The 57,671-nt window shown below is 57.1% G+C and carries 44 protein-coding genes (2 of these 44 only partly in view); 20 read left to right on the top strand and 24 right to left on the bottom strand.

The genetic code is table 11. From position 1 onward, the window contains the following. Positions 1-1,407, bottom strand: the 5' portion of a protein-coding gene (locus tag AAFM46_RS06505; protein WP_343320086.1) for a GNAT family N-acetyltransferase. Its footprint begins 1,269 nt before the window's first position; only the first 1,407 of its 2,676 coding nucleotides appear in the window; it begins with the start codon at positions 1,405-1,407; the stop codon falls past the left edge of the window. Positions 1,408-1,491: 84 nt separating this feature from the next. Between AAFM46_RS06505 and AAFM46_RS06500 the strand changes: the two genes are divergently transcribed. Beyond that, complete coding sequence (locus AAFM46_RS06500) at positions 1,492-4,149, top strand: DNA topoisomerase IV subunit A (protein WP_343320085.1); 2,658 nt, start codon at positions 1,492-1,494, stop codon at positions 4,147-4,149. Positions 4,150-4,219: 70 nt separating this feature from the next. After that, positions 4,220-4,738, top strand: coding sequence for a DinB family protein (locus AAFM46_RS06495; RefSeq protein WP_283531517.1), 519 nt, complete (start codon positions 4,220-4,222; stop codon positions 4,736-4,738). A gap of 20 nt (positions 4,739-4,758) precedes the next feature. Here AAFM46_RS06495 and AAFM46_RS06490 read toward each other — a convergent pair whose 3' ends face one another. The 4 genes from AAFM46_RS06490 to AAFM46_RS06475 form a co-directional block, all read right to left on the bottom strand. Beyond that, complete coding sequence (locus AAFM46_RS06490) at positions 4,759-5,814, bottom strand: GNAT family N-acetyltransferase (RefSeq protein WP_343320084.1); 1,056 nt, start codon at positions 5,812-5,814, stop codon at positions 4,759-4,761. A 9-nt stretch (positions 5,815-5,823) separates the two neighbouring features. Next, a complete protein-coding gene (gene cydC / locus AAFM46_RS06485; RefSeq protein ID WP_343320083.1) occupies positions 5,824-9,231 on the bottom strand; it encodes a thiol reductant ABC exporter subunit CydC in 3,408 nt (1,135 codons plus the stop codon). A 1-nt stretch (position 9,232) separates the two neighbouring features. Next, entirely contained in the window at positions 9,233-10,333 is a 1,101-nt protein-coding gene (cydB, locus tag AAFM46_RS06480) for a cytochrome d ubiquinol oxidase subunit II (RefSeq protein ID WP_343320082.1), read from the bottom strand. Between the two features lie 117 nt (positions 10,334-10,450). Further along, on the bottom strand, positions 10,451-12,043 hold the full coding sequence (locus AAFM46_RS06475) for a cytochrome ubiquinol oxidase subunit I (protein WP_283531522.1): 1,593 nt from the start codon (positions 12,041-12,043) through the stop codon (positions 10,451-10,453). Between the two features lie 172 nt (positions 12,044-12,215). On the opposite strand from AAFM46_RS06475, the gene AAFM46_RS06470 reads away from it, so the two are divergent. Beyond that, entirely contained in the window at positions 12,216-12,593 is a 378-nt protein-coding gene (locus tag AAFM46_RS06470) for a BlaI/MecI/CopY family transcriptional regulator (protein ID WP_283531523.1), read from the top strand. Between the two features lie 60 nt (positions 12,594-12,653). Then, entirely contained in the window at positions 12,654-13,604 is a 951-nt protein-coding gene (locus AAFM46_RS06465; RefSeq protein ID WP_283531524.1) for a M56 family metallopeptidase, read from the top strand. Between the two features lie 165 nt (positions 13,605-13,769). Here AAFM46_RS06465 and AAFM46_RS06460 read toward each other — a convergent pair whose 3' ends face one another. Continuing rightward, on the bottom strand, positions 13,770-15,890 hold the full coding sequence (locus AAFM46_RS06460; protein WP_343320081.1) for a DNA topoisomerase IV subunit B: 2,121 nt from the start codon (positions 15,888-15,890) through the stop codon (positions 13,770-13,772). Between the two features lie 200 nt (positions 15,891-16,090). Here AAFM46_RS06460 and AAFM46_RS06455 point away from each other — a divergent pair, with 200 nt between their 5' ends. Continuing rightward, positions 16,091-16,315: a hypothetical protein gene (locus tag AAFM46_RS06455; protein WP_283531528.1), complete on the top strand. Its 225-nt coding sequence runs from the start codon at positions 16,091-16,093 to the stop codon at positions 16,313-16,315. A 130-nt stretch (positions 16,316-16,445) separates the two neighbouring features. Here AAFM46_RS06455 and AAFM46_RS06450 read toward each other — a convergent pair whose 3' ends face one another. Both AAFM46_RS06450 and AAFM46_RS06445 read right to left on the bottom strand, forming a co-directional pair. Then, positions 16,446-17,642, bottom strand: coding sequence for an RNA polymerase sigma factor (locus AAFM46_RS06450; protein ID WP_343320391.1), 1,197 nt, complete (start codon positions 17,640-17,642; stop codon positions 16,446-16,448). A gap of 467 nt (positions 17,643-18,109) precedes the next feature. Continuing rightward, complete coding sequence (locus AAFM46_RS06445) at positions 18,110-19,384, bottom strand: DUF4192 domain-containing protein (RefSeq protein ID WP_343320080.1); 1,275 nt, start codon at positions 19,382-19,384, stop codon at positions 18,110-18,112. Positions 19,385-20,372: 988 nt separating this feature from the next. Between AAFM46_RS06445 and AAFM46_RS06440 the strand changes: the two genes are divergently transcribed. Beyond that, positions 20,373-20,933 carry a CPBP family intramembrane glutamic endopeptidase gene (locus AAFM46_RS06440; RefSeq protein ID WP_343320079.1) on the top strand — a complete coding sequence of 187 codons (561 nt, stop codon included), beginning with the start codon at positions 20,373-20,375 and terminating at the stop codon, positions 20,931-20,933. A 190-nt stretch (positions 20,934-21,123) separates the two neighbouring features. On the opposite strand, the gene AAFM46_RS06435 is transcribed toward AAFM46_RS06440, so the two are convergent. Both AAFM46_RS06435 and AAFM46_RS06430 read right to left on the bottom strand, forming a co-directional pair. Continuing rightward, a complete protein-coding gene (locus tag AAFM46_RS06435) occupies positions 21,124-22,482 on the bottom strand; it encodes an MFS transporter (protein WP_283531532.1) in 1,359 nt (452 codons plus the stop codon). Between the two features lie 4 nt (positions 22,483-22,486). Next, a complete protein-coding gene (locus AAFM46_RS06430) occupies positions 22,487-23,452 on the bottom strand; it encodes a PAC2 family protein (RefSeq protein ID WP_283531533.1) in 966 nt (321 codons plus the stop codon). A 309-nt stretch (positions 23,453-23,761) separates the two neighbouring features. On the opposite strand from AAFM46_RS06430, the gene AAFM46_RS06425 reads away from it, so the two are divergent. The 5 genes from AAFM46_RS06425 to AAFM46_RS06405 all read left to right on the top strand — a co-directional run bounded on the left by AAFM46_RS06425 (position 23,762) and on the right by AAFM46_RS06405 (position 29,966). Next, entirely contained in the window at positions 23,762-25,285 is a 1,524-nt protein-coding gene (locus tag AAFM46_RS06425; protein ID WP_283531534.1) for a leucyl aminopeptidase, read from the top strand. Between the two features lie 250 nt (positions 25,286-25,535). Further along, positions 25,536-26,918 carry a dihydrolipoyl dehydrogenase gene (gene lpdA / locus AAFM46_RS06420; protein WP_343320077.1) on the top strand — a complete coding sequence of 461 codons (1,383 nt, stop codon included), beginning with the start codon at positions 25,536-25,538 and terminating at the stop codon, positions 26,916-26,918. 140 nt (positions 26,919-27,058) lie between these two features. Further along, positions 27,059-28,822, top strand: a complete 1,764-nt coding sequence (sucB, locus tag AAFM46_RS06415) for a 2-oxoglutarate dehydrogenase, E2 component, dihydrolipoamide succinyltransferase (RefSeq protein ID WP_343320076.1) — start codon at positions 27,059-27,061, stop codon at positions 28,820-28,822. A gap of 174 nt (positions 28,823-28,996) precedes the next feature. Next, positions 28,997-29,347: a hypothetical protein gene (locus AAFM46_RS06410; RefSeq protein ID WP_343320075.1), complete on the top strand. Its 351-nt coding sequence runs from the start codon at positions 28,997-28,999 to the stop codon at positions 29,345-29,347. 190 nt (positions 29,348-29,537) lie between these two features. Then, complete coding sequence (locus AAFM46_RS06405) at positions 29,538-29,966, top strand: OsmC family peroxiredoxin (protein WP_283531538.1); 429 nt, start codon at positions 29,538-29,540, stop codon at positions 29,964-29,966. Between the two features lie 75 nt (positions 29,967-30,041). Here the strand turns inward: AAFM46_RS06405 and AAFM46_RS06400 are convergent, their stop codons facing one another. Continuing rightward, positions 30,042-31,820, bottom strand: coding sequence for a serine/threonine-protein kinase (locus AAFM46_RS06400; protein WP_343320074.1), 1,779 nt, complete (start codon positions 31,818-31,820; stop codon positions 30,042-30,044). 112 nt (positions 31,821-31,932) lie between these two features. Here AAFM46_RS06400 and lipB point away from each other — a divergent pair, with 112 nt between their 5' ends. The 4 genes from lipB (at position 31,933) to AAFM46_RS06380 (ending at position 35,210) form a co-directional block, all read left to right on the top strand. Continuing rightward, positions 31,933-32,649, top strand: a complete 717-nt coding sequence (gene lipB, locus AAFM46_RS06395; RefSeq protein ID WP_283531540.1) for a lipoyl(octanoyl) transferase LipB — start codon at positions 31,933-31,935, stop codon at positions 32,647-32,649. Beyond that, positions 32,646-33,662, top strand: a complete 1,017-nt coding sequence (gene lipA / locus AAFM46_RS06390; RefSeq protein WP_283530948.1) for a lipoyl synthase — start codon at positions 32,646-32,648, stop codon at positions 33,660-33,662. Before lipB ends, lipA begins: the two co-directional genes overlap by 4 nt. 85 nt (positions 33,663-33,747) lie before the next feature. Beyond that, on the top strand, positions 33,748-34,518 hold the full coding sequence (locus AAFM46_RS06385) for a DUF4191 domain-containing protein (protein WP_283531541.1): 771 nt from the start codon (positions 33,748-33,750) through the stop codon (positions 34,516-34,518). A gap of 314 nt (positions 34,519-34,832) precedes the next feature. Continuing rightward, the gene (locus tag AAFM46_RS06380; protein WP_343320073.1) at positions 34,833-35,210 is read left to right on the top strand and encodes a hypothetical protein; all 378 of its coding nucleotides are present in this window, start codon (positions 34,833-34,835) and stop codon (positions 35,208-35,210) included. 54 nt (positions 35,211-35,264) lie between these two features. Here the strand turns inward: AAFM46_RS06380 and AAFM46_RS06375 are convergent, their stop codons facing one another. Then, positions 35,265-35,702, bottom strand: coding sequence for an RDD family protein (locus AAFM46_RS06375; RefSeq protein ID WP_283531543.1), 438 nt, complete (start codon positions 35,700-35,702; stop codon positions 35,265-35,267). Between the two features lie 179 nt (positions 35,703-35,881). On the opposite strand from AAFM46_RS06375, the gene glnA reads away from it, so the two are divergent. Further along, complete coding sequence (glnA, locus tag AAFM46_RS06370) at positions 35,882-37,306, top strand: type I glutamate--ammonia ligase (protein ID WP_283531544.1); 1,425 nt, start codon at positions 35,882-35,884, stop codon at positions 37,304-37,306. 159 nt (positions 37,307-37,465) lie between these two features. On the opposite strand, the gene AAFM46_RS06365 is transcribed toward glnA, so the two are convergent. From AAFM46_RS06365 to AAFM46_RS06350, 4 genes are all read right to left on the bottom strand, one after another. Continuing rightward, a complete protein-coding gene (locus AAFM46_RS06365; RefSeq protein WP_283531545.1) occupies positions 37,466-37,651 on the bottom strand; it encodes a CsbD family protein in 186 nt (61 codons plus the stop codon). A 140-nt stretch (positions 37,652-37,791) separates the two neighbouring features. Beyond that, on the bottom strand, positions 37,792-38,703 hold the full coding sequence (locus AAFM46_RS06360; RefSeq protein ID WP_283531662.1) for a glutaminase: 912 nt from the start codon (positions 38,701-38,703) through the stop codon (positions 37,792-37,794). A gap of 101 nt (positions 38,704-38,804) precedes the next feature. After that, the gene (locus AAFM46_RS06355; RefSeq protein WP_283531546.1) at positions 38,805-39,545 is read right to left on the bottom strand and encodes an amino acid ABC transporter ATP-binding protein; all 741 of its coding nucleotides are present in this window, start codon (positions 39,543-39,545) and stop codon (positions 38,805-38,807) included. Further along, positions 39,542-40,990: an amino acid ABC transporter substrate-binding protein/permease gene (locus AAFM46_RS06350; RefSeq protein ID WP_343320072.1), complete on the bottom strand. Its 1,449-nt coding sequence runs from the start codon at positions 40,988-40,990 to the stop codon at positions 39,542-39,544. The genes AAFM46_RS06355 and AAFM46_RS06350 overlap by 4 nt, the downstream gene beginning before the upstream one ends. A 306-nt stretch (positions 40,991-41,296) precedes the next feature. On the opposite strand from AAFM46_RS06350, the gene AAFM46_RS06345 reads away from it, so the two are divergent. Further along, positions 41,297-42,805 (top strand): arylsulfatase, encoded by a 1,509-nt coding sequence (locus AAFM46_RS06345; protein ID WP_343320071.1) that lies wholly within the window; start codon positions 41,297-41,299, stop codon positions 42,803-42,805. A 33-nt stretch (positions 42,806-42,838) separates the two neighbouring features. Here the strand turns inward: AAFM46_RS06345 and AAFM46_RS06340 are convergent, their stop codons facing one another. Together AAFM46_RS06340 and AAFM46_RS06335 are read right to left on the bottom strand one after the other, a co-directional pair. Then, positions 42,839-45,943 carry a bifunctional [glutamine synthetase] adenylyltransferase/[glutamine synthetase]-adenylyl-L-tyrosine phosphorylase gene (locus AAFM46_RS06340; protein ID WP_283531549.1) on the bottom strand — a complete coding sequence of 1,035 codons (3,105 nt, stop codon included), beginning with the start codon at positions 45,941-45,943 and terminating at the stop codon, positions 42,839-42,841. Positions 45,944-45,951: 8 nt separating this feature from the next. Next, complete coding sequence (locus AAFM46_RS06335) at positions 45,952-47,298, bottom strand: glutamine synthetase family protein (protein ID WP_283531550.1); 1,347 nt, start codon at positions 47,296-47,298, stop codon at positions 45,952-45,954. A gap of 417 nt (positions 47,299-47,715) precedes the next feature. Here AAFM46_RS06335 and panB point away from each other — a divergent pair, with 417 nt between their 5' ends. Further along, a complete protein-coding gene (gene panB, locus AAFM46_RS06330) occupies positions 47,716-48,633 on the top strand; it encodes a 3-methyl-2-oxobutanoate hydroxymethyltransferase (protein ID WP_343320389.1) in 918 nt (305 codons plus the stop codon). Positions 48,634-48,686: 53 nt separating this feature from the next. Here panB and AAFM46_RS06325 read toward each other — a convergent pair whose 3' ends face one another. Next, positions 48,687-48,857, bottom strand: a complete 171-nt coding sequence (locus AAFM46_RS06325) for an SPOR domain-containing protein (protein WP_283531551.1) — start codon at positions 48,855-48,857, stop codon at positions 48,687-48,689. Between the two features lie 113 nt (positions 48,858-48,970). Here AAFM46_RS06325 and map point away from each other — a divergent pair, with 113 nt between their 5' ends. Together map and AAFM46_RS06315 are read left to right on the top strand one after the other, a co-directional pair. Next, entirely contained in the window at positions 48,971-49,849 is an 879-nt protein-coding gene (gene map, locus AAFM46_RS06320) for a type I methionyl aminopeptidase (protein WP_283531552.1), read from the top strand. A gap of 102 nt (positions 49,850-49,951) precedes the next feature. Next, positions 49,952-50,746 carry an ROK family protein gene (locus AAFM46_RS06315; protein WP_283531553.1) on the top strand — a complete coding sequence of 265 codons (795 nt, stop codon included), beginning with the start codon at positions 49,952-49,954 and terminating at the stop codon, positions 50,744-50,746. 74 nt (positions 50,747-50,820) lie between these two features. Here the strand turns inward: AAFM46_RS06315 and nrdR are convergent, their stop codons facing one another. The 5 genes from nrdR to AAFM46_RS06290 all read right to left on the bottom strand — a co-directional run. Next, a complete protein-coding gene (gene nrdR, locus AAFM46_RS06310; protein WP_283531554.1) occupies positions 50,821-51,333 on the bottom strand; it encodes a transcriptional regulator NrdR in 513 nt (170 codons plus the stop codon). Between the two features lie 135 nt (positions 51,334-51,468). Next, positions 51,469-52,842: a histidinol dehydrogenase gene (hisD, locus tag AAFM46_RS06305; RefSeq protein WP_283531664.1), complete on the bottom strand. Its 1,374-nt coding sequence runs from the start codon at positions 52,840-52,842 to the stop codon at positions 51,469-51,471. A gap of 63 nt (positions 52,843-52,905) precedes the next feature. Further along, the gene (locus tag AAFM46_RS06300) at positions 52,906-53,694 is read right to left on the bottom strand and encodes a hypothetical protein (protein ID WP_283531555.1); all 789 of its coding nucleotides are present in this window, start codon (positions 53,692-53,694) and stop codon (positions 52,906-52,908) included. A gap of 31 nt (positions 53,695-53,725) precedes the next feature. Then, positions 53,726-57,292, bottom strand: coding sequence for a DNA polymerase III subunit alpha (gene dnaE / locus AAFM46_RS06295; RefSeq protein ID WP_283531556.1), 3,567 nt, complete (start codon positions 57,290-57,292; stop codon positions 53,726-53,728). A 171-nt stretch (positions 57,293-57,463) separates the two neighbouring features. Then, on the bottom strand, positions 57,464-57,671 hold the end of the coding sequence (locus AAFM46_RS06290; protein WP_283531557.1) for an RluA family pseudouridine synthase. It continues 716 nt past the right edge of the window; the window shows 208 of its 924 coding nt (coding positions 717-924); the start codon falls outside the window, past its right edge — the gene reads right to left on this strand; its stop codon occupies positions 57,464-57,466.

Here is a 57,671-nt window from a genome sequence, read left to right as displayed (position 1 = left end):
GACTCCGGATTGGCGCAGCATCGCATCCAAGGCCCCCGGCGGGGCCGCAGTTGTGCGCACGGTATGCCCTGGCGGAAGCCGCAAGCCCATGGAATCTGACTTGGCCACAATCACAGGTTTGCTACGGGCAAGGCGGCGAGAAATACGGGAAAATTTACGCGGGTTTCCAATCGATTCCAAGTACAGGCCACAGGCAGTGGTGTTGGGGTCATCCTCCCAAAACTGCATCATGTCATTGCCTGAAACGTCTGCGCGGTTTCCGGCTGAGAGCACTGTTGACATGCCGATTTCGCGACGGCTCATGGCAGCGAAAAGGGAAACCCCCAAAGCTGCTGACTGGCTGAAAATACCCAACCCACCCTGTTTTGGCAACGCCGGGGCCATGGAGGCATTGAGTGAAACCTCCGGGTCGGTATTGGCCAATCCCAACGACGCCGGCCCCACCAACCGCATGCCATTGGCCCTGGCTTGACGGACTAAGGCGCGCTGCCGCACCAGGCCACGTTCGCCGTCGTCGGCAAATCCTGCTGTGGCAATGACCAGCCCCTTCACCCCAGCCTTCCCACACTGCTCCACCACTGCTGGCACGCGGTCGTACGGCACGGCAATGATGGCCAGATCAACCGGCGCCGGCACTTGGCCAATGCTGTCGTAGGGCATCATGCCTGAGACTTCCAGCGCCTCCCGGTTCACGGCATACACGGAGCCGGTGAACTTCCCTTCAATCACGTGTTCCAAGAGTTGCTGGCCAACGCTGCCCCACTCCCTGCTGGCACCAATCACGGCAATCGAGGCAGGGGCCACAAGTCCTGCAACGCTGCGGGCCTCAGCACGGTGCTCCCGAGATTCCATGACGGCCCTGGACTTCTCCGTGGGATCAATATCAAAGTGCAATGAGATGACACCATCATCGAAACGCCTATGGACCTCATAGCCCGCATCGGAAAATACTTGGATCATCTTCCGGTTCTCCGGCAGAACCTCTGCCGAGAACCTCCCAATACCGTTCTCTCTGGCCGCTACGGCGAGGTGTTCTAGGAGGATGGACCCCACACCACGGCCCTGGTGTGCATCGGATACATTGAAGGCCACCTCGGCCTCAGTGGGGTCATCCAGCCTGTCATAACGGCCAATCCCGATGATCTCCTCCCCGTGGGTTATGACAAACGCCACACGGTTACGGTAGTCAAGCTCGGTGAAACGACGCAGTTCCTTGGCCGTGAGCTTGGATTTATAAGTAAAGAAGCGTAAATAGATGGAATTTTGTGATTGGGCCATATGAAAAACTTGTACAGCCTCAGCATCTGCGGCGGTCATTGGGCGTAAATGCCCTGTCCCACCGTCACGGAGAACAACATCGGCTTCCCAATAGGCCGGATATTCGGGCGCGAGCTCTGGCTTCACCATAGAATCACTGTACCGACATGATGCGCCTTTTGGCGTGCATGCCAGCCCGCAACACCCCCTTGCAGAAAAGGAACCACAGCCACCATGGCCAAGCGCCAACCTCCCGCAGCCGATGACTTCACCGAAAACATCGTTGATATTGATGTTTCCAGCGAGATGGAAGGCTCATTCCTGGAATACGCCTATTCGGTGATTTATTCGCGTGCACTCCCTGATGCCAGGGACGGTCTCAAACCAGTGCAGCGGCGCATCCTGTACATGATGGCGGAGATGGGGCTGCGCCCGGAGCGCGGCCATGTCAAAAGCGCCCGCGTGGTGGGCGAGGTCATGGGCAAGCTGCACCCGCACGGCGATACGGCCATTTACGACACCATGGTGCGCATGGCCCAGGACTGGACGCTGCGCCTGCCTCTCATTGACGGGCACGGCAACTTTGGCTCGCTCGACGACGGACCCGCCGCCCCCCGTTATACCGAGGCCCGGCTGGCCGCCGCGGCGCTGGAGTTGACCAGCAGCTTGGATGAAAATGTTGTGGACTTTGTGCCCAACTATGACAACCAGATGATGCAGCCCTCTGTGTTGCCGGCCGCGTACCCGAACCTGCTGGTCAACGGGGCCAGCGGTATCGCCGTCGGTATGGCCACCAACATGGCCCCGCACAACCTGGGCGAAGTCATTGCCGCCGCCCAGCACCTGATTGCCAACCCGGACGCCACACTGGAGGACATCATGGCGTATGTGCCGGGCCCGGACCTGCCCTCCGGGGGGCGGATCGTGGGCCTGCAGGGCATTCGCGACGCCTATGCCGGCGGGCGCGGCTCCTTCAAGACGCGGGCCAAGATGGCTGTTGAACAGCTCTCCCCGCGCAAGGTGGGCCTGGTGGTAACCGAGCTGCCGTACCTGGTGGGGCCGGAGAAGGTGAAGGAGAAGCTCAAGGACGCCCGCAATGCCAACAAGGTGGTCGGTGTTGCCGACTTCATCGACCTCTCCGACCGCAAGCACGGTCTGCGCCTTGTCATTGAAATCAAGAACGGCTTCAACCCGGCCGCCGTCATGGAACAGCTCTACCGATACACACCGCTGGAGGAGTCGTTCGGCATCAACAACGTGTGCCTCGTGGACGGGCAGCCTCAAACGCTGGGTCTGCTGCCACTGCTGCAGGTCTTTGTGGACCACCGCATTGATGTGGTCCGGCGCCGCACCGCGTTCCGCCTGGGCAAGAAGCAGGATCGCCTGCACCTGGTTGAGGGCATGCTCATCGCCATCGTGGACATCGACGAGGTCATCCAGATCATCCGCACCTCGGATGAGGTGGCTGCCGCCCGGGAACGGCTCATGGCCATCTACGACCTCTCCGAGATCCAGACCAACTACATTCTTGACCTGCAGCTGCGCCGACTGACCCGTTTCTCCATGGTGGAGTTGGAAGCCGAACGCGATGAGCTGCGCCGCGCGATTGCAGCCTTGGAAGCTATTCTCGGCTCGCAGGAAATGCTCCACCAGCTCGTCTCCGACGAGATGGGCGAGGTGGCAGCCAAGTACGCCACCCCGCGCCGCACCGTCTTGTTGGAGTCCGAGGCCATGTCGCCATCGGTGGCGAAGGCCCTGGCGGGCGGTCCTGGCGGCAAGGCCGGCAAGCTTGTCCCGCTGGCCCTGGAAATCGCCGATGACCCCTGCTGGGTGCTGCTGAGCGCCACCGGTCAGATTGCCCGCACCACCAGCGCCGAGCCGCTCGTGGAATCCGGCAGCCGCAGCAAACATGACGTCTTCACGTCCGTCCTGAAAACCACTGCCCGGGCCGAGGTCGGTGCGCTGACCTCGCTGGGCCGGATGCTGCGCCTGCAAGTGGTGGACATGCCCGTCCTGCCGCCCACTGCTGCCCTGCCGAACCTGGCCGGTGGTGTGGGTGCCAAGGACTTCATTACGCTGACCAAGGGCGAAACTCTTGTTGGGTTTGTGCCGCTGAGCAGTGTGTTTGCTGTGGGAACAGCCGCCGGAGTAGTTAAGCGGGTTATCCCCGAGTACCCCTTGAACCGGGATGATTGGGAGTTTATCTCCCTTAAGCCCAAGGATTTTGTGGTGGGTGCGGGCGTTGCCACGGACGACGACGATCTTGTGTTCATCACCCAAGATGCCCAATTGCTTCGGTACAGTGCCGCTATGGTCCGTCCGCAAGGCCGCACGGCCGGCGGTATGGCAGGTATCAAACTGGGGGCAGGAGATGTGGTGCTCTCCTTTAGCGTTGTCTCCCCGGCCGACCCCGATGCTGTTGTCGTGACGGTTTCAGGCGGACAAGAAGCCCTGCCGGGAACGCCGTCGGGCTCTGCAAAGGTCACAGCACTTTCGCAATACCCGCACAAGGGTAGGGCCACCGGAGGGGTGCGGGCACACCGCTTCCTCAAGGGTGAAGATAAATTATTCGTGTCCTGGGCCGGTCATGGCCCGCCCAAGGCCTCAACTTCCTCCGGGGTGGCCCGGGCACTGCCAGTTGAGCATGGCAACCGTGATGGTTCAGGGGTGCCCCTCAGCGCCGCCATTGACCTTGTGGGTCCAAGTCTCTCCCGCGATGATTCCCGGGATGATTCCGGTGAGGGTGCGGATGCTCAGAGTCCATCATCTCCAATCTCGACCGAGGGGCAGAGGTTCGCGGCCGTAACTGCCAAAAAACCTGTGGCACCGGGCGCTGAGTCAACACCCATCCCGGACACCACACAAGAAGCATTTGAGCTGGAGCTGGAGTAGATATTCCCCGCCTTCTTCGACCCTGTCAACCGCTTGCCTGGTTGGAGCCGCACCGGCATAGACTAACCCCATGCCTATCACCGCCGATAACAAAGACTGGACCTGGGTTCTTGCGCAAACGTGCCCGGAGTGCGGTTTCAACGCAGCCAAGGCCACGCCCGGTTCGGCGGCCACCATGTTGCCAGCGGTACTGCCGCGATGGCAAAATGCTTTGCGGCGCCCTGATGTTGGCGAACGCCCAAACCCGGACACGTGGTCGGTGCTTGAATACGGTGCACATATTCGGGACGTCTTTGGTGTATTTGCGGCCCGTTTGGAGCTGATGCTCAGCCAGGACAACCCCACATTTGCTGACTGGGACCAGGATCAGGCTGCCCTGGAGGGTGGCTACTCACAGCTGGATCCTGCGGAAGTGGCCCAAGAATTGGTACAAAACGGTCTTGATGCGGCAGCCGCTTTCGGCGCTGTGAGTCTAGAGCAATGGGAGCGCCGAGGACTACGCAGCAACGGATCTTCCTTCACCGTGAAGACGCTCACGGGCTATTTCATGCATGATGTGGTCCATCACCTGCACGACGTTGACGCATAGCGCCGGTTGCTTCCGGGCCCTTAGAGCAATTTCTCCCAGGCCATGCTTTGGCGCTGCGGAGAGTAACCCATGTCTTTGTACAGCCGCGAGGCTCCAGTGGGATTTTCGGTGTCCACATCCAGGCTGGCGTGATCTAGTCCGGCTGCCGCAAAACGTGCCATGGCGTCGGAGAGCAGCGCCGGGGCGATGCCACGGCCCCGCCACCTGCGGGGCACACCCAGCAGTTCTGTGTAGCCTTCCCGGCGGCCGTTTTGGGCCTGCTTCCCAGGATCAACAGAGGCCAACTGATACCCAGCCACCGCTCCGTTCAAGCTATCGATTGCCACAGCCGATAACTCCGTTCGCAAATGTTCATGGCTCATGAAGATCTCCCACTGCTCCGGGCTGCGCGGCTCGGATCCCCAATGGTCAACGAAGGCGTCGTTGTGGGCAACTCTGACAGCCTCACTGAGCTGCGGTGTCAGCGGGACAATGGATATTCCCACAGGGGTCGGCACAGCAGGGAGTTGCTCCAGCGCACGTAACATTTCCGAGTAGTAGCGCACCACAGAGTACCCCGTCCCGGCCAAGAGGGCCTGCAGCGCCGGGTTGTCCTCTTCAACGTAGTTCCGCGCTTTAACAGGGAACTGACCGTCGGCTAGGAAACGTGCAGCCACAACGCTCTCTTGCCACGCCAAAACAGCCGTACCCACACCACGGCGTTGCCAGAGAGGATCAACTCCACCCAACACGTACGCTTTTTCACCGGCCCGGTTCTTCAGCACCCGCCCGAATGCGCGTAGTTCCCCGTGTCCATCGATACCTACTATGGAATTGTCCCGCACCGGGTTCACGGTGTCTGAAAAGCTTGCCAATAATACAGAATGCTGCGTATACGACGGTGCTTTTTCAAACGCCGCAATGCGTTTTATCAATTCCAGCCACGCGTCAACATCATCAACGCACAAGGGCCGGAACACCAACCCCTCAGCCGTGGGCAGTGAGTCGGCGATGGGCAAGGAGCCAGCGATGGCCAAGGAGCCAGCAGCTGCCGGAGCGTTAGGAGCTGGGGACTCTATAGTGTGCTTGTGAATCATCTCTCCACCCTAAAGCCCGGTGGCACCAGCTTCCACTTTTGTCTCCCCCAAGCGGAGGCAAGTATCCCCTGCTGCGGCAAGTTCGGCGTCGTGCGTGACAAGCACCACGGCTGCGTGCGCAAGTGCTCCCCGCAGATCGTGAATAAGCCCGGCTGCCTCATCGACGCCCAAGTGGGCGGTGGGCTCATCAAGAAGTACCACGTCGGCTCCGGCCACCAGCGTTCGAGCCACCGACATGCGGGTTCGCTGCCCGCCGGAGAGGTGGTGTCCGCCTGGCCCCACTCGCGTGTCCAGGCCCATAGGCAACTCGGCCAGCCACGGTCCAAGACCCACGGTTGTAAGCGCCAACTCCAACTCAGTTTCCGTGGGCGGGTTTTGTGCGGGTTGAGCGATGGCAAGGTTCGCGCGCACCGTGGAATTGAACAGGTAGGAGTCCTGCGGGCACCACGAGATCCGACTCAACGTTTGATCCGTTGGCGGCTGGCTATTTAGTAGGTAGGAGCCACGTTCCGGTGGCAAGAATCCCAGCAGCACTGCCAAAAGGGTTGACTTCCCAGCCCCTGAGGGGCCGCTGACGCTCCACCACTGTCCACGCCGCGTACCACCGCTGACGTTGCTGAAAACCGGCTCAGCCATGCCCGGATACCTGGCGGTGACGCTATCAAGTGCAATCACTTCAACTGCCTCTGTTGCAGCCTGATCCGATGTTGAAATTGGGCCCCGTGCGTGAAACACGGTGGTGGGTGCATCCAGCAGCGGCAGTGTCCGCTGCATCAGGGCTGTCAGCGCAGGCAGTGCCGAGACTGCCTCCACAAATTGCCCTAAGGGTTCAGACAGTGCCAGCATCAGCAACGCCGCAACAGCGGCGGCACGCGGGTCAACGCCGGCACCAATGGCTGTGTACGTGACAGAAATTGCTGCTAGCGCCGTCAAAACCGACACCGCGCCTTGGCCTAACCCGTCAGACCATGCCAACCGCCGCAGGGGCTTGGCTACTGTGGCATCCTGTGCGCTGAAACGGGCAGCCTGCAGGCTGCCCACACCGTTGGCACCGAGCTGATCTGCTGCCGCAAACAGTGTTGTTACCCGTCCCGCGAGCCAGGCGCGGTGCACAGCAGCTGCACCGGAGGCACGGCGTTGGGCGGTAAGGACCACCACCGGTAATACCACCAGCGCAAGCACACCCAAAACAATCACCGTTCCAGCAGCTTCGGGGACAAGGATCACAATAGTTGTCAGCACGGCAGCGTAGGAGAGTATCGCGGCGGGGATGGGCACCACAGCACGGGGCACAGCATCCCGTAATTCGTCCACATCAGCAACAAGTGTTCCAAGTGCTCCACCTGAACGTGTCAATTTTCCCCAGTGCAGGACGGAGGAACCTAAGGAGTCCCACAGTTTCAGGCGAAGTTGACTCGCCCACCGGAACACGGCGTCGTGGGTGAGAAGACGTTCGCAATAACGCAGCACCGAACGTGCGATCCCAAATGTACGCACCCCCACAATCAATGTCATGAGATACAGCATTGGTGGTTGATCGGCAGCCCAGACAATGAGCCAGCCGGAAATTCCGCTCAGCGCCGCAGCGCTGAGCGTGGCCAGTGCAGAAACAATAACACCGGCCGCAAATCGTGGTGAGAAGAGTGGCAATGCCTTCAGATGGCGCCAGGACAGCTTGGCCGCTGGACTGAGAACTGCTGCCGATTGCGCTCCTGCCGAAGCTGGCACCAACTCTGCCTCTGGCCCCGTTTCTTCCCCGCGTAACTCTGTGGCTGGCGGTACTGCTGAAGATGCCCTGGCACCGATCGTTTTGGCCAGCACGGGATCGTGGCTGGCTACAACGAGCGCCACAGTTCCGTGGAGACCGCTCAGCGCCTGGCGTACAGCATGTGCAGAGTCCGGATCAAGATGGGCGGTGGGTTCATCAAAGAGTGCCAGTTCCACTGAAGGATCTGTTGCTATGCGCCCCAAGGCACGGGCAACAGCGACTCGGCGCAGCTCCCCGGGGCTGCAATCAACCACGCTTCGGTGGGCCAAGTGTGCGGCATTGACCTGGGCCAATGCGCTCATGAGTACGGCCGTGTTCGTCTCAAGGCCCTGCGGACCGGCAGAGTACAGGGCCACTTCTGCAAGCACGCTCTCCTCGGTGAAGGCGGGGTGCTGGGAAACGTACACCAAAGCGTCGGGGGCGCAGTGCTGGAGATCTCCGGTAACTTTGGGAAACTTTGCGGCGTTGTCGCTTTCAGCCGCCAGCGGGAGCGTGCCGGCAATAGCCGCAAGAATAGTGGACTTTCCGCTGCCACTGGGTGTGTCGAGCACAAGGGCGGCACCGGCTTCGAGCCTGGCACTGAAACTCTTTACCGCGGGCACACTGCGTCCGGGATACGTGAGGCTCAGCCGGTCAGCGAGCAGGACAGGGGCAGTGGTTTCGGTTCCCCCGCTCTCATCGTGGGCGTGTGCCGAAGTTACGGCCTCCACGGGTGCGCTGGCAAGAATCTCATTGACTCGGGCCAATGCCTCCACACCGTCTTCACTGCCGTGGTGGGCAGCACCGACGTCGCGCAACGGTCTGAAACATTCGGGGGCAAGCATCAAAGCAAGCAGTCCAGCTTCCAAGGCTAAGTCACCGTAAACCAGCCGTACACCGATAAATACCGCCACCAGCGCTACGGAGATGGTACTAATCAGTTCCAGCGCCATCGAGGAAAGAAAAGCCGTCCGGAGGGTTGCCATAGTTGATTTACGGTATGCCTCACACACGTCAAAAAGGGCTTTGCGTTGGGCTTGTGCCCGCCGCAATCCCACAAGGACGGGCAAGCCGCGGGCGAGCTCCAAAAGATGGTTGGAGAGTTTATCCAGTCCGCGAGCAGCCAGCGCAACCCGCTCTTGGGTGTGAAAACCTATCAGGATCATAAATACGGGCACCAGCGGCACGGTCAAGACCACAATGAGGGCACTGACCCAGTCCGAGATGAGGATTTGCAGACCCACCATGACCGGGAGCACAGCGCATGTCACCAGCGCTGGCAGATACGTGCTGAAGTAGTTATCCAGACCATCCAACCCACGACTGGCCAACATCGACTCGGCCCCAACCGCGCCTCGGGTCCCGGAACTGTGTCCCAAGCGATGCGCAATGAGCCGCCCACGAAGTTCCTCCTTGGTACCTAGAGCGGCACGGCGAGCCATGATTGACTGCCCCCACACAGCAGCACCCATCAGAGAGGCACCAACAGTTCCTTGCACCAACAATTTCACCGCGTCCATCGCTGCCCCGCCAGCCCACTGCCCCAAAGCATGGGCCAGCGCACCCATCAGCAGGACCAAGGCAACAGCCTTAACGGCGGCAAGGCCGGCCAACCCGGCTAGGGCCACCTGAGTTGCTTTGCCTTTGGGCAGCGCCGGACGGACACTCACGCTAATCTCGCCCAGCCTTCGTAGCAGTTGCAACCGTCTTGTTGGCGTTGTCAACCACGTCAGTACCAGCGGCTGAACCCCCTATTGCGGGGGCAAAGTCGATTGGTGCAGGCAGGTGTGCCACACTGATGCGTTTGCGGAAGATCCAGTACGTCCAAGCCTGGTAAGCCAGCACCATCGGCAGCCCTACGGCGGCCACAATGGACATCAAAGACAATGTATAGCTGGAGGAGGACGCGTTCTCTACTGTTAGGTTCCAGGTCGGGTCCAGAGTAGATGGCAGGACCACAGGATATACAGCGCTGAAGATTGCAGCACTGCCTGCCAGCAGGAACACGCCCATGGCCAGGAAGCTGTATCCCTCGCGGCCCACACGGTTGGCCGCCCACGCGCCCACAGCGGCCACTACGGCTACCGCAATCAATGGCCAGCTAAACCACTTGCCGTTTTGCCAGGCCACCGCAATAACCCAGATAGCCAGTGGTGCCAGTCCCAGTGGTAGCCAGCGGCTCACAACCCTCCGGGCACGGTGACGAATCTCGCCATCTGTCTTGAGCGCGAGGAAGGCGGATGCATGGATCAAGGCAAAGCCAACCACCGCCATCCCACCCACAACCGCGTACCAGGTGAACCAGGCGAAGGGTCCGCCCACACGGTCGCCATTGGCGTTCAGCGGCAAGCCGGTGGTGGTCAACGCGAGCATGGCACCAATCCCGAAAGCAGCAACGAAGGAGCCCAGCGCAATAGCCGCGTCCCATGCGGCCCGCCAGGAATCGGAGTGAACTTTACCGCGATATTCAAACGCCACGGCGCGGAAGATCAGCCCAAGAAGCACAAACACCAGGGGGATGTACAGGGCTGAGAACAGTGAGGCGTACCAGAACGGGAACGCGGCAAAAGTGGCGCCCCCTGCCGTGATCAGCCACACTTCGTTGCCATCCCACACGGGCCCCACGGTGTTCAGCAGCAGGCGGCGTTCTTTCTCATCGCGTGCGAAGGTTTTCATGAGCATGCCAACGCCCAGGTCGAATCCTTCAAGGAAAAGGTAACCGATCCACAGAACAGCAATCAGTATGAACCATAAAGTAGGCAGAAAATCCATCATTGATCCTTTAGTTCCAAGAGCCCGTACTGGACGGGAGACAAGGGGTGGGTCTTGGCTGGCGAGTTTGCAGAAACAGCCGGATGACCAAACTGAATAAGGTGAACAGTCCTGTGACTAGTACGCGAACGCAAGGACATCTTCGCCAGCTTCTCCATCTGGGTCCGTACCGCCGTCGTGCCTATCACCGTGTTGGCTTTGGTCAAGTTCGGGCATGGCCGAGACCACTCCGCCCCGGATGTACTTGGTCAGGAGCGCAACTTCCACCACCAGCAGGACCGCATACACGCTCGTTAGGGCCGCAAGAGAGAAGACCATCTCCCCCGCAGATACGCCCGGAGACACCGCCGCGGCCGTAAACATAAAGACCTGATCCACTCCTGACATGGCCGGATTGGGCGCCACAACGAACGGTTGACGGCCCATCTCGGTGAAGATCCAGCCTGCTGCGTTGGCGCCAAAAGGAGCCAGAATTCCGATCAAGGCAAGGCGCATAAGCCCCTTGGACTGTGGCACTGTTCCCTTACGGGTGACAAGCAGTGCTATTCCGGCCGCCATCGCGGCAAGTCCGCCAAAGCCGATCATCATGCGGAAGCCCCAATAGGTGACGGGCATGATAGGGACGTAGTTGATTTCTTGGCCGGCACGGTCCCCGTACATGGGATCGTCCGGCAAATATTTACCGTACTTGGCCTGGTATTCAGGAACCAAGGTGTTCACGCCCTTGATTTCAGTGGTGAAGTCGTTGTGGGCCAGGAAGGACAGGAGTCCGGGAACTTCCATAACGGCCACCACATCGGAGCAATCCCGGCTACCCACATCACCAATGGAGAGAATGGAGAAGCCTGTTCCGTCATGGCAGGCAGCCTCTGCGGCGGCCATCTTCATGGGCTGCTGCTCAAACATCAATTTGCCCTGTAGATCTCCTGAAATGGCGGTTCCAGCAAAGGCAAGCATGGCAACAACGGCGCCGATGCGCAGGGATGTGATCCAGACAGCGTGATCTTTTCTATCACGGCCAGGGATGGTGAGAGATTCGCCAACCACCACTTGGCCTTTAGCATCCACTGTGTCGATGCCGTCTTTGCGGCGGCGCCACAGGTGGTACCAGGCGATTCCCAGGAGGAAACCGCCGGCAACTGCCAAGGCACCTGTGATGGTGTGGAAGAAAGCTACGAGGGCAGTGTTGTTGGTGAATACGGCCCAGGCGTCAACCATTTGGGGGCGTCCGTTGATCATTTCAACGCCAACAGGGTGCTGCATCCATGAGTTCGCTACCAAAATGAAATATGCCGAAACGATGGAACCAGCTACGGCAATCCACAAGCAGGTGAGGTGTATTTTGGCTGGCAGTTTTTTCCAGCCGAAAATCCACAGTCCCAGGAAAGTTGACTCAACAAAGAAGGCCAGCAGTGACTCCATGGCCAGTGGGGCACCAAAAACGTCGCCGACAAACCTGCTGTACTCGCTCCACGCCATGCCGAACTGGAACTCTTGGACAATTCCTGTGGCTACGCCCATGATGAAGTTGATCAGGAATAGTTTTCCCCAAAATTTGGTCATCCGAAGGTATGCTTCATTGCCGGTTTTGTGCCAGCGGGTCTGCAGGATCGCCACCAAAGTACCTAGCCCGATCGTCAGTGGCACCATCAAGAAGTGATAAACGGTCACTATTCCGAACTGCCACCTGGCTATGTCCAGAGCCTCCACGTGATTCCCTTCGTTAGCGAAAATATGCCAGCCTGGCCTTCGTTTCTACGTAACGTAGAAGTACCATTTCTACCCCGCGTAGAACATTACTGTCAAAACCTGTACATTTAGACATGTGCGCATCTTTCATGCGCGAAATTTCTGCCATTTGGCAGTAAAACTAAGGATCAACATGGCAACGCTTGGAGATCTCGAGAGAGCGGTCATGGACCTGCTCTGGGAACATCAGGAAGCCATCACGGCAAATGTATTGCGTGACCTGCTCTCCCAACGCCCCTCGGGCGAAGACGGTGCAACGGAGTCCCGCCCACTGGCCGTTACAACTGTTCTAACAGTGCTCTCACGACTGGAAAAAAAGGGACTCGTTGAGCGTGAGCGTTCTTCACGTCCGCACCGCTACCGTTCTGTGACCAGCAGGGAAGACCACACGGCAGAACTGATGCTGGAGGTTTTGGGTTCAGCCCCTGACCGCGAAGCAGTGCTGGCCAGGTTTATTGGAACTGTCAGTTCCGGCGAAGCAGAAACACTGCGCAAGCTGCTGGGACACTAGCAGCACCTACCACCGTCTTCTCCAAGCCAGCAAGTACCTTCACACGGTAAGTTGTAGTACATGTTTTGGACCTCATGGTTGCTCGCCGCCTTGGCCGTGGCTTTGGCGTGGCCTGTGCCCGTCATGCTTGCCGGTGCAGCATGGCCTGCGCGGGCACCTTTTGCTGCCATGATGTTGTGGCAGGCAATCGCGTTGGCCGGCGGTCTTTCCATGATTGGGGCAATGCTTTGCTATGGCCTTGTGCCCCTTGGCCCCGATCTGGCGAGCGGGCTTCACGGACTCACTGAAATTGTCATTGGCCAACAATCCCTGGACACTCTGGGTCTGCTCCACGCTTTTGCGCTGAGCGCCGCCGCGCTCCTCTCTGCACATCTTGTCTTTACGCTGTGGCTTTCCTATTTTCGCATCCAACGTCAGCGCCGTCGGCACAGGGACTTGCTGCATCTGCTCAGCTCGCCCTCGGAAGATCGTCCCCACACGCTTGTCATCAGCCATCAGGCCCCGGTCGCTTATTGCCTGCCAGGGGGATCACGGTCGGTCACTGTCCTTTCCGAAGGACTTTTGGAGTTGCTCTCACCGGAGGAACTCCATGCGGTCCTGCTGCATGAACAAACTCATCTGACCCAGCGCCATCACCTGCTCCTGTGGGCGTTTGCCGCGTGGCGTTCGGCCCTGCCCTGGTTGCCGACCTCAAAACTGGCTCAACAGGCCGTTTCATCGCTGATAGAGATTATGGCCGACGACGTTGCGCTGCGTTCGGTGAGCAAGTCCACCCTCGTCACAGCCATAGCCCTGGTTGCCAGCGGCTCGGCCCAGCTTCCTGCTGACACCCTCGTGGCCAGCGATACCCCACAAATAGACACTCCCGCAACAACTTCGGCGCGGCTTGGCAGGCTGCTGTCCCCGTCCCCGGCCCTGGCCCCAGGTCCCCAGGGACTTGTTATTGCCGGGGCCCTGCTTTTGTTGGCTATCCCCACGGCCCTGCTGCTAGTGCCAGGCCTCCTCGCCTAACCCCCAACGCTCGCTCACTTAACGTTGACCTTTGGCGAACGCTCGCTCACGCGTGGGCCAACCATCACAGCGTTTCAGACAATATATATCCACGACGCGCGGACCCCCCTTATAGGAAGGGTAGTTCCCGCGCGTCGCGCTGAAGTAAAAGCTAGGCCTGCCGCCTTAGGCGTCGATCCGACCATGATCGAGATACTCGCTTCCTGCCACGATGAACTCCTTACGCGGGGCAACATCTGAGCCCATCAATAGCTCAAAGGTATGCTCGGCGCGGTCAGCGTCTGCGCTCGTTACCCGGCGCAGCATTCTGTGCCGTGGATCCATAGTTGTCTCTGCCAGCTGATCCGCGTCCATTTCACCCAAACCCTTATAGCGTTGGATCGGCTCCTTGTAGCGCTTTCCAGTTTTAGCCAACTTGGCTAGGAGCGTATGTAGTTCGTTCTCCGAGTAGGTGTAAATCATCTCGTTGGCCTTGGACCCAGCATTAATTACTTCCACCCGATGCAGAGGAGGAACAGCGGCGTAAACATGTCCAGCATCGATCATTGGCCGCATATAGCGGAAGAAAAGAGTCAGTAGCAACGTCCGGATATGCGCGCCATCCACATCGGCGTCCGTCATCAAAATAACCTTGCCATACCGTGCAGAGTCAATGTCAAAGCTACGGCCGGACCCTGCCCCCACCACTTGAATCAGAGCTGCACATTCGGCGTTGGCCAACATATCCCCCACCGATGCTTTTTGGACGTTGAGTATTTTTCCGCGAATGGGCAGCAGTGCCTGGAAGTCAGAGGACCGGGCCAGTTTCGCTGTGCCCAACGCGCTGTCACCTTCAACGATGAACAACTCACTTCTGGCTACATCGTTGCTGCGACAATCCGCCAACTTGGTGGGCAGCGAGGACGTTTCTAGGGCATTCTTACGACGCTGTGTCTCCTTGTGTACACGTGCTGAGATGCGTGATTTCATTTCGGAGACAACTTTTTCTAGAAGCGTTGCCGCCTGAATCTTCTCCCCCCGAGCACTAGATTCAAGCTTTGCTTTTAGCTCTTTCTCAACAACCTTCGCCACTATGTTCTTGACAGCTGGGGTGCCTAGAATCTCCTTGGTTTGACCCTCAAACTGCGGCTCTGCCAGGCGGACGGTCAGGACGGCTGTGAGACCGGCCATGACATCGTCCTTCTCAATTTTATCGTTGCCTGCTTTGAGTTTGCGTGCGTTGGCTTCAATAACTTTCCGAAAAATCTTCAGGAGGGCAAGTTCGAATCCTTCTTGGTGGCGGCCTCCCTTGGGAGTAGCGATGATGTTCACAAAGCTGCGCATGGTGGTGTCGTAACCGACACCCCACCGAAGCGCAATGTCCACCTCACAATCCCTCTCAACAGCCGTACTCTCAAGATGCCCTTCAGCATTGAGAACAGGAACCGTTTCCGTGAACGTGCCATGACCCTGCAGGCGCCAAACGTCAGTGATCGGTCCGCCAACGGACAAAAAATCTACAAACTCCGCGAGACCACCATCGTGGTGGAAGACTTCCTCGTGGGTTGCAAATTCGCCGGGGGTCCCAGGCACGCGCCTTTCGTCAACAACCCTGATTTTCAGTCCCGGGACGAGGAACGAGGTTTGTCGGGCTCTCGCTACGAGTTCCTCGTAGGCGAACTTGGCGTCTGCCGTGAAAATTTGTTTGTCAGCCCAATACCGGATGCGGGTACCTGTCACACCGCGTTTGGTGGTGCCCACTATGTCCAAGTTGGACTTTTCGGTGAAGGGCTCAAACGGTACGTCAGGGCTTAGCGACTTGCCCACGTCTTTAAAGTGCCCCGGCTCCCCGCGACGAAAACTCATTTGGTAGGTTTTGCCACCACGGTCCACCTGGGCGTCCATGCGCGAGGATAGAGCATTGACAACACTGGCCCCCACGCCGTGGAGGCCGCCGGAGGCAGCATAGGAACTACCACCGAACTTGCCACCAGCATGCAGCTTAGTCAGGACCACTTCGACGCCACTGAGTCCTGTTTTTGGTTCTACATCTACGGGTATGCCGCGGCCGTCGTCGTGAACCTCAACGGAATTATCTTTGTGTAAGATAACCGAAATATTCTGTCCGTAGCCGGCGAGGGCTTCATCAACCGAGTTGTCGATGATCTCCCACAGGCAGTGCATCAATCCACGGGAGTCTGTGGAGCCAATGTACATTCCAGGGCGTTTTCGAACAGCTTCCAATCCTTCCAGCACAGAGAGGTGACGTGCACTGTAATTGGAACTCTGGCGTGCCACGGTGGACATACTCCTTCGAGGTTTTTAGTTGGCCGATCACTACCAAGGTTAACGGTTGTCCCAGCAAAAGCTGGCCAACGCCGCAGTAACATCGTCCGGATCACAACTTCCAACACGGATACGCGGTTAGCGAAAGTCCCCCGCGCCATGGAAGAAAGTGCGGCAATTGGTGGTTCTATGAAGTACAAGAACTTATGAAGGAGGCCATCATGACCACCACGACCGTTACCAGCCCCCAGCTGACCACCCTTGATCGCTGCGACCGTTGCGGCGCTCAGGCCTATGTGCGCGTAGTTTTGGAATCCTCCGGTGGAGCATTGCTCTTCTGTGGTCACCACGCCCGCGCAGTAGAAGCAACCTTGAAGCCATTGTCATCTGACTGGCACGATGAAACCAGCCGGCTTCATGAAAAAGCGGCCGTCGCCGTCGATTAAATCCACGGTTAGCCCACCTAGCCTAGGTCGGCAAAATATTATGACATGAAAAGGGCCCGGTTATCCGGGCCCTTTTCATGTCCGCTTCCGGGTTAATCGCCTTAGCGAAACACCCGGTAGTAAGTGCCGCTTAGTCCAAGTAGTCGCGAAGTACCTGTGAACGTGAGGGGTGGCGCAGTTTGGACATTGTCTTAGATTCGATTTGGCGAATGCGCTCACGCGTCACACCATAAACCTTGCCAATTTCATCCAGAGTCTTGGGCTGACCGTCAGTCAACCCGAATCGCATCGCCACTACACCGGCTTCGCGTTCTGAAAGCGTATCCAGAACAGAGTGGAGCTGTTCCTGGAGCAAAGTGAAGGACACTGCGTCGGCAGGCACAACGGCTTCGGAGTCTTCAATCAAGTCACCGAACTCAGAGTCACCGTCTTCACCCAACGGGGTGTGAAGTGAAATAGGCTCGCGACCATACTTCTGGACTTCAACAACCTTCTCCGGTGTCATGTCCAATTCCTTGGCCAATTCTTCCGGCGTAGGCTCGCGACCAAGGTCCTGAAGCATCTGACGCTGAACGCGGGCAAGCTTGTTAATAACTTCAACCATGTGCACCGGGATACGGATAGTGCGTGCCTGGTCAGCCATGGCACGAGTGATGGCCTGACGGATCCACCAGGTGGCGTAGGTTGAGAACTTGAAGCCCTTGGTGTAATCAAACTTTTCCACGGCGCGGATCAAGCCGAGGTTACCTTCTTGAATCAGGTCAAGAAAGAGCATCCCACGGCCGGTGTAGCGCTTGGCCAATGAAACAACCAAACGCAAGTTCGCTTCAAGGAGGTGATTCTTGGCGCGTTTGCCATCATGCACAATGCGCCCCAGATCGCGCTTGAGCTGCTCGTCCATGGCGTCTCCACCGGTGGAAAGCTTCTGAGTCGCGAACAGACCCGCTTCGATGCGCAGGGCCAAGTCAACTTCCTGCTCGGCATTGAGCAAAGCCACTTTACCGATTTGCTTCAGGTAATCCTTAACAGGGTCAGCGGTTGCACCTGCCGACATGACCTGCTGAACGGGTGCATCATCGTCGTCTGAGTCGGAGTAGACAAAGCCCGTTCCTGTGGGGAGGGGCCGGGTCGGAGCTGCGTCCTCATCGTCGTCTTCAACCACAGTCTCGGTTGCAGGCTCTTCTTCGTCCTTGATTTTTCCCTTGCCACGACGGGCAGGAGCGGCGGCTTTTTTGGGGGCAGCTTTCGCTGCATCAGCGGGAGCTCCCTCAGCTGCGGCAGCCTTCTTGGCAGCGATGGTGGCAGCGCGCTTCTGTGCTGGTGTCAGCGGCACGGTGGCTGAAGATGCGGAGTCCTCGATCTCCTTCGTTGTGGAGACTTTGCTCTTGGCAGTAGCAGACACAGAAAACCTTTCTTACGGCGGTCTGTGGAGTTACCTTCGGGCAACACCACTATGACCCTGTCAAGTCCATGTTGCTTGGCGCAACAGCTCTGCTTGGAGGGTCACAAGGTATAACGCCTTGTTTGGCTGCGTTGTTCCCGCACCCCTGAAAGAAATTATCTTCCAGTCCTTTTGCCCAATCATTACTACTGCATCAACACGGACCCAACCGGGTCTCGACTTCTAGTGTCTCACGATTTACTCGCTGGTCTTCGCTTTATCGGCCTCGTGGCGGCGGACTTGTTGGAATAAAGATCACAGCTCGCATTACGGGGTGCACCACGAGCGCTAGACTCTACCGCCCGGAATCCCCGCTCCAATGCCAGGCCAGCCCGATACGCAGGCACAGTCGATTAGGACTCTCCGCCACTGTCATCATTTCCCGCGCAGCCATGCCAGGCGGTTCCTTGATTCTTGGCACACTCGGCGATGTACCCCACCGCCAGCAATTCATCTAACAGGCTGGCCAATCGGTACCCTGGTTGGTGTTCTTGACAGGCCTGAAAGTAGTTTCCCGCCCATGTTCCGCGGCCCTTGCACCACTGAATCCAGCCCAAGATGCAAAGAACCGGTGCTTTGTCGGGAGACTCTGTGCAACGGGCCAGGAACTGGAGCAGGTGTTCAGCGATGTCCAATCTCGCCCAGTTGGGCCCGGGCCTCTGTGCACCGAAGCTATCAACAACCACCTCACCCACCAGAATATGGCCAAAGTCATGCCCTGCCTGCAGAATCGACTTCTCACTCACGCCCTCCAGGGAGATTGCACAGTTGGTGTACTGCTTTCCAGCACGCCAGCTGGCAGGCCTTCTAACCACCCCGGTCCGGTTCTGCACAAGATCAAGCGCTGTGGCACCGGCCAGCGAGTTCTGCCCAGTCGAGGCAAGAGCCACCATCACCGCGTCCCGGACTGTAGCCTCTGCCAGACTACCCAGCAGGTAGGCGACCATATCCGGTTCAGGCGGAATTGGCCAGCATGTCAGACTCAGTTCCCACGCCTCAAGAGTCGCTGACAGCTGCTGTTTCGCCAGACCAAATCTAACCAACGGTTCCCTTAGATCTGCCCCTGCAGCCATCACGGCATCCGCAAAAACCGGGTCCCCGAACGCTGTCAGCTCTTGGATTTGTTCCTTTGGACAATTTCTGACCATGCTGCCTCGGAAAATGAACTCCGCGTTGACAAAACTCTCCCTGATGGAGGAATTGTCTTTGCCAGGCCACGGACAACACTGGGGGTCTTGGCATGCAAAACTACGCCAATGGTTCAATCCAACAAACCACGCATCGCGCACCGGCAGTCCACATTCGGCAAAGGCAACGCAGAGCTCCGCGTACAGCCCACCCTGCGGCGATTCCTGTGGCACGGACCAATCCTCCTCACCAAAAATCGCCAAGAGACATCCGTCAGCTTCCGTATCGCTAGCAAGCTGGGCCGCGGCCACGGCGGCGAAGTGCGCAATATTAGCACCGTGTTCGGACGGCAGATCCAGACGCAGAGTAGCGCGAAGCCGTTTACCGCTCATACCGATGCACACCACACTGCGCTCCGGCCAATACCCCACCATATGGGGAATAAATGCTAGGAGATCCTCACCAGCACTGACTCTGATCTTGTCTATTTGTTGTCCCATTCCTCAAGGCTGCTGCCAAGAAGGACCGAAAAATAGAGTGACAGAGTCAAAACGTCAGATCTGTGGAAAACTTTGCTCTACTCCCTGACACACGGAAAAACACGTACCTTCGGCAGGTGAGTTTTCAGGCTCCTGCCAACGTTCTCAACTTCCTATTGGAACCATCCGTTCTAAAAAACGCAACGCTAGGAGTTTTCGGCTGGACAAGTTCGGACAGGCAGCAGGGCAATGAGCCGTGTCGCGAAAAGGAACATTCGTGTTTGGTCCGACAAATTTTCCACGATTACCTATCTAACTTGTTCTTCAGACTAAATATGTGAGAAAAATTGGCACATTGCAGTCTTGGACTATTTGCTGGGGTCGCAATCCAGTACCCAGACAAGTGACTGGGTCGATCGTCTCGCCTTCTGAGACCAACGGAGAATGCTTGCGTTAGCGCCCGTGCCGATGCAACCGGCTTCGCAGGCGCAGTCCGCAGCACGTCCTTTAAAAAATACTCCGTATTTGGCTACGCAGTTGAATGGAACAATTAGCGGCACCCCAGGCAAACGCAATATTCTGTTTCATCTGGCATAGCCGGTGGGGTCCGGGCGGTGGAAGCGATCCGGAGCACCTGCGCGTCGTTGCCTCTAGCCGACGTTGGATCATCCCACACACTCTGCTCCCGTGAAGATTGGAAAGGGAACGGGCGTCCGTGAGAACCAAGGCACCCAGAGCAAAAGTGAGAATGCTGGGACACGGGAATACCGTTGGGCTCCACTGCCCGAGAGCGTAGAAAGATACTTGACTGCATCCAGCCGAAACCCCAGTGACGTCACAGTTCAGACCATGGTCTGCAGGTGGGATAGCGTTCAGCTCACGAGGCCTCCTGCAGCAAATACCGCCCTTCAAACCCAGAATACGTCCGGTTTGATCGCTCGGCACCCCATGAAGAGTTTCATCTTCATCGCGTTTGTGCTTTGGATTGCGTTGGTGGGGAGTTGCTCTTTTGGGTGTCCCCGCCCTGTTACTGGCCGGAGTAACGCTCCTGCCGGGCACATTGAGTTCATTCACAGTCAATGGTTTGAGCAGCGTCCTATTGACCTATCCTCTTCAGCTTCTTGGCATTATTTTGCTGGGCGGTGGTTTGGAGGAAATGGGCTGGCGCGGATTCGCCCAGCCCAAACTCCAGGAGAAGTACTCTCCACTGATGGCGGCGCTGCTGATTGGCGTGCTCTGGGCCGGATGGCATGCCCCACTGTTTTTGACTCAAATCTGGGATACACCTCGAAACAGTATTTTCCAGGTGTTTCTTTACGTGCTCGTTGTTGCAGCGCTTTCGGTGGTTATGAGCTGGATTCGCAACGGCAGCCAAAGCACTCTTGCCGCAATCGTGGCGCATGCCTCCGTCAATGGTTCACTGGGAGTTTTGGCGATCGCATTCCCCGGCTCCTTCGTTGAAGTGAGTAATTGGTGGGGGCTGGGCATCGTATTGGGCGCCGCGGCGGTTGCTTTGATCACCCGGGGCCGTTTGGGACTGGTTCAGCAGAAGTTGGGACTGGCTCTGTAGAAGACAGGGAATTTCATTTAGAGCAGGTATGTCGCCTCCGGTGAGATCACGGCTCAATGTGCGACGGCGACCATCAGTTCCGCTCCGAGTTGCAGTTCAAAGATAAAAGCCATCCCCCTAGAAGCTAGAAGCTAGCGACTAGAGGCAGTGCTCTTGCGGGCCTACTCATCGAGGGGTCTCGCGGGACGACTCAGTCTTTGCGAGCCGCACGTTCATCTCTCTGCTCCTGCCGGAACTGATGGCGCCTGCGACGGTTGTCGGCAAAAACATCGCGCAGCGGTGGCACACGCTCACCACGTGCGGCCATGGTGCTGCGCACCTTGCGCCGTGTAGCAGTGACGGCGGCTATGCCGATGCCCAGAACAAGGAACTGGAACGAGAACGCCACACGGAAAGCATCCAGAGAGTACAGCCCGTCAGGGGAGAACCCAACGCCGTTAAGGACGTCCAGAATCAGCCCAATCATGTACATGGTCACCAGTGCGGCAAAGAAGCCGCCCACGTTCACAATGCCGGTGGCCGTCCCAATCCGGTGTGAAGGGTTGAACGTTCGGGCAAAATCGAAGGCAATCATTGACGCCGGTCCGCCCACAGCAAGAACAAGCACCAACACCACAAGCAGCCACAGCGGCGCAGGTCCTGGTTGCAATAGCACTGCAGCCCATGCGGCAACGATGGCCAACGACACCGCAAGGACCATGGTTGAGCGACGCAGCGGGTGCCTGCCTACCCAGCTGCCCAAGAACGGCCCGCAGATTATCCCCACCACAACGAACAAGCTCAGCAACACGCTGGCCGTTGCCGTATCCAAGCCTTGACCCGAAACAAGGAACGGATAACCCCACGTCAACACAAAAACCGTACCCGAGAACTGGGTTGCGAAGTGGCTCCACATCCCAAGCCGCGTCCCGGGCTGCCGCCATGCTGTAGCGAGGTCAGCTGCTGTTTCCTTCATACCGGGTCTGGAAACGGGGGGTGTAAAACCTGCAGGGGTGTTGCGCAATAGCGTGGCAGCGAGAACGCAAGCCAATACTCCCAGAGCTGCCAAGCCCACAAACGCCTGACTCCACCCAGCCTGATGAAGCACAAACGCAAAAGGGGCAATGCTGATGAGCTGACCAAACTGGCCCAATTGGCCTGTTAGTTGGGTCAGCACGGGAACCCTACGCGTAGGGAACCACAGTGGGATCAGACGAATGACGGCAATAAAGGTCATGGCGTCACCGGCCCCAACAAAGACCCTGCCCACTACTCCAGCCGGCACGGATGTTGCGCCGGCCAATTGCAGCTGTCCGAGCACCATCAACCCTGCGCCCGTCGCTATCATGACCCGCGGACCAAATCTGTCCACAAGCACACCGACGGGAATCTGCAGCCCCGCATACACCACAAGTTGAATGACTGTGAAAGCAGATAGAGCCGACGCCGTGGCACCAAATCTTTCCGTGGCTACAAGTCCGGCAACACCAAATGAGGTTCTATGGGTGATGGCAATCAGGTAGGCAAAAACTCCAACACCCCACACCAACCATGCACGTTTACTATCCACGCGTTTAGTTTAGGCCACCTTCAGGTCCCCCGAGAGACCCGGAATCACGGCTAGCTAGATACGCCTCAACGGCCGCACCAAGTTCATCAGCGTCGGGTAGTTCGTCATTGTCACCGGCAAGCAGCGACCTGGGCGCATTTCCATCTGCATGTTCGTCGTACTGCGTTTCAAGATTCTTTACCACTGTGGCAACCTCGGCGGAACCTTCAACCTGTTCAGTAATTTGCCGTTCCACTGCACGCCCAGCCTCGCGCAGGCGTTCGCTGGGCAGCATCAGCGACGCCGCAGCCCCAAGATATTCCAGGCCCGCAACTGCGGCGGGCGGGTACTCGGCGTCGGAAAGGTAGTGCGGGACGTGAACTGCGTACCCCACAACATTGCGCCCCACGGCATCAAGTTTAAATTCCAACACGTGACCGATCGCCGACGGAATCTCCAGGGTGGCTTTCCACGCCGAGATCCCTTCGATCAAGTCGGGACGGTTCCCGTGCACAGTTGCCCCGATGGGCCTGCTGTGCGGGACAGGCATGGGCACCGAATGCGCCCAGGCCACAAGATTCACGTCAAAACGCTCCACAAGGGACAGGACAGCCAAGCTGAACCGTTCCCACTGCAGGTCAGGTTCGTTCCCGCACAGATATAGGAATGGCGTGCCTAAAGCATCCACCATGCGGTAAAGCGCCAGCGACGGTGCCTTGTAGTCACTTAGACGGTCCTGGGTAAACGTTATTCTTGGCCGACGTGAGCGGTAATCAATGAGCTGGTCAATATCGAAAATTGCCAGAGCTTCCCCGCTCAACTGGTCCTTAAGCTCGCTGGCGATTTGGGAAACAACCTGGCCGGCATCTGAGAAGCCAGTGAAGGACATCAGGAGGTTTGCACCCTTGAGGTCATCGTTGGCGATTAGCTCTTCATTGAGGACATACAGGGACTCCGGGTCTTGAAACGGTGTGTACTCGTTGATATTCATAATCTTCCTCAGCTGCTTGTGTCTCTGACCATCACAACACCACAAACGTCCCGATCATTCCACTTGAGCATGCCAAGGCACTGTTTAGTGCGCGCGAAGCCTCAAAGAGTCTCAGACGGACGACTATTTTTCTTCCACCGCCAGCATGACTTGGGCGTAGTTCTGCGCGAATGAGTTCGCGGGTGGCCCAGTTCCGGCCTTGCTCGCACGGGTCCATCCTGGCTTGGCGGGCAATCGTGACGGGTTGGCGCTACGATCGAAGCATACGATACCCGTTCATCAACACCCCAAAGTGAGGACAGTATTTCAGTGAGTGTTAAAGAAAACATCAGCTTCCGCGTGGTCAGCAGCGACTTGGCAAAGGTCTCCGCAGACGCGCTTGTTGTAGCCGTAAGCAAAGGCGCCGACGGACCCGTAATTTTGGACTCCCCCCTTTCCGCAGCAGCGATTACCTCGCTCAAAGCATCCATGCCCGCGTTGGGTGTCACAGGGGCTGTAGATCAGATTGTGCGCCTACCCGGTTTAGATGAAACTGGCGCAAAGATCCTCGTGCTTGCCGGCATTGGCGCCGTCAAGAACTCCACCGTCACCGATGAAGCACTGCGCCGCATGGCAGGTGCAACAGTTCGCCAGCTAGCCGGAATCAAACATGTACTTTTTGCTGTACCGACGACGGCGGTCAGCCAAGTTGCCGCTCTTGCCGAGGGTGCCGCACTGGGTGCCTACCAATACGCAAGCCTGCATTCAAGCACCAAGGATAAGCAGGAGCCGGTGACCAAGGTCACGATTCACTCCACACTTGCCAAGGACCCGGAACTGGCAGCAGCTCTTGAGCGCGCTTCCGTGGTCTCCAAGGCAGTCAATGCAACTCGGACACTGGTCAACGAGCCACCCAGCAAGTTGTACCCGTCCACATTTGCAGATGCTGCCAGGGACTTGGCAAAGGGCTTGCCCGTCAAGGTAACAATTTTAGATGAAAAGCGTCTCCTCAAGGATGGTTACGGCGGCATCATGGGCGTGGGACAAGGCTCTTCGCGTCCACCACGCATGGTCAAGCTCGAATACAAGTCTGACCGGGCAGTTGCAGACCTTGCGCTGGTAGGCAAGGGCATCACGTTCGACAGCGGTGGAATTTCGATCAAGCCTGGCGCGGGTATGGTCACCATGAAATGCGATATGGCAGGCGCCGCAGCTGTTCTTAACACGGTGTTAGCTGTTGCCGACCTGGGTCTGCCCGTCAACGTCACTGGCTGGCTCTGCATTGCCGAGAACATGCCATCCGGCACCGCCATTCGACCTTCTGACGTGCTGACAATGTTTGGTGGCAAGACGGTAGAGGTGTTGAACACAGATGCCGAAGGCCGCTTGGTCATGGCCGATGGACTCGTTGCCGCATCTGCGGAATTCCCCGACGTGATTATCGATGTTGCCACGCTCACCGGTGCTCAAGTGGTTGCACTTGGCCACCGTACAGCCGGAGTTATGGGCGATGAAGGTGTTAGTGCAGCGCTGAAGGCTGCGGCCGACAGGGCCGGAGAACTCATCTGGCCGATGCCGTTGCCGGAGGAGCTACGCCCCACACTGGAGTCACCCGTTGCCGACATGGCAAACATTGGCGAACGCATGGGAGGCATGATGACCGCCGCCGTGTTCCTGCAGGAATTCGTTGGCAAGGGCAAGGATGGGGAACCCATCCCGTGGGCTCACCTTGATATTGCCGGTCCGGCCTTCAACGAGGGCTCACCTTATGGTTACACCCCCAAGCAAGGCACGGGTATGGCTGTGCGCACCCTGGTTGCTTATGTTGAAGACGTTGTAGCTCGAAGCGCCTAGGACTTCAATAAGTCTTGAGCTTGTTTAGTAATCCATGATCAGCACCACAGTGAGTATGACCACATTCCGCTTTACTGTGACAGCGCTAAGGGTGTTGCATGGAACAACTAACGTAAGGTAAATGCTGAAAGTATTTGTCTTTGACCGACAGGAGTGGCGCATTCCGTCAGGAATGCTCCGCTTCTCTCAATAAATGATGAGATGACGCGCCTACAATGAGCGCGTCACCCGAACGCGAGGGAGCGTCTACGTGGCCGAACAGGCAGCTGGGCAAGAATTCGATATTTTGGTTCTCGGCGGTGGCAGCGGCGGTTACGCAACTGCGCTGCGGGCAGTCCAATTGGGTATGACCGTTGGGCTTGTGGAGAAAAGCAAGTTGGGCGGCACCTGCCTGCACAACGGCTGTATCCCCACAAAGGCCCTATTGCATGCAGCAGAGGTAGCCGACCTCGCCCGCGAGGGTGCATCCATCGGTGTTAACAGCCAGCTCAACGACATTGACCTGGTCGGTGTCAATAAGTACAAAGACGGCATCATTGCCGGCAAATACAAGGGCTTGCAGGGTCTCATTAAGGGCAAGGGCATCACCGTTATCGAGGGTGAGGGCAAGCTCACGGCCGCCAATACCGTGACCGTTAACGGTGTGAACTACACCGGCAAGAACATTGTTCTAGCCACGGGTTCCTACTCCCGCAGCCTTCCGGGGCTTGAAATCGGGGGCAAGGTCATCACTTCTGATGAGGCCCTCACCATGGAGAAGTTGCCTAAGAGCGCCATCGTGCTTGGCGGCGGGGTTATTGGTGTGGAATTCGCTTCAGTGTGGAAATCCTTTGGTGTGGATGTCACCATCATCGAAGGAATGGCGTCATTGGTTCCTAATGAAGACGCTTCGATCATCAAAGTACTGGAACGCACATTCCGCAAACGCGGGATCAAGTTCAATACCGGTACTTTCTTCCAGGGAGTCGAACAGAACAACGACGGCCTGAAAGCGACTCTGGTGGATGGGAAAACGTTCGAAGCTGACATTATGCTCGTTGCTGTTGGTCGTGGCCCGTCCACATCCGGCATGGGCTTTGAAGAAGCGGGCGTCACAATTGATCGCGGCTTCGTGATCACCAACGAACGCTTGCACACCGGTGTCGGGAACATTTACGCAGTGGGTGACATCGTGCCTGGCATTCAGTTGGCACACCGCGGCTTCCAGCAGGGCATCTTTGTTGCTGAAGAAATCGCGGGTATGAACCCCGTGATTGTTGAAGACATCAACATCCCCAAGGTCACTTACTGTGATCCGGAGATCGCTTCTGTGGGCTTGAACGAGAAGCAGGCCAAGGAGAAATTTGGCGATGCAAACGTTGAAACCACCGAATACAACCTGGCCGGCAACGGCAAGAGCGCCATCCTAGGTACCGGCGGAATCATCAAGTATGTGCGTGAAAAGGACGGTCCCGTTGTGGGCGTCCACATGGTTGGCAGCCACATTGGTGAGCAGATTGGCGAGGCCCAATTGATCGTGAACTGGGAAGCCTACCCCGAGGATATTGCGGGGCTCATCCACGCCCACCCCACACAGAACGAAGCCCTCGGAGAAGCAGCAATGGCATTGGCCGGACGCCCGCTCCACGGTTAGTAACAAAAAAGTTTAGTGCACCCTGCGCCAGCGCTGGGTGCACTAAACTGTAATTAATACATAATTCAAGAATTTCGCAGCGATGCACCAGTATGCACCATCAATTAAATGCACCGCATAAGAAGGAGAACGGGGACGAAATGTCTGAATCCGTGAACTTGCCCGCCTTGGGTGAAAGCGTCACCGAAGGTACCGTCACGCGTTGGCTCAAGCAGGTCGGGGACCGCGTTGAAGTTGACGAGCCTTTACTGGAAGTTTCCACCGACAAGGTTGACACCGAGATCCCGTCACCCTTCGCCGGCATTCTAGAAGAAATCCTCGTACCAGAGGACGAAACAGCCGAAGTGGGTGCAGCTCTTGCCCGCATTGGTTCCGGCGAGTCCTCCTCAGCCGATGCTCCCGCAGCTGCCGAGTCCACAGCCGAAACTCCCGCAGAGGCCCCCGCAGAGACAGCCTCAGAGGCACCGGCTGAAGCGCCTGCCGCTGAGGAAACTTCGGCTCCCGCTGCGGCACCGGCCGGCGATGCGCACGAATTGATTCTGCCGGCTTTGGGTGAGTCAGTGACAGAGGGTACGGTCACTCGCTGGTTGAAAGCTGTTGGCGACACCATTGAAGTTGATGAGCCTCTTCTGGAGGTCTCCACCGACAAGGTTGACACCGAGATCCCCTCCCCCGTGGCTGGTGTTTTGCTTGAAATCCGCGTGCCTGAAGATGAGACCGCTGAAGTTGGCGGGGTACTTGCCTTGATTGGTTCCGCTGATGCAGGCGCGCCTGCAGCTGCTCCTGCACCTACAGCCGCCCCCGCGGCGGCTCCGGCAGCTGCACCAACACCTGAAGCCGCACCAGAGCCATCTGTGCCCGCAGCCTCCCCTGCCCCGGAACCTGCCCCGAAAGCGGCAACTGAACCCGCTCCGGCGGCCAAACCAGCTGAACCTGCTGAACAGGCATCAGCTCCCGCGGCAGGTACTGAATCCAGCTACGTAACTCCGCTGGTTCGCAAGCTCGCAAACCAGCAGGGTGTAGACATCTCAACCGTCACCGGCTCAGGAGTAGGGGGACGCATCCGCAAACAGGACGTTGTTGCCGCTGCAGAGGCCGCCAAGGCTGCCGCTGCGCCAGACACGGCCGGCCCTGCTGCAACTTCTACGGCCAAGGCTGCTCCCGCGGTTGTGCCGTCGTCACTGCGTGGCACTACTGTCAAGGCACCTCGTATTCGCCAGGTTATTGCTCGGCGCATGCGCGAATCGCTGGAGGCTTCCACTCAGCTCACGCAGGTGCATGAAATTGATATGACACGCATCGTCAAACTGCGGAACCAGGCCAAGGGTGACTTCCAGGCCACCAACGGCACCAAGCTAACGTTCCTGCCGTTCATAGCCAAGGCAGTGACCGAGGCGCTAAAGTCTCACCCCAAGGTTAACGGTGAGTACAACGAGCAAACTCAGGAAATCACTTACCACAACGCCGAGCACCTGGCGATTGCTGTTGACACCGACAAGGGACTGCTAGTTCCTGTCATCTCCAATGCGGGAGACCTGAATTTGGCCGGCCTGGCTGGAAAAATTGCTGACGTTGCTGCACGTACCCGCAGCGGCAAGATCGGCCCGGACGAGCTGTCCGGCGGAACATTCTCCATCACGAATATCGGAAGTGTTGGCGCACTGTTTGACACTCCGATCATCAATCAGCCCAACGTTGCAATCTTGGGCACAGGCGCGATCGTGAAGCGGGCAATGGTTGTTGCGGACGCGGATGGAGATGACACCATCGCTATCCGCCACATGATGTACCTGTGTCTGACGTACGACCACCGTTTGGTGGACGGCGCCGATGCGGGCCGATTCCTGCAGACGTTGAAGGCTCGGTTGGAAACCGGCGCATTTGAGGCCGATTTGGGGATGTAATCTCCGCGCCTCACTTTTACAGTGAATGCTCGACGGCGGCTGGAAACTTGGCAGAGCCAGTCTCCAGCCGCCGTTGCTGTGTCAGGAGGAGCTCTCTGGGAGTGCACCAGCGTAAAGTTGGTATAAGGCCAGCCTCAATAGACACTGTGTCACCAAGTTGTTTAAGCTAGTGCCATGGACCTTTTACGTTTAGTGCTTGTTTTTCTACATATCCTTGGCGCAGCCGCGATCGTGGGCGGCTGGCTCGCCGCGTTTAAAACACCCACAGTGACGCAGTGGCAGTGGATTGGTGCGCTGACTCAGCTCATCACGGGGCTACTGTTGGTTGGTCTTGCAGAAATGGGCGATGGCGGGATTAACAATTTTAAGATCGGTGTGAAGTTGATCATCGCACTCGTGGTTGTTATTGCCGCATTCATTGGGCGCCGGAAGGCCAAGAACAACCAAGGGGTACCCAAGGGTCTTGCCCATGCAGTTGGCGGTATGGCCTTGATCAACATCGCTGTGGCTGTTTTCTGGGTTTAGACTATTTCAACCCGCGCTAGCAGGATCTAGCAGCACTAAGGGCGCTTTCATTTCCGGGATGTGAATTATTTCCTCTTTCCCGGAGATGAAAGTGTCTTTTCTTCTTTAAGGCATAGGCTGGTTGAGGTTGCACTTGTGAGTTTTACCGTGCATCAGGATTTATCCTTCATTACGATTCATAGGAGTGAACATGGCTACAACTCGTAACGCCCACGCAGGCTGGGTCGGCGACCTTCCCACCGGCGCCGGACAGGTCACTTTGGACAGCTCGGAACTGGGCACCTTTGATATCACATGGAAGGCCCGCACAGAGGCTTCCGAAGGCAAAACCAGCCCGGAAGAACTGATCGCTGCAGCCCATTCGTCATGCTTTGCCATGGCGTTTTCAAATGAACTCAGCACCGCCGGTCATGCCGCCGAGTATGTGAACACCAGCGCGGCAGTCTCTTTCCAAGCAGGCACTGGCATTACCGGTAGCCATCTGACTCTGGCTGCAAAGATCCCCGGCATTAGCCAGGAAGAGTTCGAGAAGATTGCCAATGCAGCCAAGTCCGGTTGCCCGGTCTCAGCAGCGTTGGGTGGCGTCAAGATCACGCTCGAGGCAACACTGGAGGCTTAGTCCCTCCCGTTCCAAACACCAGGTGGGGCTGCCAAAGCGGGCCCACCTGGTGTTTTTACGTCCGGCCCAATCCCGCTACTGTGAGCTGCTTTCGAGAATATTCTGAATTCTCCACCGCGAACCAATCCGCACCAAAACAATATCGAGCTCTTGGCTGTGCTCTGTTGTTTGCTGATGGACGAGCATCCCACCTTCGTCTAATTCACCAAAGGCGCTGGTAGCGACTTGTGCGTGCACGATCGCTTGTTCTTTAGCAAACGCTGCCCCGCCTGCGCTGCCCAGCGAAGCCCCGAAATCTACGTTTGCTTCGGAGATGCTGGTTTCAAAACCACTCAGGGTATGACCCGTCTCATTGAGCTTGGCTACAATTTTGCTGTCTGCTGCAAGCGAGGGTGTTCCTGGTGCATTAATCTTCGCCACCAATGCTTGATCGGCGCTGGACAACGCGTAGGAACGAACCCATGCCAGTGCAGATAGGGCTCTCAAAGGATCTTGTGAAGTGATCCCCTGCTGAATTTCCTGCGGTAAAGCAGCCATCCAAGTCACCGAAGCTTCGTGGTCCATATCCTCATCTACCATTGCCACCGCGGCGCTTGAGGGGACACCAGTTCCGCCGCCAAGCCCTTGCGCGAAAAATCCCGCCAGCCCGCCGCTGAAGTAAAAAATACTTGCCAAGGACATCACGAGCGCCATTGCTATAACAGCCACCAGGACACGTTGTCTTCCTGATGGACCTGATTTGTCCAAGTTATCTGCGCTGACATCACTGCCCCACAAAACCCCTAGACGCTGTGCCCGATGCCCTGGGAAAGCCACTCGAGGACGACTCCTTAAGGCCTGTGCCGCTCCCGTTCGAGGAAGCACATGCCGGTGCCACCACCGAGCGCGAACCCTTCTCTGCCCGGGCAGGTGCAACAACATATTGTCCAGGTGTGGTGGGCTTAGTTTGGTCCCTTTACCTCTACGGACTTTCAGATCCCTGCGTGTCAGTAGTTTCGGCAGCACACTCGGATGGACGGCATGGCCCAGCGCTACCGCTTCCGGCCTGGCACTGCGAAAGACAGCCTGGGCAAAGGCGGCGGCGGTTGGGCGCAGACCGGACTCTTCATTGAGGCCGGCTTCTAAAGCTGCCACTAGCTCGTTCGGGACATTCTGGACAAAAGTGGACAGTGGCATCCTGTCCCTGGTTGGCGGCGGGGGCCGTCCGGTCAAAATGAACCAGCCCACAGCGGCCAAAGCAAAAACATCAGTGCTCTCATTGCGTTCGGTTTCTCCTGGGTGATAAAAGCCCTGCGTTCCGCCCACACTGCCCGCACCTTGCCCAACCAACGTGCCAAAACCAAAATCTGAAAGAAACGGTTTACCCACGGCACTGAGCAAAACGTTCCCCGGAGACACATCGCCATGAACGGCTCCCCTGTCGTGCAAAAATGCCAACACTTGGCCAATGGGTGTTAGCACTGTGACTGCTTCCCCAACAGTCAGCGGACCTCTGGCGCCGACTATCTGTGCCAGAGAGCCGCCCTCGGCGTACTCCATCAGCAGCACCAACGATCCAGCTGAATCCCTTACAAGTCCACGCACGGGAATGAGGTGCTCGTGCTGAAATTGCGTCAACACACGCCACTCATGTGTGACCTGGCTTTCATTATGACGAACTGTGGTGCCGTTCATGTCGTCATCAAGGGTCACCGACGGAACACGGAAAAACTTTCCCGCCACGGTTGCTGAACCATCGTAAGGTGACAAGAGCCAAACCTGCCCCTGAGCCCCGCTTCCCAAACAACGCACAGGGTCATGGCCATGAATTGATGGCGGCGCCACCGGCAACAGCTGAGAACTAGAATTGTCCATACATCATTAGTAGACCCGTTTGAGATTTCTCGCTTGAAGTTATCCACAAGCAGCATCTTCTTGAGCGGTTTCTGATTTAGGCGACGATCCAACTTCACCTAAACTGACTCCTATGAGTGTTCAGTTCTCCGAAGTCGGACTTGCCCCAAACTTTATCGACTACGCTGGCGCTTGGGAACAGCAACGCCAGATCCACGAAAAAGTTGTTGCCGGCCAAGCACCCAACACAGCACTACTGCTGGAACACGCCGCCGTGTACACAGCAGGAAAACGTACAGAAGACAATGAGCGCCCCTTTGACGGAACACCTGTGATCAACGTTGACAGGGGTGGCAAACTCACCTGGCACGGTCCCGGCCAATTGGTCATGTATCCCATTGTTCGGCTGAGCGACCCACACAGCATCCGAGCTTACGTCCATGCTCTGGAAGAGATCATTATTGAAGTCCTCGGACACTATGGCATCACCGGCCTGCGCGTAGACGGCCGGGCAGGCATCTGGCTCACTGCCGATGACAAGGGCGGGGACCGAAAGATCGCCGCCATTGGTATCCGGGTCCATGATGGTGTGACAATGCATGGAATTGCTATCAACGCTAACAATAGTTTGGCCCCTTACAGCCAGATCATCGCCTGCGGTATCGCTGATGCAGGCACCACCACGCTGGCGGTTGAGACGGGAAAAGATATTTCTCCGCAAGATCTAGCCCCGCTGGTCAAAGAAGCCACGGCCCGGATATTGGCACCACTTATCACTGATATTCAGCCTGAACAGGCACCACCCGCCGGTTCCGTGGAAGCGGGCCGGTCAGAAGGAGCATTTTCGTGACGTTGGCACCTGAAGGACGCAAGTTATTGCGTATTGAGCAGCGCAACGCTGCTGTTCCGGTTGAGCGTAAGCCTGAGTGGATGAAGGCCAAGGTTGAGATGGGCCCGGAGTTCATCGCGATGAAGAACCTTGTCAAGAGCGAGGGTCTGCACACGGTGTGTGAAGAGGCTGGCTGCCCAAATATTTTTGAGTGCTGGGAAGACCGTGAGGCCACGTTCTTGATTGGTGGCTCCGAGTGCACAAGGCGGTGTGATTTCTGCCAGATTGATACGGGTAAGCCTTCCCCGATTGATATGTTTGAACCCACGAAGGTGGCTCGTTCAGTGGTGAAAATGAACCTGCGCTACGCCACTGTTACAGGGGTGGCTCGTGATGACCTGGCCGATGAGGGTGTGTGGCTTTATGCCGAAACGGTTCGTAAGATCCATGAAATGAACCCGAACACCGGGGTTGAATTATTGATTCCTGATTTCTCCGGCAAGCCTGAGCACATTAGCGCGATCTGTGACTCTGCCCCTGAGGTGTTTGCCCACAATGTGGAAACGGTGCCACGGATATTCAAGCGTATCCGTCCGGCGTTCCGGTATGAGCGTTCCTTGGATGTTATTACTCAGGGCCGGGATCAGGGCATGGTCACTAAATCCAACCTGATTCTGGGCATGGGTGAAACACGGGCGGAGATTAGCCAGGCGCTTCAGGATCTGCACGATGCCGGCACTGACTTGATCACTATCACCCAGTATCTACGCCCCTCCGAGCGGCATTTGCCGGTGGATCGTTGGGTCAAGCCACAGGAGTTCATGGATCTAAATCAGGAAGCAGAAGAAATCGGTTTCCTTGGTGTGATGAGTGGGCCATTGGTGCGTTCTTCCTACCGTGCCGGACGGCTCTGGGCCACTGCGATGCGTAAAAAGGGCCGTGATATCCCCGAACATCTAGCCCACATCGCTGATGGCATCGAAGACTCCGGACACACCCGCCAAGAAGCCGCCTCCCTGATCGCCGCCCACTAGGAGCGCTCCGCTGGCAAGGCCTGTTCCCAACAGCACTTGAAGTGTGAGTACTTCCCCGTCAAATACACGTTAGAATTGAATTACTATGGCCAAAACCACTGACTCCGCAGACAGCAACGCTGACACACCCAAGCGTTCCCTTTTTTCCCGTGCTCCGAAGGCAGATAAGCCCAAGAAGAACAAAAAACCGGGCCGCATCAAGCAAATGGTGGACATCTTCAAGATGACCCGCCGCCACGATCCTATGGTGACATGGATCATGCTTGGCGCGTTCTTTGGCCTCATCGTTCTCTCAATGGCTGTGGTTCTCCTGGTGTCCCCCGGCAATTGGATTACGGGATTGCTGGTCGGAATCCCGCTGGGACTATTAGGTGCTTTGCTGCTCATGTCCCGCCGCGCCGAACGTGCTGCTTACGCCCAAATTGAAGGTAAGGCAGGTGCCGCCGGTGCTGCCCTGAGCTCCTTGAAGAAGGGCTGGATTTTTGAGGAACAACCTGCCTCGGTTAACCCGCGCACGCAGGACGTAGTTTTCCGCGCCATCGGCAAACCTGGCATTGTCCTTGTCACGGAGGGCCCCACTAATAGGGTCAAAGGGCTTGTTGATGCTGAGCGACGACGGCTCAACCGTATTTTGCCCAACGTCACCATCACCATCATTGAAACTGGCAAGGGCGAAGGCCAAGTCCCGATCGCCAAGGTCACTAAGAAGATGGGCAAGCTCAAGGGCGAGCTCACCAAAGTTGAGGTCAGTGCGGTTAACAAGCGCATCACCTCCATGGGCAACAAGCTACCTATTCCCAAGGGGATCGATCCGTACAAGGCTCGCCCCGATCGTAAAGCATCCCGCGGGCGCTAATAGCAGCGTTGATTGTGAGCATTATTTTTGGCCCGGCAGGTAATCCTGTTGGGCCTCAAATATTTTTCCCGGCCATATGTTCTCTGGAACTCTAGGCCCGGCACGTGCTAGGCGACCCTCAGAACCGCCGCGGACGGTGCTAGCCTTGCACTGAAACCGTTCGGGGAGGCCAATCATTGATTTACACACGCGCAGTGTTAGTGCTCACGGTGGCGGCATTGGCACCTACCCTTAGCTCCTGCACACCTCATGAACCGCCAGCAACTAGCGAGCCCGTCCAGTCGATTTTTCCCTCCGCACCGGAACAATCATCAGTGGCTTCTTCGCCTTCAGAAATTTCTCTTCCAAAGCTGCCAGGGAAAACTCTGGCCACATTTGCCAGTGAGCGCGTTCTTGGCTCACCTGAGGCCACCACAAATTCCGGCGGCTCCTTCGAAGCCAACGGTGCGGGATTGCAGTTCAATATCAATTGCCAGGGCCGGGGCACCGTGGATGTTTCGATTGACTCGGATTCAGGGCAAGGCCACATGTCCAGTTTCAACATTGAATGTGTGGCGGGACATATCAGCAGCATGACGAACCAGGATTTCAACGCCCACGGTCTCACTCAAGTCCGTATTATGGCTCCTGATGGCGTGGCCTGGGCCATGGCTGTTGGGACACTTGATCCATCCGACGCGCCCGGGAAGTAAGCCCACGTTTTCTGGTGTAACCAGTTCCTGTACCTGAATCGATACCTCAGGACTCTAGCGACGCACTAAAATCGTTTTCATAGCCCTGTCATGCAGGCCGCGGTGGTCCGCATCCATAATCACGGCAGGGATCACCAGACACACCAGCACAGCGCGAACAACGCCCGCCAGCAAGCCTGCAGGACCGCCGTCGAGCCTTGTAACCTGGATGCCCATGATCCTGTGGCCCACGCTGTAGCCAAGTGTGCCAACAAGAACCATCTGTTCAACGGCGAAGACAGCCAAGATAGCGTTCGGGTTGGCGTCAAAAAAAGCTATCGCAATCAGATAGCACAAACCCCAATCAATACAGAGGGCAAGGATGCGCCGGCCTGCACGGGCCATCGATTTAGGCCCACTTTCGGGTAGCCCTAAACGCGCGCCCGGGAATTTGGATATATTGGAAGTGTCCGGCCCGCTGAGCCAGGAACCTAAGTCTTTACGATCTACCACACCAACAGCTTACCGGTGTGGGCCCGAAGCAGGGGCACCGGGACTTCCCGGGGCGCTTGTAACGTGCCGGAAACATTTCTGACACGATGGGGTAATGCTCTGGTTCTAGGCTTATCTCAGTCGTACAGGCAACGTAGCCGCACCCAGCCGGCCACATCCCCCAGCGCCAAGGAGCGTAAATGTTCAAGAACGCGGAAGAAGTCCTCCAGTTCATCAAAGACGAAGATGTTAAGTTCGTCGATATCCGATTCACAGATCTGCCCGGTGTCCAGCAGCACTTCAACGTGCCTGCCAAAACTGTTGACCTTGATTTTTTCGTCAACGGTCAGCTGTTCGATGGTTCCTCCATCCGCGGCTTCCAGGGCATCGCAGAGTCAGACATGCAGCTGATCCCGGACCCTAAGACCGCTTTTATTGACACGTTCCGTTTGGAGAAGACGCTGGCGTTGAATTTCTCCATCGTCAACCCGCGTACCGGAGATCCTTACCACCGCGATCCTCGTGGTGTTGCCGAGAAGGCAGAGGCCTACCTGGCCTCAACAGGCATTGCAGACACAGCCTTCTTTGGTGCCGAGGCCGAATTCTTTGTCTTTGACAATGTCCAGTACGAGTCCTCCGCAAAAGGATCCTTCTACAAGATCGACTCCGAAGAGGCCTACTGGAACACGGGCAGGGTAGAAGAAGGCGGCAACTTAGGCTACAAGACGCCAGAAAAGGGCGGCTACTTCCCGGTGGCCCCCATTGACCACCAGGCTGATCTGCGTGACGCCATGTGCCTTGAAATGGATGCTGCCGGCCTTGAAGTTGAGCGCTCCCACCACGAAGTTGGTGCGGCCGGTCAGGCCGAAATCAATTACAAGTTCAACACGCTGGTGCATTCTGCCGACGATCTGCAGAAGTTCAAATACATCATTAAGAACACGGCCTGGGCCTGGGGCAAGTCAGTAACGTTCATGCCTAAGCCCGTCTTTGGTGACAACGGATCCGGCATGCACTGCCACCAGTCACTGTGGAGCAATGGCGATCCATTATTCTACGACGAGAAGGGCTACGCCGGCCTGTCCGACATGGCGCGCTGGTACATTGGCGGGCTGCTCAAGCACGCCGATGCTGTGCTGGCCTTCACCAACCCCACAGTGAACTCCTACCGCCGTTTGGTGAAGGGCTTTGAGGCCCCGGTGAACATGGTGTACTCGCAGGGTAACCGCTCGGCGGGTATCCGCATCCCGATCACCGGCTCGAACCCGAAAGCCAAGCGCTTGGAGTTCCGTGCACCTGACGCCTCATCGAACCCGTATCTGGCCTTCTCCGCCCAGCTGATGGCTGGTCTTGACGGCATCAAGAACCGGATCGAACCGCCGGCGCCCATTGACAAGGACCTGTACGAGCTCCCCCCGGAAGAAGCCAAGGACATTCCCAAGGCACCTGAGTCTCTGGAAGAGGCGCTTATCGCCTTGGAAAACGACAACGACTTCTTGCAGGCCGGTGGCGTATTCACGCAGGATTTGATTGACACGTGGATCGACTACAAGCGCGAATACGAGATCAAGCCGCTGCAACTGCGCCCAAACCCGTACGAGTTTGAGCTCTACTACAGCTGCTAACCAGAACACGCCGCAGCGGTTAGGGTAGGCAGCAGTTCTGGGCCCGCCCTAACCGTTGCGGCGCGTTCTTGGGAAATAAAAAAAGTCAGGGGCCCGAACGTAATGTTCCGGCCCCTGACTTTGCCTATCAAACGTCAAGACGTAAGCAATATCTAGTGCTTACTTATCGAAAACGTCCTTAGCAGCATCCTTGACGTGCTCACCGGCCTGCTTGGTTTTCGCCGAAGCCTGATCTGCAACGCCTTCTGCCTGAAGCTTCTCGTTATTGGTTGCATCTCCGGTAGTTTCCTTGACCTTGCCGGTCATTTCCTCTGCCTTGTTGCTAATTTTATCTCCGAGTCCCATGGGGCCCTCCTTAAAGATCAATCCAACTGGTGACGATTTCCACGCTACTTATTCAAGCTGTGAATTACCTGTGAGTGCAGTGGAGCAGTGAGATCACCTCTCTCACCGCAGAAAACAGTGAAAATGCAGAGTAAAAAAACCTAAAAAATGGACCAGTCGGTACGGGCGGTGAACTCATCCAACGCCGCAATGCCTGCCATTGAATTACCGTTGGGGCCCAGCGCAGGGCCCCATACGGTGACCGAGCAGCGGCCAGGAACAATGGCTACGATACCGCCGCCCACACCGCTTTTGCATGGCACACCCACACGGTAGGCAAACTCCCCCGCAGCGTCATAGGTGCCACAAGTGAGCATCACAGCGTTGACACGCTTGCTTTGATTGGGGCTCAGGAACGGTGTACCGCCCGAAGAGACGCCATGACGGGCTAGGAACAGTGATGCCTTGGCTAGGTCCTCACAGCTCATTTCAAGGGCGCACTGGTCGAAGTAGTTAGCCAGAACGTCCTCAACCGGGTTCTCAAGGTTGCCGTAGCTGGCCAGCAAATGCGCCATTGAAGCGTTCCGGTGACCGTGTCCCGATTCTGAGGCCGCCACCACCGCATCCACATCAACGTCAGCAGATCCTGATTCCCTGCGCACAAGCCCGCGTACCGAACCGGCAGCATCACCTGTGAGAGTCAATAGCCTGTCTGTGACAACCAGAGCACCAGCATTGATAAAAGGGTTCCGCGGTATACCCCGATCGGCTTCTAGCTGAACCATGGAGTTAAAGGGTGTCCCTGAGGGCTCCCGGAAAACTCGCCGCCAGATCGAATCGTAGTCATAGGACATCACTAGAGCCAATGAAAAAACTTTGGAAATACTTTGAATGGAAAACGGCTCCTGCCAGTCCCCTGCCCCATACACTGTCCCATCGGACATGGCCACACAGATGCCAAATTTATCCCGCGGTACTTTACTTAAACTGGGAATGTAGGCCGCTACTTCTCCTCGTTCGCACAGGGGTGCAACATGATCAACGATGCCATCGAGGATGCCCTGCATGTCCATCACATACGCTCCTAAACTGTTGTGCCGGCGTGGTGCGCCCAACCAATAAATCTACACGCAAAAGGTGGCCAGCCCACTGGCCGGCCACCTTTGCGCTCCCGCTAGAGAACCTTGGCCAGAAAATCCTGCAATCGCGGCTGCTGGGCGTTTGAGAACATTTCTTCCGGAGTGCCTTCCTCGCAGATAAGCCCCTCGTCCATGAAGACAACCCTGTCAGCCACTTCGCGAGCAAAGCCCATCTCATGCGTGACTACCACCATTGTCATGCCCTCGGCGGCCAGATCGCGAATAACCGCCAACACCTCCCCGACCATTTCCGGGTCCAAAGCGCTGGTAGCCTCATCGAAGAGCATGATGTCGGGGTTCATAGCCAGGGCACGTGCAATGGCCACACGCTGTTTCTGCCCGCCGGAAAGCGATGCCGGCCGAGCATCGGCTTTCTCGACAAGCCCAACCCGTTCAAGCAGCTTCATCGCCTGAGCCCTTGCCCCGGCCTTGTCCAATTTCTTGAGTTCCACCGGCGCCAGCATGATGTTTTGGATCACTGACATGTGCGGGAACAGGTTGAAGTGCTGAAAGACCATGCCAATGTTTGCCCGGACGGTGTTCAAATCAACGTCTGCATCGGTCAGGTCAACACCGCTGATCGTGACAGTACCGGCAGTAATGTCCTCAAGCTTGTTCAGGCAGCGCAGGAACGTTGATTTACCCGAACCTGATGGCCCAATTACGCATACCACCTCGCCTTCGGCAATATCAACGTCCAAGCCTTTGAGGACTTCATTGGAGCCAAACGACTTCTTCAGTTGACGGACACTGATTTTCGCGTTTTTTTCGCTCATTTGTTGAACTTCCTGTCCAAAGCGTTGGAAAGCTGGGTCAAGATCGAGATCACAATAAAGTACAGAGCCGCCACAATCAGCAGTGTCTCACCCGTGCGGAAGTTGGACGCGTAAATCTGTTGGCCCTGATACGTCAGCTCCGCGAAGCCAATGACGGCCAGCAACGAGGTGTCCTTGAGCGTGATGACGAACTGGTTGATGAACGACGGCGTCATAATCTTCACAGCCTGCGGCACCACTACACGGCGCATGGAGGTGACGTACCCTAAGCCCAGGCTGCGGCTGGCTTCCAATTGTCCAGGGTCAACGGATTGAATGCCGCCACGGACAATCTCTGTCATATAGGCACCAGCGTTAAGACTCAGTGTCAAAACGCCGGCACTGAGAACATCGATTGGCTGCCCTGTCATCTGCGGCAAACCAAAGTAGAAGAAGAACGCTTGGACTAGCAGCGGAGTTCCACGGAAGATAGAAACGTACGTCGTGGCAATGCCGCGCAGAATCCTGCTCTCGGCCACCTTGAAGAATCCAAAGAGGATACCCAGTACCAGCGCAATGGCCAATGAGAGCACCGTGGCGACCATTGTCAGCCATAGCCCCTTCATCAGGGCTGGAAAACTATCCTTGACGAGTTGCAAAAAGCTGACCTGTTCGGCAACTTCGGACTTAGCCAGGTATTTGTCGAGAATCTTGTCGTACTCGCCATTGGCCTTCAAGTTGCTCAGACCAGCGTCAAAGGCGGCTAGCAGTTCCGGGTTTTGGCCCTTGTTAACGGCAAATCCGTAGGAGCTGCCCTGTTCTTTGTCCGTAACGATTTTCAGGCCATTATTCTGGCTGACACCGTAGGCCAGCACCGGGTAGTCATCGAAGACTGCCACAGAGTTGCCTGCTTTAACGTCGTCGTACATAGTGGCCGAATCAGCCAAAGCCTTTACCGTAAAGTTGTACTCAGCCTTAATCGAGTTAGCAAAGGACTCGCCTTCACTGCCACGCTTAGCTGTGACAGTCTTGCCTTTCAGATCCGCATAGGAAGTGATCTCGCCGTTGTTAGTGGCGACCGCCATTTGCACGCCGGAGTCAAAGTAAGGTGCGGAGAAGTCAAAGATCTGCTTCCGCTCATCCGTAATGGACATGCCGGCAATAACGCCCGCCACCTGGTTGGACTGCAGCGCTTGCAATGCAGCGTCAAAGCCCAGTGATTTAATATCCACTTCGAAGCCTTGGTCTACGGCAATGGCCCGCAGCAGGTCCATGTCGATACCGACCAGCTCACCGCTCCCGTCCCGGAACTCAAACGGGGCAAAAGTGGTGTCAGTAGCAATTGAAAAGGTCTTGCCTTTAACATCGCCTTGGAGCGCTTTTGTGGGTGCGGAAATAACATTTGCCGGGGTGGCAGGAGCGGCCGATGCGCTCAACGCTGAGGCCCCGCCGATCCCGAAAAGCATGATTGCTACAGTAAAAAAGGCGGCCAGAGTGGCAAAAATGCCACCTCTGCGCCGCCGTATGGGTGGAAGCCTAAGCATAAATTTTCCCTCACAACAGTGTTTCGCCCCTCCTGGGCCGAATGAAGTACCCAAAAGACGTTACAGCCTTTGGCGGGTTCACGCGAGACTACAGCACTCTTGGACATAACCTGGCCCTCTTTGGCGGGTCCGTGTGGCAGCACCTAACGAGCCTTGGGGTGGCCTTTCACCTATGCTGAATGTGGTTTCGATTACTTTCCCCGTGTGAGCGTCCCGTGAAAGAAGAACATGAACAAGCCCAATGTGATCCTGATTTGCGTCGACGAGTGGCGTGGGGACTGTTTGGGGGCGGAGGCTCACCCCTATGTCCAAACTCCACACCTTGATGAACTTGCTTCTCGAGGTGCCCGGTTCCGGCATGCCTATTCCGCCACACCCACGTGTGTACCAGCTCGCGTGGCATTGTTCACGGGCCAATCTCAGGAACGCCACGGCAGGGTGGGATACCAGGAAGGTGTGAATTTTACTGATCTCCACCCCATCACCATGCAAGGAGAGTTTAAGAAAGCCGGGTATCAAACTCAGGCCATTGGGAAACTGCATGTGTACCCGGAACGCAGCCGTGTGGGCTTCGAGGATGTCATCTTGCACGACGGATTCCTGCACTTTGCCCGCAAGGAACACAAACGCGACTTTAAGTTCTTCGACGACTACGTCCCATGGTTGCGCCGCCAACCCGGTGTGAGCCCAGATGAGGAATACTTTGACCATGGTGCCGGATGCAATTCCACCGTAGCCCGGCCGTGGGACAAAGCAGAACGTTTGCACCCTACGTCATGGACGTGCACACAGGCCGTTGAGTGGCTCTACCGGCGAGATCCCACAGTCCCGTTCTTCCTTTACCTTTCCTTCCACCGCCCCCACCCGCCTTACGATCCTCCCGCATGGGCCTTGGACATGTACCTTGATTTGCCGGCCTTTAAGCGCCGTGTTGGTGATTGGGAGCACCACTATGAGTCCCTGCGCACCAACGGTAACCACCAATTGTCATTTGGCACGCTACCAGAGGCGGTGACCCACAGGGCCAGGGCCGGATATTACGGACTAATGACCCACATTGACCTGCAACTGATGCGCGTTTTTGAAGCATTAGGAGAGTTTGGGCTTGCCGATGACACGGTTATCGCTTTTACGTCAGATCACGGTGAGATGCTCGGAGACCATGATTTTTACCGCAAATCTGTTGGCTATGAAGGTTCCGCACGGGTGCCCCTCATTGTGGTTCCTGCCCCCAATGATCCTGTTGCGAAACGTGGCGGCGTTGTTGAGGAAGTAGTTGAGCTGCGCGACATCATGCCCACGTTGCTGGAACTCGCCGACGTGCCGATCCCCGCATCCTGTGACGGGCGCTCACTAGCCAGATTTGTACGCAATAGTACCGATCCCGGCGGCTCTTGCCCCATACCGGAAGAGGAGCCGTGGCGGCAATGGCTGCATGGCGAACATGTCTACTTTGGCCAGTCCCTGCAATGGGTCACCGATGGGAAGGTGAAGTACCTGTGGGCTTCAGAATGGGGCTCGGAGGAGCTCTTTGATCTCAGTAATGATCCCGAGGAAATGCACAACCTCGCTCCCCTGGCCGAACATGCCGATTTGCTGGCCTTGTGGAAGGGCAGGTTGATAGAGGTTCTCACAGGGCGTGAGGAAAGATTCGTGCAGGACGGAGCGTTGGTGACAGGGGCGGCCGTTGTCACCATGCTCTCCCACGCCCGGGCACTGGCAGAAAAGGTGCGCTGAAACTAGTCCACATTATTCAGGGCAGGACCCCACTCAGCCGTAATACAGGCGTTCAAAGACTGCCCTGGTACGGCGGGTGAGACTTAGGTAGTCGTCCTCAAAAGTAGCGGCATTACCCGGTTCATAACCGCACCATCTGGCCACGGCTTCCAAGTCTCCCCTGGCAGATGGCAGCATGTCCGAGGAGTTGCCTGTCCACATGACGTTGGCATTGCGGATCTTTCCCGCCAACCGCCACGCCGCTTCCAAAAGCTCCGCTTCGCCCTCATCCACAAACCCAAGATCCTTCGCGGCATGCAGCGCTGGCAAGGTTTGAGTTGTACGCAGCTCAGGATGAGCATGGGCATGCTGGAGCTGCCACAGCTGAACCAGCCACTCAACGTCGCTGAGCCCGCCCCGCCCCAACTTTACGTGCCTGGCCGGATCGGCACCGCGAGGCAACCGTTCAGATTCCATCCGAGCCTTCAAGCGCTTGATCTCTCGCGTATCGGTTTCTGAAAGCGTGCGTCGGTAGCGGATGGGGTCCACCATGGACACAAACTCCTGCGCCAAATCGTCACAGCCTGCCATGGGCAACGCGCGCAGCAAGGCTTGGGCTTCCCATGCCGATGACCAGCGCGCGTAATACCCCCGGTATGCCTCCAAAGAACGGACAAGTGGACCATTACGTCCTTCGGGCCGTAGATCGGCATCAATACGCAGTACCCGCTCAGCCTTGATGGCCGGGCGCACGGGGGCAGTCAACAGGGCTGTCAGCTTCTGCCCAATCGCCATGGCCTGTTTATTTGCTTCCCTGAGCTGTTCTTCGCTGAGGTCTCCAACAGGCTTGTGTACGAACAACACATCCGCATCTGAGCCATAACCAATTTCTCGTCCTCCCTGACGGCCCATGGCAACAACCAGCACCTTCGTCAGGACTTCCTGGTCTGCGTACACCTCCTTCTCCGCAATGCGCAGGGCACCTAAAACTGTTGCTTTGTCAGCATCACTCAACGCCGCGGAAACCTCGTCCTGGCTGAGCAGTCCGCAGGAATCTGCGATAGCAATCCGCAGAATTTCGCGTTGCCTAATCAGCCTGATCAGGCGAATAGCTCCTGTTGCTTCGCCATGGCGGGAGATGGTTGCTTGGATTTCTGTCCATTGAGCCTGAAAACTCTCCGGTTTTAAGTCCTTGGAGCTGCCCAACCATGCCGTCGCTTCGGGAGAGACTTCAAGAAGGTCACTGACCAGGCGTGAACTTGAGAGTAAGTGGCACAGGCGTTCGGCTGCAGCTTGATGATCCCGCAGCATGCCCAAATACCAATGCGAGGTACCTAATGCATCACTGACTCGCCGGAACGCCAGCAAACCGGCGTCTGGGTCAACGCCGTCGGCCAGCCAGCCAAGAAGCACAGGTAGTAACTGCCGTTGCAAAGCCGCCCGGCGGCTCACTCCGGCAGTGAGCGCCTCAATGTGTCTGGTGGCCCCGGCGGTATCGCGATAGCCCAGCGCGGCCAGCCGGGCCCGTGCCGCACCCGTTGTCAACGCCGCGTCTTCAACACTGAGATGCGCGGCCGTGGCCAGAATGGGACGATAAAAAATCCTCTTATGCAAGGAGTTGACTGAGCGTTTGACCTTGGCCCAGTCTGACAATAACGATTCGGCGCTTGGCCGCTTTGTACTCAGCGGCCCGGCCAGAGCCCGCGCCAATGCACGTAATTGGTCAGGAGCGGTCGGCATGGTGTGCGTCCTGCGCATTTGCACCAGCTGTATTCGATGCTCCAATACCCGCAGGTACGTGTAGTGGTTCAGCAGCAGTGCAGCATCGGTTCTGCCAATATAGCCAGCTTTAGTCAGCTCATCGATCGCTGTCGTTGTTGCCCGGGACCTGATGCTGGTATCGGTTCGCCCATGCACAAGTTGTAGAAGCTGAACAGTAAACTCCACATCGCGCAAGCCCCCGTTACCAAGCTTAATTTGGCGCTCTGCCTCATCATCACGAATGTTGGCCGTGACTCTCCGACGCATCGCCTGAACCGACTCAACAAAGCCTTCCCGCTCTGAAGAGGCCCAAATCATCGGTTCAATGGCATCCTCGAAAGCTTTCCCCAGCTCTTTGTCCCCGGCCATCGCCCGCGCCTTCAGTAGCGCCTGGAACTCCCAGCTTTCCGCCCAACGGTGGTAATACGCCACATATGAATCCAGGCTACGCACCAACTGTCCGTCAGCTCCTTCGGGGCGCAGGTTTGCGTCAACCTCCCACAGCCCTGGCTCACGTTCGGGCGAGTAAATAGTCCTAGTTAGCGCACCAGCTAAGGCATTACCCAAGCGTGCAGCCTCTGCCTCGTCAATGCTGGCAGGGGCATCCACCACCTGCGTTTTCGCCTCATCCGGGACATCCGCAGTGCTGCTGACGGGCTCGTTGGTGGCCACCACATACATGACGTCCACGTCTGAAATATAGTTCAGTTCCCGCGCCCCGCACTTGCCCATACCAATCACGGCAAACCGGAGCGCAGCCACCTTCTGCGCGCCGAAGGCGACCCCGACTTCTGTGCGGGCAACGGCCAGAGCCGCTTCAACGGCGGCCGCAGCCAGATCTGCCAACTCCGCACCAATCATCGGCATAAGGGATTGCGGCGAGGCTGCGCCTAAGTCTCGCATCGTGAGTTCGCACAGGTGTCTACGGTATTGACTGCGTAGGGCTATCCGCGCGTCGGTTCCTACCAGTTCCGCAGTTGGCATCTCCGAGGCCGGGTCCGCACCTACCGCACGCAACAGGGACTCCCGCAGCACCTCAGCATCTACGGCAACCGGTTCAAGCACGGCAACAGCGTCAACGACGTCCAAGTGTTCGGGATGGCGCATGAGAAAATCTGCCAGCGCTTCCGAAGCACCTAAAAGTCTGAACAGCGGCTCATTGGAGACCAACTCCCCGGATTCCGGATCCACCACGTTCAACTTCTCGCGGCTTTCAGGCACGGCGCTAAGCAAACGCACCAAGGACTGCAAGGCCAGATCGGGATTGTCTGCCACCGCCAAGGCGTTCAGCAGCTCCCCCTGGTCCAGCCCGGCCAGTTCGGAAAAACCTAGGAACCTCTCACAAGTTTCCAGATCGGTGAAACCACGGGTGATAAGCGTGCGTGTTAACGAACTCATGACAGTTTTTAAAGCACTCCCAGGTAGCGGCTGAGTTCGTAGGGTGTGACTTGAAGCCGGTAGTCCTGCCACTCTGCCCGCTTATTCCGCAGGAAGTTCTCAAAGACCTGCTCACCAAGAATCTCCGGCAGAAGTTCGGACTCTTCCATTTGGCGCACAGCATCGTGGAGGCTTGAGGGCAGCGGATCGTGCCCCAAGGCGCGGCGTTCGCCACTTGTCAGGGCACTGATGTCCTCTACAGCTGCAGGTGGAAGTTCGTAATCTTCCTCGATCCCTTTCAAGCCTGCCCCTAGCAGCACTGAAAAGGCCAGATATGGGTTCGCGGCTGAATCAATACCACGGTATTCCAACCGTGAGGCTTGTCCCTTGCCCGGCTTGTACAACGGCACACGAACCAAAGCGGATCGGTTGTTGTGACCCCAGGAGACATAGCTAGGGGCCTCCCCGCCTCCCCACAAACGTTTGTATGAGTTGACGAATTGATTCGTGACGGCGGTGAACTCGGGGGCGTGCTTGAGTACGCCGGCCATGAACTGGCGCGCTGTTTTAGACATTTGATACTCGGCACCCGGCTCATGGAACGCGTTCGTATCGCCCTCAAACAAGGAGAAATGTGTGTGCATCCCCGACCCCGGGTGATCTGAGAACGGTTTGGGCATGAACGTGGCGTACGTCCCCTGCTTAATAGCAACCTCGCGGATCACGGTCCGAAACGTCATGATGTTATCTGCTGTTGCCAAGGCATCCGCGTATCGCAGGTCTATCTCATTTTGGCCGGGACCACCTTCATGGTGGCTAAATTCAACGGAGATGCCCACGTCTTCAAGCATTGTTACGGCAGTGCGCCGGAAGTCCTGTGCCACGCCTCCGGGGACATGGTCAAAGTAGCCGGCATGGTCTACGGGGATGGGGATGCCATCCGGGCCCGGCTTATCGGATTTAAGTAGATAGAACTCGATCTCGGGGTGGGTGTAACAGGTGAATCCCATATCCGCTGCCTTCTCCAACGTCCGTTTGAGAACGTTGCGGGGATCAGCGGCGGAGGGTTCGCCGTCGGGGGTCAGAATATCGCAAAACATGCGTGAGGTCTGCTCCGTATGTCCATTCCCGCGCCACGGCAGGATCTGAAAGGTTGATGGGTCAGGTTGAGCCAGCATGTCCGACTCAAAAACTCTGGCTAGGCCTTCGATCGCGGAACCGTCAAAACCGAGGCCTTCTTCAAAAGCACCTTCCACCTCGGCGGGGGCCAGTGCCACCGATTTCAAGCTGCCCACCACGTCGGTGAACCAGAGGCGAACAAACCGCACGTCACGCTCTTCGATGGTGCGCAACACAAATTCTTGCTGACGGTTCATGTACGGGCCTCTTCCTGTGGCGCCCCGGCGCTGGCAACGATTCTGCTCAGACGACGGAAGGGTTTACGGGCAGGTGCTTTCCCTGCAATGCCCACTCTACTAGCGGGGCGGTTGTACCCAAGCTTTGACATCCGCCGTTACGTCGGGGCAAGTTCTCCTGCCAGCCAGAGCAGCCAGTTCGGCTATCTGCAACGCCACGTGTTCGTGCCTGTGTTTTTTTCAAAACTAGTGCTGCAACTTTTTCCAAAACACCGTCGCACGATGTCACAAACAAGGAAATTTCCGCGCTTTCATGCTTGCCTCCGTCTCAACGTGCCGACTTCACCACACGAGTCGTAATAGGCTGGGAGCATGTCACCCACGAACATTCCTGATTCCGCTGTGTCTGATTCCTCTGTGTCTGATTCCGCTGCGTCCATTTCCGTTGCGTCCATTTCCAGCGCGTCCGACACAGCTGAACTGGCAGCACCCTACGGCAATGGTGCCGGCGCCACTGCATCAGCTGGACCAGCCGGGTCACCAGCTGGCATCCCGCCCACAGCACACAAAATCCGCACACACCATTTGCAGGCCGCCAAACGTGCTGGCGAGAAATTCGCCATGCTCACCGCCTACGACCAGTACACGGCACAGATTTTCGATGAAGCCGGTATCGAAGTACTGCTCATTGGGGATTCGGCGTCAAATAACGTCCTTGGCAATGAAACATCGCTGCCCATTACCTTGGATGAAATGATTATTCTCTCCCGTGCAGTGACGGCTGGGTCTAAACGGGCACTGGTGGTTGCCGATCTCCCCTTTGGCAGTTATGAACAGTCCCCCGAGCAAGCCATCGCCTCCTCGGTGCGGCTGATGAAAGAGGGGCTGGTCCATGCCGTCAAAATGGAAGGTGGGGCGTATTACGCACCAACTGTGCGTGCGTTGACCCAGGCTGGCATCCCCGTGATGGCTCACATTGGCTTCACACCGCAAAGTGAGCACGTACTTGGCGGGTACCGGGTGCAGGGTCGCGGTGATATGGCTCAAGCCTTGATCGAGGACGCGGTGGCGCTAGCTGACGCCGGCGCGTTCTGTGTGCTGATGGAAATGGTCCCGGCCGTCACGGCCGCCGCTGTAGACGCCGCTCTCACTGTGCCAACTGTGGGTATCGGTGCCGGGAATTCAACAACCGGGCAGGTACTGGTATGGCAGGATATGGCGGGACTACGGACAGGGAAGATGGCCAAATTCGTGAAACAGTATGCGCAAATGCGCACCGTCCTGGCCGACGCCGCTCGCGAGTTTGCCGATGAGGTGCGCACAGGTGTGTTCCCCGGCCCGGAACACACCTTCTAGCACCTGAACTCTTGCACGAGGCACGACCGGAGCAAAAGATGAAAGTTCGGTAACTAGTCTTCTTCTTCTTCAAGAGCATCAGCAATCTCATTGCGTTCTTGGACCTTAGCGAGGGCTTGCTGGGCTTCCTCGCGGGTTTCATAGGGTCCAATCAAGGACTTCCACCCTGACTGTGCATTCTTTTCAACTTCATGAGTTTCCACGTTGTACCAATATTTGGCCATGTTGCTCTCCAACTCTGTGCGGGGTCAATCCAACAGTTGCCATCTTAGGCCGTGCAGGTTCACTTACAGGGGCTACGGCTGCCGCCGTAGACAAAAACTTATAGGATGGCTTTATGTCTTCCACTGCAACCACGGCCCCACTGGGCAAGCTCGTTCCCGGTATCATCAGCCCCGAGCTGGCCGTACCACAGTCCATCCCCCGCCCCGAATACGTGGGCAAAGCCGGCCCGGCACCGTTCAAGGGTTCGGAGGTGAAGGATGCGGAAACTCTAGAAAAGATTCGCATCTCTTCCAAGATTGCTGCCCAAGCCATCGTGGAGGTTGGCAAACATATTGTCCCTGGGGTGACCACCGATTCCTTGGATCGGATAGGGCACGAGTTCCTGCTTGATAACATGGCTTACCCGTCAACGCTTGGGTACAGGGGTTTTCGCAAGTCGCTGTGTTCATCCATCAACGAGGTGATCTGTCACGGTATACCTGACAGCACTGTTGTAGAAGACGGGGACATCATCAACATAGATATCACGGCGTTTAAAAACGGCGTCCATGGCGACACCAACGCCACGTTCACCGTTGGCAATGTCGATGAGGAGTCTCGTCTGCTGGTTGAACGGACGCAGGAATCACTGAACCGTGCCATCCGCGCTGTGGCGCCAGGACGTCAGATCAATGTCATTGGGCGAGCCATCTCTGCATATGCCAAACGCTTTGGCTATGGTGTGGTGCGTGACTTCACCGGTCATGGTGTGGGCGAGGCCTTTCATACGGGTTTAATTATTCCGCATTATGACGCTGCACCCGCTTACAGCACTGTCATCGAGGAGGGAATGGTGTTCACCATCGAACCGATGCTCACCCTTGGCAGTATCGAGTGGGACATGTGGAGCGATGACTGGACGGTTGTTACCCGTGACCGTAAACGCACTGCCCAGTTTGAACACACCATGGTTGTCACGGCCACCGGCGCCGAAGTCCTGACGCTGCCCTAGCCCAAGCAACTATCCCAGCCCATTACACGCGCAGCGCCTTCCTGCCAGACCTTTAGTACCTGACTCGAATTTGAACCGAAAACTTCTATCTCTGGAGCCCGAATGTCTAAGAAGCACTCACACCCAACAACTGTCATTGGCATCGATATTGGCGGCACCGGTATCAAAGGCGGCATTGTTGATTTAGAAACCGGCACCATAGTAGGAGACCGTTTCAGGATCGACACCCCCACGCCATCAACTCCCCAAGCTGTTGCCAAGGTGGTAAAGGCCGTTGTTGATGAACTCTCAACCCGCCCTGATGCACCCAAAGACGATGCACCTGTTGGCATCACTTTTCCAGCGATCATCTCCCACGGCGTAGCTCGTTCGGCAGCCAACGTGGACAAGTCCTGGATCGACGCCAATGTCGATGAGATCTTCACCAAGGAACTTGGCCGCGACGTTCAGGTCATGAATGACGCCGACGCTGCAGGTCTGGCCGAAGCCCGCTACGGAGCGGGTCAGGGCATCAAGGGTACAGTTCTTGTCATCACTCTAGGCACAGGCATAGGCTCGGCGTTCATTTTCAATGGCAAGCTTGTCCCCAACGTTGAACTTGGTCATTTGGAGTTGGATGGCTTCGACGCTGAGACCCAAGCGTCGGCCAGCGCACGGCAACGAGATGACCTGAGCTGGGATGAATACGCGCTCCGACTCCAACGCTACTTCTCACACGTAGAGTTTCTGTTCTCCCCTGAGCTGTTCATTATTGGCGGCGGCATTTCAAAACGCAGTGAAGACTACTTGCCAAAACTGAAGTTACGCACCAAGATCATCACGGCCGAGTTGAAAAATAATGCCGGAATTGTTGGCGGGGCGCTGCAGGCAGCCGTACATTTCAAACTCACTAAATAACCGCCCGCAACGCAATTGTGGACACGATGCAACTAAAGCCGTAGTGTCAGTGGGCTCCAGCTGACGCTACGGCTTTAGCTTTGGCTTCCGTCGTGGAGAGTTTGGCTTTGTACCGCACCAGCTGCAGCAGCCGTTGCTGCTGCATTCTCGCTGCGCAGCGTGGCAATTGAACCTTCAAAGTCTTCCAGCGACTCAAAGGCCTGGTAGACGCTTGCGAATCGAAGATATGCCACCAAGTCAAGGCGCCTCAACGGAGCCAAAATGGCGAGGCCCACATCATTGGCCTCGATTTCGGCCGCGCCACTGGCCCTGATTGACTCTTCTACTTCTTGGGCCAGCACAGCCAGATCGTCATCAGTAACGGGTCGGCCCTGGCATGCTTTGCGCACCCCACTGATGATCTTGCTGCGGCTAAATGGCTCAGCGACTCCTGACCGTTTGGACACTGAGAGGCTGGCCGTTTCTACTGTGCTGAAACGACGCCCGCATTCGGTGCATTGCCGGCGACGGCGGATGGATGAGCCGTCATCGGAGAGGCGGGAATCAACCACCCGCGAGTCGGGATTACGGCAGAACGGGCAGTACATGCGGATCCCTTCGTCTCTTGGTGCCCCCAGTCTAAGAGGAGCAAAGTACAAATAATAATTACCTGACGCACACTTTTGAGCGTTTCGCGCTCATGTTGGCGCACTGTTGCTGTTACCGACACTACAGGGACGGTGCTAGCTGTGAAAACGCACCGCCACAGCGTCCCCGTGTGCCGGCAGTCCTTCGGTATTGGACAAGGTGATGACATGCTCCGCTACTTGTGCGAGAGCTTCCTTGTTGTAGTTAATGACCTGTATGGCACGCAGGAACGTAGTGACGTTCAATCCTGAGGAGAACGCGGCAGTTCCACTTGTTGGCAGCACATGGTTGGACCCCGCACAATAGTCCCCTAAACTCACGGGACTGTAGTCACCCACAAAGATTGCCCCTGCGCTGGTGATTCGCGCCGCCACTTCTACTGCATTTTCAGTGACGACTTCGAGGTGCTCGGCCGCGTAGGCGTTGCAGACGGCAACGCCCTGCTCTAGGTCATCAACCAAGACGATGCCGGACTGCGGGCCGCCCAGGGCGGTTTCTACACGCTCGCGGTGCCGGGTTAGGCCAACTTGTCGCAGCAATTCGTGTTCCACGGCGTCCGCGAACTCCACTGATGGTGTAACCAACACTGAGGCAGCGTTCGGATCGTGCTCTGCTTGGCTGATCAAATCGGCGGCAACGAAAGCCGGATTGGCACTCTCATCGGCTAAGACGGCGATCTCTGTGGCGCCCGCTTCGGAATCAATGCCAACCACTCCCTTGACGAGACGTTTGGCAGTGGCCACAAAAATATTGCCCGGACCCGTCACAACGTCAACAGGGTCTACAGACTCCCCACCGCCATTCGCGCTGCTTCCTTGCGCAACACCATAGGCAAACGCAGCGATTGCCTGCGCCCCACCCATTGCGTAGACCTCTTCAATGCCGAGCAGGGCGGCAGCTGCCAGAATGGTCTTATCCGGCAGTCCCCCGTTTTCCTTCTGTGGCGGTGAGGCCAAAGCTACCGAACTAACTCCGGCACTTTGGGCGGGCACAGCGTTCATGATCACAGACGATGCCAGCGGTGCCAGACCACCGGGGACGTACATACCTACACGTGAGACAGGAACCCAGCGCTGAGATATTACGGCGCCGCTGGCCACCGGATAATGAATGTCTGCCGGCTTTTGTGCTTGTGCAAAAGCCTTTGCCCTGGCAATGGATTCTTCCAGCGCGGCGCGGACCTTTGGGTCCAGCGTTTCAAGAGCGTGGGCAAGGGCTGCGGTGGGGACCCGGGGGTGTTCCTGGGTCACGCCGTCGAACTTCTTGGCAAGCGCAGCCAATGCCGCATGCCCGTGTTCGCGCACCTGCGCAATGATCCCCCGGACAGTTGACTCCGCCGTGGACACAGTGGATTGGTCTGTCCGCGGAACAGCACTTTTTAGTTCGGCCAAGGTTAGAGTGCGGCCCCGCAGGTCGATGCGGTGCAATCCAAGCTGCGAAGTATATGCCGTGCCGGTTGCCTCGGCCAGGTTGGTGCTTACCGTGCTGGACACTGAAGGTTCAAGATTGCTCACAAGATCTAAGTTTACCCGCTATTTCCGCTCAGACCCTGCATTGTTTCGGCGACCCCGCCCAACGGTCCCCCGCAGGTTGGGGGCATCGGTGGCGATGCTAGCCCGTGGATTCCCCGAAACGGGACCAAACGCGTAAGAGAGAAGATTGGAAATGAAAATAATCAACAAACTTGCCATTGGCCACAAAATCAGCACCGATGCTGAACGCAGCGAAAACACCATGCTGGGGCTGGTCATATTATTGGGCGGCGTGTGGAACAAATCTCCGGCAAAAACACCTACCCGCCAGGCAATGACGGATCCAACAAGGCCCCCCACGGCTACGGCCAACAGCAGTATTCCCTGCGATGAAGAAGCCGGAGAATCCGCTGGCCGGGATGAGCGCATGCGTCCCCGGTGAACTAGTACTGCGGCAAGAATCCCCGCCAACAGCAGCAAGCCACTCAAGGTTGCATCCCGCGGGAACCATATCTCAAAGTCCTTACCCTCACCATAAAAAGCTCCGCCCGGGGCCAACAGCCACCAAAGGACACCGGCTCCAACACCGGTGACGGCCGAGAAGCCAAGCCACTCTCGCCACACACCCCCGGTTGTCGTAGTCGGAGCCTGCCGTTGGGTGCTGCGCCTGTACCTGCGCAGACGCTGGGAGGCGCGCTTGTGATTCTCTACCCGTTGAGCGCTGCGGCTGCTGAGGGCGTGCGAGGAGAGCGCAGGCAACGGCGCAGCCACCTCTGGCTCTGGGCCGTCGCCGCCGAGCGTACTGGCAGTTGGCTGCGTTTTAGCTATTGGTAAAGAATGCTCACTCATCGCTTAACCGTAACGCCCGTTGCCGCCAGCATCAGCTTTCCAGACATGTGGACCCCAACAATACCTTCAGGTCACCGAAAAGCGCCGGAGTTGGATTGACTCTGTGATGCAGTGGCAGCTTCATGACTTTCACAGCCCGGCTGCCAGCTAAATGCATTTTGACTTCAGTGTTACCGCGGTGGTCTCCTAAAACCTGTTTCAGGGCAAGGAGTACCTGCTCATTTGCTTTGTGCTCGGGCATGGAAATCACCAACGGACCGGACATTCCCTCACTAAGATCCGGGACTGAAAGCTCCATCGCGTTGAGAGTAATCGCGCCGTCGTCACGCTTTTGCAATCTTCCTTTGACAACCACAATCAAATCCTCGGCAAGGACGTTGGCGATTGGACCATATACCTGGCCAAAGAACATGACCTCCAGGGAACCCCCAAGATCCTCAACCTCACAGCGGGCGTATGGGTTCCCGCTGCTCTTGGCAATGCGGCGCTGCAAGTTGGTGATCATCCCGGAGATGGTGATGATGTGTCCATCGTGGGGTCCGTCGTCGCCCAAGACTTGGGTGATGGACATGTCAGCGTTTTGGCTTAGTATTCCTTCAAGACCGCGCAGCGGGTGATCTGAGACGTAGAGACCCAGCATGTCCCGTTCAAACGCGAGCTTGTCCTTCTTTTCCCATTCGGGCAGGTCTGGGATCTCTGTGACAAGGGCAGACTCCGGCTCGGCATCGCCGCCAAGACCGGCAAACAGGTCGAATTGCCCAACAGCCTCGTTGCGCTTGATCATGATGACCGAATCCACTGCTTCTTCATGGATCATGGCCAACGCTCGTCGGGCATGACCCAACGAATCAAAAGCACCGGCTTTAATCAACGATTCAATGGTGCGCTTGTTGCATACCACCACCGGAACTTTCATGAGGAAGTCAGAAAAATTCTCGAAGTCTCCACGCTCTACCCGCGAACCCACCAACCCATTGACAACGTTGGCTCCAACATTACGTATGGCACCCATTCCGAAACGGATGTCCGTCCCAACGGGGGTGAAGTTTAGCGATGATTCATTGACATCTGGGGCAAGGACGGTAATTCCCATGCGGCGGCATTCATTGAGGTACAGCGCCAACTTATCCTTGTCATCGCCAACGCTTGTCAGCAGTGCAGCCATGTACTCGCCCGGGTGGTGTGCTTTGAGATACGCGGTCCAGTAGCTGATAACCCCGTAGGCGGCTGAGTGGGCCTTGTTGAAGGCATAGTCGGAAAAAGGCAGCAAGATGGCCCACAACGTGGCAACGGCAGCGTCCGAATAACCGTTGTCGAGCATGCCTTGATGGAAGCCTTCATACTGTTTATCCAGTTCAGACTTTTTCTTCTTACCCATAGCGCGGCGGAGGATGTCTGCCCGCCCCAACGAATAACCGGCCAGTTTCTGGGCAATGGACATGACCTGTTCCTGGTACACGATCAGGCCATAGGTCCCACCCAAGATTTCAGCGAGAGGCTCCTCCAACTCCGGGTGAATGGGCGTGATGGGCTGCAGACCGTTCTTGCGCAGAGCATAATTCGTGTGTGAATCGGCGCCCATTGGCCCGGGGCGATATAGCGCCAGGACGGCGGAAATATCTTCAAAGTTATCCGGGCGCATGAGTTTAAGCAGCCCGCGCATGGGTCCGCCGTCAAGCTGGAAAACGCCCAGTGTGTCCCCGCGCGCCATAAGCTCATAAGAGGGCGCATCATCAAGTTCCAGCCGCTCAAGATCAAGATCAATACCTTTGTTCGCTTTGATGTTCTCCAGCGCATCGGTGATGATCGTGAGGTTGCGCAACCCCAAAAAGTCCATTTTGATCAGGCCGAGGCCTTCACTTGTAGGGTAGTCGAACTGGGTGATGACCTGACCGTCTTGGATACGGCGCATGATGGGAATGACGTCAATGATGGGGTCAGAACTCATGATCACACCAGCGGCATGGACACCCCACTGACGTTTGAGGCCTTCCAGACCCTTTGAGAGCTCAAAGACTTTCGCAGCCTCTGGATCGGAGTTCATGAGGTTGCGGAAATCCGCAGCCTCCGAATAACGCTTAGCTTCGGGGTTTTCAATGTCGTTGAGCAGGATGTCTTTGGCCATCACGGCCGGCGGCAGCGCTTTGGTCAACATTTCACCCATGCTGAAAGGGTGCCCAAGCACGCGTGAGGCGTCCTTCAGAGCCTGCTTGGTTTTAATGCTGCCGTAGGTGACGATCATGGCAACACGTTCATCACCATACTTTTCCGTGACGTACTTGATGACCTCATGCCGGCGCCGATCATCAAAATCGACGTCAAAGTCAGGCATGGAGACACGTTCCGGGTTCAGGAACCGCTCAAAAATTAGGCCATGGCGCAGAGGGTCAAGATCAGTGATCCGCATGGCGTAGGCAACCATGGAGCCGGCACCTGAACCACGCCCTGGTCCAACACGAATACCTTGGCTCTTTGACCAGTTGATGAAGTCGGCAACCACCAGGAAATAGCCGGGGAAGCCCATGCGAATGATGACATCCAGCTCATAATCGGCTTGCTTGCGGACATCGTCCGGGATTCCGGCCGGGTACCGGTATTTCAGGCCCTCATCAACTTCCTTGACCATCCAGGATGTTTCGTCTTCTCCTGGCGGGCAGGGGAACCTGGGCATGTAGTTTGCTTCAGTGTTGAAGGAGACATCACATCTCTCAGCAATCAGCAATGTGTTATCGCAAGCTTCCGGGAGTTCCGAGAATAGGGAGCGCATTTCTGCTGCCGACTTGAGGTAGTAGCCGCTGCCGCTGAATGCGAAACGCTTGCCGCCCTCGTCATAGGTCGGCTCAGTCAGGGTGGAACCCGATTGCAACGCGAGAAGTGCCTCGTGTGCCTTGGCGTCGTGTTCGTGGGTGTAGTGCAGGTCGTTGGTGGCGACAAGGGGAATTTTCAGCTCCTTGGCGAGTCGCAGCAGGTCCTTTGTTACCCGCCGTTCTATCTCCAACCCATGATCCATGAGTTCACAGAAATAGTTCTCTGCACCGAAAATATCCTGAAACTCAGAGGCTGCTGCCCTGGCCTCGTTGTATTGGCCAAGACGCAACCGAGTTTGTACTTCGCCCGAGGGACAACCTGTTGTTGCTATCAGACCCGGGTGGTATTCGTTCAGTAGCTCCCGGTCAAGACGGGGATACTTGCCCATGGGGGAATCAAGGGATCCTAAGGAGGAGGCCCTGAACAGGTTCCGCATGCCCTGGTTGTTATAGCTGAGCAGCGTCATGTGCGTATAGGAGCCACCGCCGGAGATATCATCTCTGCGCTGGGACTCGTCGGTGCGCCACTTCACCCTTGTCTTATCGGTGCGGGCCGTTCCCGGGGTTACATACGCTTCAACACCGATGATGGGCTTGATTCCGGCGTTGGTTGCTTTCTGCCAGAAGTCGAAGGCACCAAATAAGTAACCGTGGTCGGTGGTTGCCAACGCAGGCATTTCTAACCGTTTGGCCTCATCGAATAACTCGGTCAGGCGCGCGGCGCCGTCAAGCATGGAGTATTCGGTGTGATTGTGAAGATGGACAAAACTGTCAGTCGATGAGCTAGCCACTGGACTATTCTACGACGCATTTTCGCACCGCAATCCCGACACCCGATCGGCCCCACCCACCTGGGCCATCGCTCGCTCACTTCACGTCGTTAAACCCACATCGCTCGCTCACTTAGTGAGCGAGCGTACGCCAAAACACAACGTGAAGTGAGCGAGCGATGGGGTAGTGAGCTAGTGATCCCCGCGCAGATGATCCAAAGCGTAGCTCAGGTCAAGCGGATAGGGGCTGCTGACACTAACCCACTCCCCCGATGACGGGTGCGTGAAACCTAGCTTGTGGGCGTGCAGCCACTGCCGGGTCAAGCCCAACTCGGCCGCTAGTGCCGGGTCCGCCCCATAGGTCAGGTCACCAGCACAAGGGTGGCGCAACGCCGAGAAG

It is taken from the genome of Arthrobacter sp. TMP15 (genome assembly GCF_039529835.1).
Classification (GTDB): domain Bacteria; phylum Actinomycetota; class Actinomycetes; order Actinomycetales; family Micrococcaceae; genus Specibacter.
This window is presented reverse-complemented; position numbering and strand designations above follow the sequence as displayed.

Bases quoted from the DNA above. Each gene is read 5' to 3' on its own strand.
- AAFM46_RS06500 (WP_343320085.1), top strand. From the start codon at position 1,492: ATGGCCAAGCGCCAACCTCCCGCAGCCGATGACTTCACCGAAAACATC.
- AAFM46_RS06495 (WP_283531517.1), top strand. From the start codon at position 4,220: ATGCCTATCACCGCCGATAACAAAGACTGGACCTGGGTTCTTGCGCAA.
- AAFM46_RS06490 (WP_343320084.1), bottom strand. From the start codon at position 5,814: ATGATTCACAAGCACACTATAGAGTCCCCAGCTCCTAACGCTCCGGCA.
- cydB (WP_343320082.1), bottom strand. From the start codon at position 10,333: ATGGATTTTCTGCCTACTTTATGGTTCATACTGATTGCTGTTCTGTGG.
- AAFM46_RS06470 (WP_283531523.1), top strand. From the start codon at position 12,216: ATGGCAACGCTTGGAGATCTCGAGAGAGCGGTCATGGACCTGCTCTGG.
- AAFM46_RS06465 (WP_283531524.1), top strand. From the start codon at position 12,654: ATGTTTTGGACCTCATGGTTGCTCGCCGCCTTGGCCGTGGCTTTGGCG.
- AAFM46_RS06460 (WP_343320081.1), bottom strand. From the start codon at position 15,890: ATGTCCACCGTGGCACGCCAGAGTTCCAATTACAGTGCACGTCACCTC.
- AAFM46_RS06455 (WP_283531528.1), top strand. From the start codon at position 16,091: ATGACCACCACGACCGTTACCAGCCCCCAGCTGACCACCCTTGATCGC.
- AAFM46_RS06445 (WP_343320080.1), bottom strand. From the start codon at position 19,384: ATGGGACAACAAATAGACAAGATCAGAGTCAGTGCTGGTGAGGATCTC.
- AAFM46_RS06430 (WP_283531533.1), bottom strand. From the start codon at position 23,452: ATGAATATCAACGAGTACACACCGTTTCAAGACCCGGAGTCCCTGTAT.
- sucB (WP_343320076.1), top strand. From the start codon at position 27,059: ATGTCTGAATCCGTGAACTTGCCCGCCTTGGGTGAAAGCGTCACCGAA.
- AAFM46_RS06410 (WP_343320075.1), top strand. From the start codon at position 28,997: ATGGACCTTTTACGTTTAGTGCTTGTTTTTCTACATATCCTTGGCGCA.
- AAFM46_RS06405 (WP_283531538.1), top strand. From the start codon at position 29,538: ATGGCTACAACTCGTAACGCCCACGCAGGCTGGGTCGGCGACCTTCCC.
- AAFM46_RS06400 (WP_343320074.1), bottom strand. From the start codon at position 31,820: ATGGACAATTCTAGTTCTCAGCTGTTGCCGGTGGCGCCGCCATCAATT.
- lipB (WP_283531540.1), top strand. From the start codon at position 31,933: ATGAGTGTTCAGTTCTCCGAAGTCGGACTTGCCCCAAACTTTATCGAC.
- AAFM46_RS06385 (WP_283531541.1), top strand. From the start codon at position 33,748: ATGGCCAAAACCACTGACTCCGCAGACAGCAACGCTGACACACCCAAG.
- glnA (WP_283531544.1), top strand. From the start codon at position 35,882: ATGTTCAAGAACGCGGAAGAAGTCCTCCAGTTCATCAAAGACGAAGAT.
- AAFM46_RS06365 (WP_283531545.1), bottom strand. From the start codon at position 37,651: ATGGGACTCGGAGATAAAATTAGCAACAAGGCAGAGGAAATGACCGGC.
- AAFM46_RS06360 (WP_283531662.1), bottom strand. From the start codon at position 38,703: ATGGACATGCAGGGCATCCTCGATGGCATCGTTGATCATGTTGCACCC.
- AAFM46_RS06355 (WP_283531546.1), bottom strand. From the start codon at position 39,545: ATGAGCGAAAAAAACGCGAAAATCAGTGTCCGTCAACTGAAGAAGTCG.
- AAFM46_RS06350 (WP_343320072.1), bottom strand. From the start codon at position 40,990: ATGCTTTTCGGGATCGGCGGGGCCTCAGCGTTGAGCGCATCGGCCGCT.
- AAFM46_RS06345 (WP_343320071.1), top strand. From the start codon at position 41,297: ATGAACAAGCCCAATGTGATCCTGATTTGCGTCGACGAGTGGCGTGGG.
- AAFM46_RS06340 (WP_283531549.1), bottom strand. From the start codon at position 45,943: ATGAGTTCGTTAACACGCACGCTTATCACCCGTGGTTTCACCGATCTG.
- AAFM46_RS06335 (WP_283531550.1), bottom strand. From the start codon at position 47,298: ATGAACCGTCAGCAAGAATTTGTGTTGCGCACCATCGAAGAGCGTGAC.
- AAFM46_RS06325 (WP_283531551.1), bottom strand. From the start codon at position 48,857: ATGGCCAAATATTGGTACAACGTGGAAACTCATGAAGTTGAAAAGAAT.
- map (WP_283531552.1), top strand. From the start codon at position 48,971: ATGTCTTCCACTGCAACCACGGCCCCACTGGGCAAGCTCGTTCCCGGT.
- AAFM46_RS06315 (WP_283531553.1), top strand. From the start codon at position 49,952: ATGTCTAAGAAGCACTCACACCCAACAACTGTCATTGGCATCGATATT.
- nrdR (WP_283531554.1), bottom strand. From the start codon at position 51,333: ATGTACTGCCCGTTCTGCCGTAATCCCGACTCGCGGGTGGTTGATTCC.
- AAFM46_RS06300 (WP_283531555.1), bottom strand. From the start codon at position 53,694: ATGAGTGAGCATTCTTTACCAATAGCTAAAACGCAGCCAACTGCCAGT.